The organism is Acinetobacter oleivorans DR1 (assembly GCF_000196795.1).
Lineage (GTDB): Bacteria > Pseudomonadota > Gammaproteobacteria > Pseudomonadales > Moraxellaceae > Acinetobacter > Acinetobacter oleivorans.
The window spans coordinates 519,045-576,715 of the sequence record NC_014259.1 but is presented as its reverse complement, the minus strand read 5'-3'; the positions used below and the strand labels follow the sequence as shown (position 1 = coordinate 576,715).

At 39.3% G+C, this 57,671-nt stretch carries 57 protein-coding genes, 3 tRNA genes and 3 rRNA genes (2 of these 63 cut by a window edge); 37 read left to right on the top strand and 26 right to left on the bottom strand.

The window, feature by feature from the left end; all coding sequences use genetic code 11:
* The 6 genes from AOLE_RS02810 to AOLE_RS02785 all read right to left on the bottom strand — a co-directional run.
* Window positions 1-436: the start of a mitochondrial fission ELM1 family protein gene (locus tag AOLE_RS02810; protein WP_013196841.1), read on the bottom strand. The gene continues 455 nt to the left of window position 1, outside the view; 436 of the gene's 891 nt are visible here — the first part of the coding sequence; it begins with the start codon at window positions 434-436; the stop codon falls past the left edge of the window.
* A gap of 67 nt (window positions 437-503) precedes the next feature.
* Window positions 504-1,430 carry a branched-chain amino acid transaminase gene (locus AOLE_RS02805; RefSeq protein ID WP_004789093.1) on the bottom strand — a complete coding sequence of 309 codons (927 nt, stop codon included), beginning with the start codon at window positions 1,428-1,430 and terminating at the stop codon, window positions 504-506.
* Between the two features lie 24 nt (window positions 1,431-1,454).
* Window positions 1,455-4,205, bottom strand: a complete 2,751-nt coding sequence (gene glnE, locus AOLE_RS02800; protein ID WP_013196840.1) for a bifunctional [glutamate--ammonia ligase]-adenylyl-L-tyrosine phosphorylase/[glutamate--ammonia-ligase] adenylyltransferase — start codon at window positions 4,203-4,205, stop codon at window positions 1,455-1,457.
* 67 nt (window positions 4,206-4,272) lie between these two features.
* On the bottom strand, window positions 4,273-5,544 hold the full coding sequence (locus tag AOLE_RS02795) for a sensor histidine kinase (RefSeq protein WP_013196839.1): 1,272 nt from the start codon (window positions 5,542-5,544) through the stop codon (window positions 4,273-4,275).
* 321 nt (window positions 5,545-5,865) lie between these two features.
* Complete coding sequence (locus AOLE_RS02790) at window positions 5,866-6,882, bottom strand: DUF2939 domain-containing protein (protein ID WP_013196838.1); 1,017 nt, start codon at window positions 6,880-6,882, stop codon at window positions 5,866-5,868.
* A gap of 328 nt (window positions 6,883-7,210) precedes the next feature.
* Window positions 7,211-7,297, bottom strand: a tRNA-Leu gene (locus AOLE_RS02785).
* A gap of 182 nt (window positions 7,298-7,479) precedes the next feature.
* On the opposite strand from AOLE_RS02785, the gene queA reads away from it, so the two are divergent.
* From queA to secF, 7 genes are all read left to right on the top strand, one after another.
* Entirely contained in the window at window positions 7,480-8,517 is a 1,038-nt protein-coding gene (gene queA / locus AOLE_RS02780) for a tRNA preQ1(34) S-adenosylmethionine ribosyltransferase-isomerase QueA (protein WP_013196837.1), read from the top strand.
* 230 nt (window positions 8,518-8,747) lie between these two features.
* The gene (locus tag AOLE_RS02775) at window positions 8,748-9,776 is read left to right on the top strand and encodes a hypothetical protein (protein ID WP_013196836.1); all 1,029 of its coding nucleotides are present in this window, start codon (window positions 8,748-8,750) and stop codon (window positions 9,774-9,776) included.
* Window positions 9,777-9,858: 82 nt separating this feature from the next.
* The gene (locus tag AOLE_RS02770; RefSeq protein ID WP_013196835.1) at window positions 9,859-10,428 is read left to right on the top strand and encodes a LemA family protein; all 570 of its coding nucleotides are present in this window, start codon (window positions 9,859-9,861) and stop codon (window positions 10,426-10,428) included.
* 153 nt (window positions 10,429-10,581) lie between these two features.
* Complete coding sequence (gene tgt, locus AOLE_RS02765; RefSeq protein ID WP_004638765.1) at window positions 10,582-11,715, top strand: tRNA guanosine(34) transglycosylase Tgt; 1,134 nt, start codon at window positions 10,582-10,584, stop codon at window positions 11,713-11,715.
* Window positions 11,716-11,812: 97 nt separating this feature from the next.
* Window positions 11,813-12,142 carry a preprotein translocase subunit YajC gene (gene yajC, locus AOLE_RS02760; protein ID WP_003655131.1) on the top strand — a complete coding sequence of 110 codons (330 nt, stop codon included), beginning with the start codon at window positions 11,813-11,815 and terminating at the stop codon, window positions 12,140-12,142.
* Between the two features lie 51 nt (window positions 12,143-12,193).
* The gene (gene secD / locus AOLE_RS02755; protein WP_013196834.1) at window positions 12,194-14,095 is read left to right on the top strand and encodes a protein translocase subunit SecD; all 1,902 of its coding nucleotides are present in this window, start codon (window positions 12,194-12,196) and stop codon (window positions 14,093-14,095) included.
* An 8-nt stretch (window positions 14,096-14,103) separates the two neighbouring features.
* Window positions 14,104-15,069, top strand: a complete 966-nt coding sequence (secF, locus tag AOLE_RS02750; RefSeq protein WP_013196833.1) for a protein translocase subunit SecF — start codon at window positions 14,104-14,106, stop codon at window positions 15,067-15,069.
* Window positions 15,070-15,136: 67 nt separating this feature from the next.
* Here the strand turns inward: secF and coaBC are convergent, their stop codons facing one another.
* Complete coding sequence (gene coaBC / locus AOLE_RS02745; protein WP_009389455.1) at window positions 15,137-16,390, bottom strand: bifunctional phosphopantothenoylcysteine decarboxylase/phosphopantothenate--cysteine ligase CoaBC; 1,254 nt, start codon at window positions 16,388-16,390, stop codon at window positions 15,137-15,139.
* A 99-nt stretch (window positions 16,391-16,489) separates the two neighbouring features.
* Here coaBC and radC point away from each other — a divergent pair, with 99 nt between their 5' ends.
* Both radC and AOLE_RS02735 read left to right on the top strand, forming a co-directional pair.
* A complete protein-coding gene (gene radC, locus AOLE_RS02740) occupies window positions 16,490-17,209 on the top strand; it encodes a RadC family protein (protein WP_081399106.1) in 720 nt (239 codons plus the stop codon).
* 61 nt (window positions 17,210-17,270) lie between these two features.
* Window positions 17,271-18,182 carry a bestrophin family protein gene (locus tag AOLE_RS02735; RefSeq protein ID WP_005309531.1) on the top strand — a complete coding sequence of 304 codons (912 nt, stop codon included), beginning with the start codon at window positions 17,271-17,273 and terminating at the stop codon, window positions 18,180-18,182.
* A 6-nt stretch (window positions 18,183-18,188) separates the two neighbouring features.
* On the opposite strand, the gene AOLE_RS02730 is transcribed toward AOLE_RS02735, so the two are convergent.
* Window positions 18,189-19,040, bottom strand: a complete 852-nt coding sequence (locus AOLE_RS02730; protein ID WP_013196831.1) for a PHP domain-containing protein — start codon at window positions 19,038-19,040, stop codon at window positions 18,189-18,191.
* 44 nt (window positions 19,041-19,084) lie between these two features.
* Here AOLE_RS02730 and AOLE_RS02725 point away from each other — a divergent pair, with 44 nt between their 5' ends.
* Genes AOLE_RS02725 through mnmC form a run of 4 tightly spaced genes read left to right on the top strand, consistent with a single transcriptional unit; the run spans window position 19,085 to window position 22,406 of the window.
* Window positions 19,085-19,699: a septation protein IspZ gene (locus AOLE_RS02725; RefSeq protein ID WP_005309525.1), complete on the top strand. Its 615-nt coding sequence runs from the start codon at window positions 19,085-19,087 to the stop codon at window positions 19,697-19,699.
* Window positions 19,700-19,733: 34 nt separating this feature from the next.
* Complete coding sequence (locus AOLE_RS02720) at window positions 19,734-20,036, top strand: YciI family protein (protein ID WP_004789071.1); 303 nt, start codon at window positions 19,734-19,736, stop codon at window positions 20,034-20,036.
* A gap of 4 nt (window positions 20,037-20,040) precedes the next feature.
* Window positions 20,041-20,508: a hypothetical protein gene (locus tag AOLE_RS02715; RefSeq protein ID WP_013196830.1), complete on the top strand. Its 468-nt coding sequence runs from the start codon at window positions 20,041-20,043 to the stop codon at window positions 20,506-20,508.
* Window positions 20,509-20,531: 23 nt separating this feature from the next.
* Complete coding sequence (gene mnmC, locus AOLE_RS02710) at window positions 20,532-22,406, top strand: FAD-dependent 5-carboxymethylaminomethyl-2-thiouridine(34) oxidoreductase MnmC (RefSeq protein WP_013196829.1); 1,875 nt, start codon at window positions 20,532-20,534, stop codon at window positions 22,404-22,406.
* Window positions 22,407-22,443: 37 nt separating this feature from the next.
* Here the strand turns inward: mnmC and AOLE_RS02705 are convergent, their stop codons facing one another.
* Entirely contained in the window at window positions 22,444-22,758 is a 315-nt protein-coding gene (locus AOLE_RS02705) for a rhodanese-like domain-containing protein (protein ID WP_002116171.1), read from the bottom strand.
* A 91-nt stretch (window positions 22,759-22,849) separates the two neighbouring features.
* Here AOLE_RS02705 and AOLE_RS02700 point away from each other — a divergent pair, with 91 nt between their 5' ends.
* From AOLE_RS02700 to AOLE_RS02690, 3 genes are all read left to right on the top strand, one after another.
* Complete coding sequence (locus tag AOLE_RS02700; protein WP_004789065.1) at window positions 22,850-23,338, top strand: YajQ family cyclic di-GMP-binding protein; 489 nt, start codon at window positions 22,850-22,852, stop codon at window positions 23,336-23,338.
* A 35-nt stretch (window positions 23,339-23,373) separates the two neighbouring features.
* Window positions 23,374-23,868, top strand: a complete 495-nt coding sequence (locus AOLE_RS02695; protein ID WP_013196828.1) for a DUF4442 domain-containing protein — start codon at window positions 23,374-23,376, stop codon at window positions 23,866-23,868.
* 75 nt (window positions 23,869-23,943) lie between these two features.
* Window positions 23,944-24,450: a nuclear transport factor 2 family protein gene (locus AOLE_RS02690; RefSeq protein WP_013196827.1), complete on the top strand. Its 507-nt coding sequence runs from the start codon at window positions 23,944-23,946 to the stop codon at window positions 24,448-24,450.
* Window positions 24,451-24,520: 70 nt separating this feature from the next.
* Here AOLE_RS02690 and AOLE_RS02685 read toward each other — a convergent pair whose 3' ends face one another.
* Genes AOLE_RS02685 through AOLE_RS02675 form a run of 3 tightly spaced genes read right to left on the bottom strand, consistent with a single transcriptional unit; the run spans window position 24,521 to window position 26,297 of the window.
* Window positions 24,521-24,937: an acyl-CoA thioesterase gene (locus AOLE_RS02685; RefSeq protein ID WP_004789061.1), complete on the bottom strand. Its 417-nt coding sequence runs from the start codon at window positions 24,935-24,937 to the stop codon at window positions 24,521-24,523.
* 1 nt (window position 24,938) lies between these two features.
* Window positions 24,939-25,376, bottom strand: coding sequence for a thioredoxin TrxC (gene trxC / locus AOLE_RS02680; RefSeq protein ID WP_013196826.1), 438 nt, complete (start codon window positions 25,374-25,376; stop codon window positions 24,939-24,941).
* Window positions 25,377-26,297 (bottom strand): alpha/beta hydrolase, encoded by a 921-nt coding sequence (locus AOLE_RS02675; RefSeq protein WP_227501993.1) that lies wholly within the window; start codon window positions 26,295-26,297, stop codon window positions 25,377-25,379. It lies immediately after the preceding gene.
* Between the two features lie 165 nt (window positions 26,298-26,462).
* Between AOLE_RS02675 and AOLE_RS02670 the strand changes: the two genes are divergently transcribed.
* The 4 genes from AOLE_RS02670 to AOLE_RS02660 all read left to right on the top strand — a co-directional run bounded on the left by AOLE_RS02670 (window position 26,463) and on the right by AOLE_RS02660 (window position 29,816).
* Entirely contained in the window at window positions 26,463-26,798 is a 336-nt protein-coding gene (locus tag AOLE_RS02670) for a TIGR01244 family sulfur transferase (protein WP_002116083.1), read from the top strand.
* Window positions 26,799-26,952: 154 nt separating this feature from the next.
* A complete protein-coding gene (locus AOLE_RS20855) occupies window positions 26,953-27,057 on the top strand; it encodes a lipoprotein (protein WP_371864353.1) in 105 nt (34 codons plus the stop codon).
* A 106-nt stretch (window positions 27,058-27,163) separates the two neighbouring features.
* Window positions 27,164-28,360, top strand: coding sequence for a hypothetical protein (locus AOLE_RS02665; protein ID WP_013196824.1), 1,197 nt, complete (start codon window positions 27,164-27,166; stop codon window positions 28,358-28,360).
* Between the two features lie 82 nt (window positions 28,361-28,442).
* On the top strand, window positions 28,443-29,816 hold the full coding sequence (locus AOLE_RS02660; protein ID WP_013196823.1) for a dihydrolipoyl dehydrogenase: 1,374 nt from the start codon (window positions 28,443-28,445) through the stop codon (window positions 29,814-29,816).
* A gap of 124 nt (window positions 29,817-29,940) precedes the next feature.
* Here AOLE_RS02660 and rrf read toward each other — a convergent pair.
* The 5 genes from rrf to AOLE_RS02635 all read right to left on the bottom strand — a co-directional run bounded on the left by rrf (window position 29,941) and on the right by AOLE_RS02635 (window position 35,284).
* Window positions 29,941-30,055: ribosomal RNA gene (rrf, locus tag AOLE_RS02655) — 5S ribosomal RNA — on the bottom strand.
* Between the two features lie 179 nt (window positions 30,056-30,234).
* A 23S ribosomal RNA gene (locus tag AOLE_RS02650) occupies window positions 30,235-33,127 on the bottom strand.
* A 352-nt stretch (window positions 33,128-33,479) separates the two neighbouring features.
* Window positions 33,480-33,555 (bottom strand) — tRNA-Ala (locus AOLE_RS02645).
* Window positions 33,556-33,610: 55 nt separating this feature from the next.
* Window positions 33,611-33,687: transfer RNA gene (locus tag AOLE_RS02640), tRNA-Ile, on the bottom strand.
* Window positions 33,688-33,746: 59 nt separating this feature from the next.
* Window positions 33,747-35,284, bottom strand: a 16S ribosomal RNA gene (locus AOLE_RS02635).
* Together the 16S, 23S and 5S rRNA genes with 2 tRNA genes alongside form the textbook arrangement of a ribosomal RNA operon.
* A gap of 582 nt (window positions 35,285-35,866) precedes the next feature.
* Between AOLE_RS02635 and AOLE_RS02630 the strand changes: the two genes are divergently transcribed.
* From AOLE_RS02630 to AOLE_RS02620, 3 genes are read left to right on the top strand one after another with little or no spacing between them, the layout of a single operon-like run.
* Window positions 35,867-36,370: a YfiR family protein gene (locus AOLE_RS02630; protein ID WP_003656067.1), complete on the top strand. Its 504-nt coding sequence runs from the start codon at window positions 35,867-35,869 to the stop codon at window positions 36,368-36,370.
* Between the two features lie 5 nt (window positions 36,371-36,375).
* A complete protein-coding gene (locus AOLE_RS02625; RefSeq protein ID WP_005043367.1) occupies window positions 36,376-37,599 on the top strand; it encodes a diguanylate cyclase domain-containing protein in 1,224 nt (407 codons plus the stop codon).
* 14 nt (window positions 37,600-37,613) lie between these two features.
* Window positions 37,614-38,093 carry an OmpA family protein gene (locus AOLE_RS02620; RefSeq protein WP_004796325.1) on the top strand — a complete coding sequence of 160 codons (480 nt, stop codon included), beginning with the start codon at window positions 37,614-37,616 and terminating at the stop codon, window positions 38,091-38,093.
* Between the two features lie 50 nt (window positions 38,094-38,143).
* Here the strand turns inward: AOLE_RS02620 and AOLE_RS02615 are convergent, their stop codons facing one another.
* On the bottom strand, window positions 38,144-39,154 hold the full coding sequence (locus AOLE_RS02615; protein WP_004796324.1) for a metallophosphoesterase: 1,011 nt from the start codon (window positions 39,152-39,154) through the stop codon (window positions 38,144-38,146).
* Between the two features lie 106 nt (window positions 39,155-39,260).
* Between AOLE_RS02615 and AOLE_RS02610 the strand changes: the two genes are divergently transcribed.
* On the top strand, window positions 39,261-40,886 hold the full coding sequence (locus AOLE_RS02610) for a phospholipase D family protein (protein ID WP_013196821.1): 1,626 nt from the start codon (window positions 39,261-39,263) through the stop codon (window positions 40,884-40,886).
* Here the strand turns inward: AOLE_RS02610 and AOLE_RS02605 are convergent, their stop codons facing one another.
* Window positions 40,887-41,696 carry a lysophospholipid acyltransferase family protein gene (locus AOLE_RS02605; protein ID WP_013196820.1) on the bottom strand — a complete coding sequence of 270 codons (810 nt, stop codon included), beginning with the start codon at window positions 41,694-41,696 and terminating at the stop codon, window positions 40,887-40,889.
* A 215-nt stretch (window positions 41,697-41,911) separates the two neighbouring features.
* Between AOLE_RS02605 and hflX the strand changes: the two genes are divergently transcribed.
* The 4 genes from hflX to AOLE_RS02585 all read left to right on the top strand — a co-directional run bounded on the left by hflX (window position 41,912) and on the right by AOLE_RS02585 (window position 44,871).
* On the top strand, window positions 41,912-43,255 hold the full coding sequence (hflX, locus tag AOLE_RS02600) for a ribosome rescue GTPase HflX (protein WP_005299917.1): 1,344 nt from the start codon (window positions 41,912-41,914) through the stop codon (window positions 43,253-43,255).
* 33 nt (window positions 43,256-43,288) lie between these two features.
* Window positions 43,289-43,660 (top strand): hypothetical protein, encoded by a 372-nt coding sequence (locus tag AOLE_RS02595; protein ID WP_013196819.1) that lies wholly within the window; start codon window positions 43,289-43,291, stop codon window positions 43,658-43,660.
* A gap of 10 nt (window positions 43,661-43,670) precedes the next feature.
* The gene (locus AOLE_RS02590; protein ID WP_009388694.1) at window positions 43,671-44,345 is read left to right on the top strand and encodes an LrgB family protein; all 675 of its coding nucleotides are present in this window, start codon (window positions 43,671-43,673) and stop codon (window positions 44,343-44,345) included.
* A gap of 82 nt (window positions 44,346-44,427) precedes the next feature.
* Complete coding sequence (locus tag AOLE_RS02585; protein ID WP_004796314.1) at window positions 44,428-44,871, top strand: DUF2147 domain-containing protein; 444 nt, start codon at window positions 44,428-44,430, stop codon at window positions 44,869-44,871.
* Window positions 44,872-44,909: 38 nt separating this feature from the next.
* Here AOLE_RS02585 and AOLE_RS02580 read toward each other — a convergent pair whose 3' ends face one another.
* The 3 genes from AOLE_RS02580 to pdxA are packed head-to-tail and all read right to left on the bottom strand — an operon-like array spanning window position 44,910 to window position 47,569.
* Entirely contained in the window at window positions 44,910-45,749 is an 840-nt protein-coding gene (locus tag AOLE_RS02580) for a symmetrical bis(5'-nucleosyl)-tetraphosphatase (RefSeq protein ID WP_013196818.1), read from the bottom strand.
* Window positions 45,750-46,562, bottom strand: a complete 813-nt coding sequence (rsmA, locus tag AOLE_RS02575; protein WP_013196817.1) for a 16S rRNA (adenine(1518)-N(6)/adenine(1519)-N(6))-dimethyltransferase RsmA — start codon at window positions 46,560-46,562, stop codon at window positions 45,750-45,752.
* Between the two features lie 23 nt (window positions 46,563-46,585).
* Window positions 46,586-47,569: a 4-hydroxythreonine-4-phosphate dehydrogenase PdxA gene (pdxA, locus tag AOLE_RS02570; protein ID WP_081399105.1), complete on the bottom strand. Its 984-nt coding sequence runs from the start codon at window positions 47,567-47,569 to the stop codon at window positions 46,586-46,588.
* A gap of 173 nt (window positions 47,570-47,742) precedes the next feature.
* Here pdxA and rplM point away from each other — a divergent pair, with 173 nt between their 5' ends.
* From rplM to AOLE_RS02525, 9 genes are all read left to right on the top strand, one after another.
* A complete protein-coding gene (gene rplM, locus AOLE_RS02565; protein ID WP_003656097.1) occupies window positions 47,743-48,171 on the top strand; it encodes a 50S ribosomal protein L13 in 429 nt (142 codons plus the stop codon).
* A gap of 12 nt (window positions 48,172-48,183) precedes the next feature.
* Complete coding sequence (gene rpsI / locus AOLE_RS02560) at window positions 48,184-48,570, top strand: 30S ribosomal protein S9 (protein ID WP_002048725.1); 387 nt, start codon at window positions 48,184-48,186, stop codon at window positions 48,568-48,570.
* Window positions 48,571-48,744: 174 nt separating this feature from the next.
* Complete coding sequence (locus AOLE_RS02555; RefSeq protein ID WP_005299902.1) at window positions 48,745-49,398, top strand: glutathione S-transferase N-terminal domain-containing protein; 654 nt, start codon at window positions 48,745-48,747, stop codon at window positions 49,396-49,398.
* Between the two features lie 6 nt (window positions 49,399-49,404).
* A complete protein-coding gene (locus tag AOLE_RS02550) occupies window positions 49,405-49,839 on the top strand; it encodes a ClpXP protease specificity-enhancing factor (protein WP_005299900.1) in 435 nt (144 codons plus the stop codon).
* 17 nt (window positions 49,840-49,856) lie between these two features.
* Complete coding sequence (locus tag AOLE_RS02545) at window positions 49,857-50,513, top strand: hypothetical protein (protein WP_013196815.1); 657 nt, start codon at window positions 49,857-49,859, stop codon at window positions 50,511-50,513.
* A 338-nt stretch (window positions 50,514-50,851) separates the two neighbouring features.
* Window positions 50,852-51,211: a roadblock/LC7 domain-containing protein gene (locus AOLE_RS02540; RefSeq protein ID WP_005299893.1), complete on the top strand. Its 360-nt coding sequence runs from the start codon at window positions 50,852-50,854 to the stop codon at window positions 51,209-51,211.
* Window positions 51,212-51,294: 83 nt separating this feature from the next.
* Window positions 51,295-52,260: a hypothetical protein gene (locus AOLE_RS02535; protein WP_013196814.1), complete on the top strand. Its 966-nt coding sequence runs from the start codon at window positions 51,295-51,297 to the stop codon at window positions 52,258-52,260.
* 8 nt (window positions 52,261-52,268) lie between these two features.
* Window positions 52,269-52,829, top strand: coding sequence for a GTP-binding protein (locus tag AOLE_RS02530; protein ID WP_013196813.1), 561 nt, complete (start codon window positions 52,269-52,271; stop codon window positions 52,827-52,829).
* Entirely contained in the window at window positions 52,822-53,241 is a 420-nt protein-coding gene (locus AOLE_RS02525; protein ID WP_013196812.1) for a roadblock/LC7 domain-containing protein, read from the top strand. Before AOLE_RS02530 ends, AOLE_RS02525 begins: the two co-directional genes overlap by 8 nt.
* A 52-nt stretch (window positions 53,242-53,293) precedes the next feature.
* Here the strand turns inward: AOLE_RS02525 and AOLE_RS02520 are convergent, their stop codons facing one another.
* The 4 genes in view from AOLE_RS02520 to AOLE_RS02505 are tightly spaced (at most 42 nt apart) and all read right to left on the bottom strand, a layout consistent with a single transcriptional unit that may run on beyond the window.
* A complete protein-coding gene (locus AOLE_RS02520; RefSeq protein ID WP_013196811.1) occupies window positions 53,294-55,234 on the bottom strand; it encodes an acetyl/propionyl/methylcrotonyl-CoA carboxylase subunit alpha in 1,941 nt (646 codons plus the stop codon).
* 18 nt (window positions 55,235-55,252) lie between these two features.
* Window positions 55,253-56,089 (bottom strand): enoyl-CoA hydratase/isomerase family protein, encoded by an 837-nt coding sequence (locus AOLE_RS02515; RefSeq protein ID WP_013196810.1) that lies wholly within the window; start codon window positions 56,087-56,089, stop codon window positions 55,253-55,255.
* A gap of 16 nt (window positions 56,090-56,105) precedes the next feature.
* Window positions 56,106-57,263, bottom strand: a complete 1,158-nt coding sequence (locus AOLE_RS02510; protein ID WP_013196809.1) for an acyl-CoA dehydrogenase family protein — start codon at window positions 57,261-57,263, stop codon at window positions 56,106-56,108.
* Between the two features lie 42 nt (window positions 57,264-57,305).
* On the bottom strand, window positions 57,306-57,671 hold the 3' end of the coding sequence (locus AOLE_RS02505; protein WP_013196808.1) for an acyl-CoA carboxylase subunit beta. The gene runs 1,248 nt beyond the window's last position; only the last 366 of its 1,614 coding nucleotides appear in the window; its start codon lies beyond the right edge, outside the window — the gene reads right to left on this strand; its stop codon occupies window positions 57,306-57,308.

The following is a 57,671-nucleotide window of genomic DNA, read 5'->3' as shown; positions in this document are numbered from 1 at the left end:
AACCACCTAAAGCAATTAAAATTCGGTCTTTTTGATGGCGGTTTTCATTACGAATTGGATTTAATGCGCCACGTGTAACAATCACATGGCTATCAGCATGAATACCGTCATGTTCTGGAATAACAGCATAATCAAAGCAAACCACAGGTAAGTTAGGCTTCATCAATATAATAGTTTTGGCTTTTCTAAAAATTTTGCCGAGTAACCAGACACGAAAATGTGTGTGGCTTCCCACTCCAAATATAAAATCGGGTACTTTTTTTAATAACGATTTTTTTGTAGAGAAAAGCGCCTGAATTAAAGAAATAATTGGTAAATCAGAAATAAGGATCTCTTCAAAAGTTGTTTCTGGCTGTTGTCTTTGCATTGCCTGAAACAAGCCTAATGCTTGCGAACGGTGTCCTGCCTTACCATCAGAGACATAGACAATATGCATAAAAGCTCCCGAAGCCAAAAATAAAAAGGCGAAACTTATGTTCGCCTTTTTATGTTAACGGATTAACTTATTTTACGTAAGTTAACCAGTGTTCATATTTCGGATTTCTACCTTGAACTGCATCAAAGTAAGTCTTTTGAATTTCAGTAGTAATTGGGCCACGGCCACCTGTACCAATTGGACGGTCATCGTATTCACGAATTGGTGTTACTTCCGCAGCAGTACCAGTGAAGAATGCTTCATCTGCAATGTAGAATTCATCACGTGTAATACGACGCTCAACAACTTGATAACCAAGATCTTTAGCAATCGTCATTACTGTTTGACGTGTAATACCATCAAGCGCACCACCAGCGATATCTGGAGTGTGTAAAACGCCATCTTTAATTAAGAATACGTTTTCACCAGAACCTTGGCATACATAACCTTGTGGGTCCATTAACATTGCTTCGTCGTAACCAGAATGTGCAACTTCTTGGTGAGCAAGAATTGACAAGGTGTAGTTACCAGATGCTTTTGCTTTACACATCGTCACGTTTGGATGATGGTGAGTAAATGATGAAGTTTTAACACGAATACCATTCGCCATTGCTTCATCACCAAGGTATGCGCCCCACGCCCATGCTGCAACTGCGGCATGAATCGTGTTATTTGTTGCTGCAATACCAAGTTTTTCTGAACCGATCCAGATTAATGGACGTAAATAGCAAGAAGCTAATTTATTTTCACGAACAACATCGATTTGTGCTTGTTCAAGCGTGGCTTGATCATACGGCACTTTCATTTGATAAATTTTTGCTGAATTTAACAAACGTTTTGTGTGGTCTTGAAGACGGAAAATGGCAGTACCTTTAGGCGTTTCATAAGCACGAACACCCTCAAATACGCCCATACTGTAGTGTAATGTATGGGTTAAAACGTGAATCTTTGCATCACGCCAATCAATTAATTTTCCATCTTGCCAAATAAAACCATCACGATCAGCCAAATTCATGGAACACTCCAAATTGTTATAAAATCATTCACTATCCAACTCAACCGAGGCGGTTGGGTCTATTAATCTTTGCCATAAATTGCAAACGACCGCACGGGTACTACGCCAGTCCGCTGCGCTGACTTGCATGGATTGATTTGCAAGGGCTAAACGGTGGCTTTCGGCACGTTCACTAAGATAGGCTCGAATTAATGCTGTGGCATCTTCACTGGATAAGCAGTCTGCTTTAGCAGCATCTTCTAATATTCTTACATTATCAGAATAATGGGCGAGATCGGGTTTCGTCCCGCTCCATGCAAGTACAGCATACTGTGCCATAAATTCGATATCGACGATACCACCTGCGTCCTGTTTTAAATGAAAAATACCATGTTTTTTTTGTTCAGAAGACGAACCTAGGTGGTCTTTCATTTTCTGACGCATTTTCAACACTTCCTCACGAACATAAGCCTCATCTCTAGATTGAGTCAATATCTCGCGTCGAAATATTTCAAATTTCTGGCAAAGCACCTCGTCACCTGCAATAGAGCGGGCACGTACTAATGCTTGATGCTCCCAAAGCCATGCACTTTTCAACTGATAGTGTTCGTAGGCCTTAAGACTTGTCACCAATAAACCGGCCTCACCTGAAGGTCTTAACCGCGTATCAATTTCATAGACACGGCCATCAAGGGTTTGAGTGGTCATGAGTGACATAAACTTTTGAGCGACACGCATAGCAAACTCAAAGCCAGTAATAGACTTCGTTCCATCCGTATCGGCTTGCTCATCTAGATAATGAATAAAAACAAGGTCCAAGTCAGAACCATAGCCCAGCTCAATCCCACCCACTTTGCCATAACCAATAACAGCAAAAGCTTTATAATCGAGTGAGCAGCGTTTTCCATCGACATCACATGGATAACCATGACGCTTTGCTACAGTCTGATAAGCTAAATGAAGTGTTGCATTAACACTAACTTCAGCAATATCGGTTAATGCATCAGATACTTTCATTAGCGGGCTTTCCGCTAATACATCACTTGCCGCAACAGTAAGTACATTGCTCTTTTTAAACAGTCGAAGTGCCCGCATTTGATCTTCAACTTGATCAATTTCAATGCGAAGCAATTGCTGACGTAATGAGTCTTCTAAGTCCTTACGCTTTGGCAACTCAAAGCCCATCGATAAAAACTCATCAAGCAGTACTGGATATTGCGTTAGCTCTTCACAAATCCACGGACTTACCGTCGCCATTTTAACTAAGCGTTGCAATGCACCTTTACTTTCAATCAACATCACTAAGTACACGGTTCGGCGCATAACTGATTCAATCAGCGGCATTAAGCGCAAAAGTGCAGTTTGAGGTTGTTCTGACTGTAAAATCACTTCAATTAAATGAGGCCAGAATGTCTTTAATCGCTGAACAGCATTTGAAGGTAATTTTTTGAGTGCGTGACCATGCCAGAATTCATGAATCAAATTTTTCGCATTATCATCCAACACTTCATCTAACTGCTGCTCTAACTGTCCAAAGTTCTCAGTTGCGGCATTTGAACTAGTATCTTCAATAAGCTGCTTAAATTGAACTTTAACTTTTTGACGTTTCTCGTTAAGAACATCAATAAATTCATCCCAACTCGTAAAACCTAAGGTATCTATAATGCGTTGTCTTAAGTCTACTTCTTCTGGCAATAGCTGAGTTTGTTGGTCATTGAGGGCTTGAATTGCGTGTTCAACACGACGTAAAAACAGGTAAGCATCCTCAAGTTCTAAAACAGCTTGTCTTTCTAACAAACCTGCTTCGCCAATGTGCTCAAGGCTAACTAAACACTGGCGGTCTTGCAGCTCACGTTTCGAACCGCCGTAAATAAGCTGAAATACCTGAACAATAAATTCAATTTCGCGAATACCGCCTGCTCCGAGTTTAATATCATCCTCAATATGGCGACGTAAAACTTCACGCTCAATCATCGCTTTCATATCGCGCATAGCGGCAAAAGCGGTGTAGTCGACATAACGGCGGAACACAAAAGGACGTGTCATTTCCAACAAGTCTTGTCCTTCTTTACCGCCCGTCACAACACGCGCTTTAATCCACGCATAGCGTTCCCACTCACGACCATGCTGACTTAAATATTTTTCTAAAGCTGCATGACTAATCGCTAGTGCCGAGCCATCTCCCCAAGGACGCAAGCGCATATCAACTCGAAATACAAAACCATCTGCGGTAATGTGCTCAAGCAAATAAATGAGTTTTTGTCCCCACAAAATACAGAACTGCTGTACATCAATACATTTGCGACCATTGGTTTCACCTTGTTCATCGAAGGCAAAAATCAGATCAATATCACTCGACAGATTAAGCTCTTGCGCACCAAGTTTACCCATGGCAACGACAATCAAATCTTGAACTTTGCCAGAGTAACTCATAGGTTCACCATGTTTCGCCACAAGCGCTACACGTGCAAAATCCTTTGCCGCACAAATACTTGCATCGGCAAAATCAGAAAGTTCGCGTGTGAGTGTGACAACATCGGTAAGCTGATTGGCATCTTGCCAAATCCAACGGAACATTAAACGACTTCGTAAAATGCGTAATCCACGCATCCAAGATGTTTCGTCACCAATTCCATCTAATGTGGTTTGTACAAATTGATAAATCTGTTCGGTCGAGAGCGGTGCAGTAAATTGATCTAGTTGGTAATCTTGTTCTAAAACAGCTTGATGCAAGCCTAAAACTTGTTCTGCGTACTGACTCGCACGCAATGTTTTTTGTAACTGCTCCGCATTCATATAAAAAGCTCTTTTCCTCGTACTCTGTTTTTAGTTATAGCAGTTCGAGTAGTGGTAGGAAAAGGGATTAGACTAATTTTGCTTCCGCTGAAGAGTAATGCTCTGCATGAGCCTCATGACTTTCTTGAGCAGAAGGTAATAAAACTGTAAATGTCGTTCCTACGCCTTCTTTTGAACTGACATCAATTTTACCCTGATTAATTTCGACAAAACGCTTACAAAGACTTAAACCTAAACCCGCACCTTTTTCACCAGCGGTTCCTTTAAAGCTGGCTGTAATACGTGGATGGAACAAATTTGTCATTTGTTTTTCGGTCATGCCTAAACCAGTGTCTCGAACTGTTATTTCTATATTTTTATCAGCTTGCCTTGCTTCAATAAAAACTTTTCCAGATCCATCAACATCGGTAAATTTCAGCGCGTTTGACACCAAGTTTTGAATGACAGAGGTCATCATATTGATATCGGCATAGATATTTAAATCATCTGGAACATCATTAACCAATTCAATGTTTTTCTTCAAAGCTAAAGTGTGCAGTACATCGCAAACAATATTGCTAACCTGTCTAAGCTTAAAGTTAATCGGGTGATAAACAAAACGCCCACCCTCTGCCATCGCCCATGTTAGTAAGCTTTCAAGTAAGTTATAAGTCGATTGCGAGGTGTCATATAAATAATCTGCAATATTTTGAATACTAGACTCATCTAAAGTTTCACGCTCTTTGGCGAGTACTTCAGAAAAACCGAGCAACCCATGAAACGGCGCTCGTAAGTCATGCGAAATAATCGAGAAAAATTTAGTTTTACTTGAGTTAATCGCAACTTGTTGTTCATAGAGTTCGTTTAACTCTTCATAGTTAAACTTCAATTCGACTTGCTGCATAAAAGTAGAACAGTAATCGAGCAGCAATTGAATATCATCATCTTCAAATGTTGCAGCATCATCATCAAAAAAGACAGCAAAGCCCATAGACGTTTTATCAGGATGCAAAAGATGCACGGCCAATGCCCTGCTGCACTCGATGTTTAGTTCTTTTAAATAGTTGATTAAGTTTTGATATGAAGGATGTGAGTGATTAATGATCTGTTGTTTAGCAAAGCACTGTTTTAAATGTTTCGAAGGTTTAAACGAGATTGCCGTCATGCCCTCTGGGCAACGATGCCAAAAGTAAGGTTCCTGATTAAAAGTCAATAAGGCTTTTTTACAATTCAAAAGACGAAGACTAAACCGGAAAAATTGCTCGATGTAGTTCTGCTCGGCATTTAATCCAAGTAACAGAGATATCCTACAAGCACTTAACTGCTCAACCTGATTTAGTTCTAAACGCTGGAATGTCATTGCCCGCCTCACAGATTTTGTCGTTTTTGGTCGGAACCGCTCTTAAAAAATGTACTTATAATCATTATGATCTACTACAAACTTTAACACAGTACATTAAAAGAGCAACGTTCTTTTCAAAATAGAAATGTGAAGTTTCAATTAAAGGTTTTCAGATACATAAAGTGGGTATGCTTGAGGAAAATACAACAAATGTTTGAAGGTAAAGAGTTGTAAGATGTTAGAAATGCGAGTTCAGAATTTTTAAAAGCCGATTAAAAGTATTATATGAAAAAAGGCCAATAAACTAGCCTTTTTTCAGATTACTATTTTATTAATAACTTAACTATCTTGTACATTATAACCATATTGTTGAATGCCAGCATCCATATCCCCAGTATAGTTATGGCATGCTTGCATATAAGTTTCGGCATCCGACCATAATACACCAGGCACACCAGAATTATTTAAAGGTACGATTGTTACCTGATCTTCAATCTGTAATGTTGGCTTAGTAATAGAGCATTGAATCTGGATTTTATGAGCTTCATGGTTCCATTCTATTTGTTTAGCATCCCAGCCTCGGCTACCACCCACAAGTGTTAACTCAATATTTGATTCAGTGGGAGTCTGCTTAATTAATTTAAACTCCATAACACGAGCAATTGAACATGGATCATGATAACAAGATTCAAGTTTTGCCCCCTTCTGTACCCCAGAGAAATTAAACGTTGTCGTTGGTTCTATCATTGGTGGAGTTTCAGATTCTGGTATTTTTTCTACTGTAGGAATCGTTGTTGGCTCTAGTTTTTGTTTAGGGTTTATCTCATCCATGGGCAAAACAATTTTTTTTATTTTCCAGCTTAAACCATCACGCTCCATAATGATTTTTACATCCGAATCATTCTCTTTATTTTTAAAAGTTACTTCAAATATATTCATTGATAAATACCGAGTTCTGTATTCTATCTTTGGGGTATCTGTTCTTTCTTTAGGCGTATCTTCTCTATTACCAGTTAAACTTTTTCTAAGATCCTTTCCTTGCAGCATCAAGGTCATACCTTCAGGTGTTACTGCAGCATCGACCATCTTTTCGGCCAAAGTAGAAGCCATCATTGCACCTAAAGCTTCCCAACCATTTGCTTCTTTAGTTGTGATCTCTTTTAGCATATAAGCATTCATCTGATCTTTCAGACTTTGGCGTACACTTGTATAGTCAATATAAGCAGAAACCTTTTCACTATCATTCTCTTTCAATGCATTCTTAATACTATTTAAGATGATATAAGGCGAAGCATATAAATATCCAAAAATCAAAATGATTAAACCAAAGATTACCCCGATCATTTTTTTATTCATAATTTACCCTCTAATTGTAAAATAATAAGTAGAAAAGTAGTCCTACCTAAATCGTATACCCTATCTTGTCTTTTATATTCTAATCAAAATTTACAGCTCAAGACTTTGAATGAAGAACAGATCTATTGATTTCACAAAAATTATAGATCATCACTTCTTTTCGTAAATCGTCTCCCAAATGAAATTTCATAAGAAATCTAAAATTTTTATAAATCAATAATTAACAATAAAAGATAAAATTATAATTGATAGGCAGTTATTTTAACCCAACAAAAAACCCCTAAACCGTTAGCTTAGGGGTTTTTGTAGAATCTTACGATTCCGAATATGGTCCCGAGGGTCGGACTCGAACCGACACGTCATCTCTGACAGCGGATTTTGAGTCCGCCGCGTCTACCAATTTCACCACCTCGGGAGAGGAAGTATGTTTGTGTTGCGTATATTAGCGCGTTTGTAAAACTTGTCAAACCCTAAGTGAATATTATCGTTCACTTTTAGATCATTTAAACATTTTTCATGATTTAGGCCATAAGCACAGCCATAAAAAAGCGAAAAAGTTTATACTAGGCCCAATTTTTGCGGTGTTTTTTTCTAAATATGCAACTGTCTGACTTTTCCTTTGAATTACCTGATGAACTTATTGCCCGTTATCCTCTTGAATCACGTAGTGCTTCACGATTGTTGCACCTAGACTCAAAGGGTAAATATCACGATCACATGTTCACAGACATTATCGATCTGTTCGAAGAAGGTGATCTGTTAGTGCTCAATGACACCAAAGTCATGAAAGCACGACTTAAAGGGAAACGTTCTACAGGCGGTGCTATCGAGATTTTGGTTGAGCGCATGCTGAACCACACCACAGCCTATTGTCATATTAAATCGAGCAACTCGCCTAAAGCAGGTGCCGAGCTTTATGTCGGTGCCGATAACATTCCTGTGATTGTACGTGGCCGTCACGAAAATTTATTTGTGGTTGAGTTTTCACAGGCAATTTTGCCTGTACTTGAGCAATATGGTCAGCTACCTATTCCGCCTTACTTTAACCGTGAAGCAGAAGAAATTGACACTGAACGCTATCAAACGGTTTTCCATAACCCAGAAAAAATTGCCAGTGTTGCAGCACCTACCGCAAGCTTGCATTTTGATGAAACACTTTTAGAAAAATTAGAACAAAAAAATGTTCAAAAAACCTTTGTGACTTTACATGTCGGTGCAGGCACATTTATGCCTGTTCGTACTGATGACATTACCAACCATATCATGCACAGTGAATGGTGTGATGTACCTCAAGAAACCATCGATTTAATTTTGGCGACTAAAGCACGTGGCAATAAAGTGATTGCCGTAGGTACAACCGCAACACGCGCTTTAGAAAGTGCAGCACAAGCTCATGGCGGTAAAATCGCGGCTTGGACTGGCGACACGCAAATCTTTATCTATCCGGGCTATGAGTTCTGCATCGTAGATCGTTTAATTACTAACTTCCATTTGCCAGAGTCTACTCTGCTCATGTTGGTATCAGCGCTATCAAATCGAGACAACATTTTAGCTGCCTATGAACATGCAGTTAAAAGCCGCTATCGTTTCTTTAGTTATGGCGATGCAATGCTGGTTGATAAATTAGACGTTTAAAGACTAAGGCTGGGTTAAACCATATCGGTTAATGGAAAGGTTTAACCCAGCTTAAATTTTTATAATAAAAATAATGGATTTAGCTGTGTGAATTGCAGAAATTTAGCGATGAAATCAGACATTAATTTTTTAAAGATAAATTCCAAATTTAGAAATATTTAGTATTTATCTCTTTCAATTTAAAAGATAATCTAGGAATAGCTCTTTATGATAATGAACTCATTACTTCCATGCCAATCGATACTGTACAAGAAGCTCTTCATATAAGGCGTAAAAAAAATACACAGGTTTTTCGCAATATCGCTCGACTTTGGGATGCTGGACAAAAATCTCATTCAGCACAAGATCTTTTAGATGCTTTACATCCATGGCGTGAAGATCACAACCTTCGCTTTTTTAATGTCCTCCCCTATTTACTCGCCATTTACAGCATCACAATATTAGGTTTTGGCTATTTTCTTCATCCACATATTCAATATATTTGGAGCTTTTTAGGCGCCTTTTTAACAGGGTTTCTGGCGTATTTACTCTATCAATCTCAAGAACCTTTAACGCAAGTTATTCGTTATCTAGAACAGCGTATGGTGATTTTGCGTTATAGTTTACATTTTCAGCAGTTACCCGCTTATCTTCCCATTCATGCTCAGCCAGTTTTAGTTCTGAGTAAATTAAAACAGTATTTCCCTCTGTTTAACCGAGGGACTGAGTCTAACGAAATTACTCATTTTGCTTCGACGACATGGAACGATGGAGTAACGGATCATCAAGTCTTGCTGTTTCAATATCATTACGTTAATGAAATCCCTATTATTCAAGACCAAAATAGCGATAAAAAAATTATAAAAGAATTTCATAAAGATTTATGGGGCGCCTTTATATTTCAAATACCAACTTTGGGTATTGCTGTTAGCAATCAACGTTCTCGTTTTTTTACTCCCTACAGCAGTAAATGGCAAAGTAGCGATATTTTAATTAACCAAGAACTTAATATTTTTGGGGTTAATCAACACCAGTTAGCCAAAGAAGTCAGCCCGAGCTTAACTTTAAAATTAAATGTTTTTTTTCAGCACTTTAAAGGCGATTTAATTTATCATCACGAAGAACAAATTTTGTGTTATCTGGGTGAGCAAAATCTTTTTCAGACCACAAGTAAGCAAAGTGAAATTCATAATGTTTCAGCATTGCGTGGGCACTTGCGTACTATGACCATGCCGCAATATGAAAAATTTCAGCAATTAATGTTGAACTTAATTAAATAAATCTCTCGTATGACTTGATTGTCGTCTCATTAAAAATGAGAAGTCAAAAGTACACTGAGGGAATAACAATAAGGAACTGACCATGACTGGTTTATTTATTTTCCTGGGGATTTTTGTTGTACTGATCGTCTGGGGCGTTCACATCCGTAATACCATCGTACGTTATTTTAATGCGACCAAACGTGCTTGGTCTGAGGTTGCCAATTTCGAACGTCAAAAGGTAAAGACTTTAGAGGCGCTTGAGACAACACTTAATCAATATACTCATTTTGAAAAATCGACATTAGAAAAAGTCACTGAATTACGTCAACAAATTCTTAATTTAAATGTAAATAACACTGATATTTCTCAGCTCCAACAAATCGAGAAAATGAGCAAAGAACTAATTCACAGCTTAAATGTTGTTGTTGAAAACTACCCCGAGCTTAAAGCCGATTCACTCTATAGCAAGATGATGGACGACATTCAGGAACAAAACGAAAATGTAGGTGCTGCGATTAGTATCTTTAACCGTAATGTCGAGCTGTTCAACAACCAGATTGAAGTATTCCCTAACAATCTCATCAATACATTAACTTTATCTAAGAAAGCGATTCGCCCTTTTAAGGATAATCTTGTTAATGAAAATTTTGGCTATAAACCTAATTTTTAATAGGAAAAAAATAGGCCCTAACCTGTCGGAAATTTTATCTATTTTATAACCAGCTACATTTAGTAGTAGAACTACATCGCAGAATCAAGGAAAATAGCTCTCTTTTTAGCAGCGAACTGTTTCTTCGCCTCTGCTCGTGTTCAGGATTTTTAGATGAAGTTTGAAAAATTAGGTCAGTCGGGGCGCGCCCGTCGTGGTCGTTTAACTTTAGAGCATGGTGTTGTTGAAACACCTGTTTTTATGCCAGTGGGGACTTACGGCACAGTCAAAGGTATGCTACCGCGTGATATCGAAGACATTCAGGCACAAATTATTTTAGGAAATACCTTCCATTTATATTTGCGTCCGGGTCTTGAAGTGATTAAAGAACACGGCGGTTTGCATAACTTTATTAAATGGGATAAGCCAATTTTGACTGACTCTGGCGGTTTCCAGGTTTTTAGTCTTGGCGCAATGCGCAAAATCAAAGAGGAAGGTGTTACTTTCCGCTCACCGATTGATGGTTCAAAAGTGTTTTTATCGCCTGAAATTTCTATGGAAATTCAGCAGGTATTGAACTCTGACATCGTCATGATTTTTGATGAATGTACACCATATCCTGCAACGCATGAAGAAGCACAAAAATCATTGCAGCTTTCTTTACGCTGGGCAAAACGTTGTAAAACTCATCATCATGATGAACTCAAAAATAAGAATGCGTTATTTGGCATCATTCAAGGCGGTATGTATGAAGACTTACGTGACGAGTCTTTAAATGGCCTTCTTGAAATTGGCTTTGATGGTTATGCGATTGGCGGCTTATCTGTAGGTGAACCTAAAGATGAGATGATCAAAGTTTTAGATTATCTACCAAGCAAAATGCCACAAGACAAACCGCGTTACTTGATGGGCGTTGGTAAACCGGAAGATATCGTTGAAGCGGTGCGCCGCGGTGTCGATATGTTCGACTGTGTAATGCCAACCCGTAATGCGCGAAACGGTCATTATTTTGTCACTGATGGTCTGGTACGTATTCGTAATAGTAAATATCGCCATGACCAGAGCCCGCTCGATCCACATTGCGATTGCTACACTTGTAAGAACTTTACCCGTGCTTATCTATTCCATCTTGAAAAATGTGGAGAGATGTTAGCGTCTATGCTCGGTACCATTCATAACTTACGTTATTACCAACGTTTAACTGAAGGTATGCGTGATGCATTAGAGAATGGCACATTTGATGAATTTGTTCAGGACTTTTATGCCCGTCGTGGTTTAGAAGTTCCACCATGTCCGGTTGATGAATAAGCCCGATTTGCGCTCAACCTCAAGACAAGGTAAATTGCAAAACGAATTAGGATTATGTCAGGTATCTGACTCATATTTTTAACTTTAGGAAATCAAAATGAGCTTTTTAATTTCTGCTGCACATGCAGCACCGGCAGCTGGCCCAACTACAGGTATTTTGCCAAACATCTTGATGATTGTTGTATTCGTTGCAATCTTTTATTTCTTAATTTGGCGCCCTCAAGCAAAGCGTGCTAAAGAGCACCGTTCTTTAATCGAAAGCTTAGGTGTAGGTAGTGAAGTTGTGTTCGCTGGTGGTTTAATGGGCAAAGTGACCAAAATTGAAGGTGACTATGCAGTTGTTGAACTTAGCCGTGGTGTAGAAGTAAAAATTCAGCGTGCCAGCGTAATTTCAGTATTACCTGAAGGCACTCTAAATAACCTTTAATCATAAAACAGTCGTGCTTTAGCACGACTTTTTCATTTAAGAAGAAAGCGAATGCGTTACCCTGCATGGAAATATTTACTGATTCTGGTTGTTCTGGTAGTCAGTACATTATACGCACTGCCTAGTCTATATCCGGATGAGCCCGCCGTTCAAATTTCCGGTGCCAAAGCTGGTACCCAAATTGATCAAAGTGTGGTGCAAAAAGCAGAGCAAATTTTAAAAACAGCAAATATTGCAAGTCACGATAATACTTTTACAAATAATGCTGCCCTCTTGCGTGTCAGCTCTTCTGAAGCGCAGTTGAAAGCAAAAGAAGTATTACGCCGTGACTTAGGTGATCAATATGTTGTTGCCCTAAACCTTGCACCAACCACACCGGAATGGTTGCAAAAAATTGGGGCAAAACCAATGAAACTTGGTTTGGACTTACGTGGTGGTGTCCACTTCTTGCTTGAAGTAGATATGGACAAAGCCGTTGCCCAACGTATGGAAACCTCTGCCACTGATTTGCGTCGTCAGTTCCGTGAAAACAAGATCAAATTTAATAATCTTGCATTAACAAACAATGTAATCACTGTTCAATTTGCTGACAATGCTGACCGTGATGCAGCAATGGATTTTCTACGTCGTAATGGGAATGAATATACCCAACAGGCATTAGCAAGCTCTACAGGTTCTACTTTAAAGCTTACTTATACCGATGTACGTCGCCAAGAAATCCAGTCATATGCGGTAAACCAAAACTTAACAACATTACGTAATCGTATTAACGAACTTGGTGTTGCAGAAGCATTGGTACAAAGTCAGGGTAGCAACCGTATTGTTGTTGAATTACCGGGTGTACAAGATACAGCTGAAGCTAAACGTGTTTTAGGTCGTACTGCAAACCTCGAATTCCGTTTAGTTTCTGACTCAAATGATCAATATATTGACCCATATACAGGTAAATATAATGGTCAACCTTTACCTCCGGGCACAGAAGTTTTTGCTTATGAGTCTTTAGATAGCGGTCGTCAACTTTTGTTGCAACGTAACCGTATCTTGACTGGTGAGCGTGTTCAAAATGCAAGTTCTGGCTTCAGCCAAGACTCTGGTGGTGCCGAGGTAAATATTACCCTCGACAGTGCTGGTGGTAAGCTTATGTCCGATGCAACTCGTAATGCTGTTGGTAAACGCATGGCGGTATTGTTCATCGAAAATAAGCAAAAAATTACTTATGTCACAGATCCTAAAACTGGTGCACAAACAGAAGTTCGTACTCCATACACTGAATCTGTAGTCATTAATGCTGCAACTGTTCAAGCCGTTTTAGGTTCAACTTTCCGTATTACCGGTTTAAGTTCTCCTCAAGAAGCATCAGAGCTTGCATTAATGCTACGTGCAGGTGCTTTAGCTGCGCCAATGTATTTTGTTGAAGAACGTGTGGTTGGTCCAAGTCTTGGTCAAGAAAACATTGATAAAGGCGTATTATCAACTCAAATCGGCTTCTTGCTTGTTGCAATCTGGATGGTGGTTTTCTTCCGTCTATTCGGTTTAATCGCTAACTTTGCACTTGTTGTTAACTTGGCAATGATTTTAACGGTTATGTCATGGATTGGAGCTTCCCTCACCTTACCAGGTATTGCCGGTATCGTTATTACCATTGGTATGGCGGTCGATGCGAACGTATTAATATGTGAGCGTATTCGAGAAGAAATGCTCTGGGGAGCCTCACCCAAACAGGCCATTGTGGCCGGTTATGATCGAGCTTATAACACCATTTTTGACTCGAACTTAACCACGTTCCTCGTTGCTTTCATTTTGTTTGCAATTGGTACAGGCCCGATCAAAGGTTTCGCCGTAACATTAATGATTGGTATTGTGTGTTCGATGTTTACTGCAATTACAGTGACTCGCGCAATTGTACAAATCATTTATGGCAAACGCCGTAACTTGAAAAAGTTGAGCATTTAAGGAGATCGATGATGACTAAAGTGACTCAACAAGATTCAAAACAATATGGACGTCCGGATGATGCAAAAATCATCCCGTTCATGAAGATTGCCAAACCTGCGGCAATCTTCTCGATCCTGATTACATTGGCGAGTATTTTCTTTATTGTAACTAAAGGTCTTAACCTCGGTTTGGACTTTACAGGTGGTGTTTCAGCTGAGCTTAACTATGCTCAACCAGCAAACCAGTCTGACGTTATCCAAGCGCTTGACAAAGCTGGCTTTAAAGATGCTGTAGTACAGACACTTGGTAGTAATAAAGACTTACTTGTGCGTATGCCAGTACAAGAAGTTAAGGTTGAAGATCTTAATAACGCGATTACTAAGGCTGTACAGCTGCCAAACAATGCCGCAGAAGTTCATAAAGTTGACTCTGTAGGTGGTCAAGTTGGTAACGAGCTTTATGTTCGCTCTGCTGGTGCGGTTGCACTTGCTCTTATTTTAATGTTGATTTACGTGACTATTCGCTTTGAGTTTAAACTCGCGATGGGTGCCGTAATGTCTTTATTCCACGACATCATTATTATTATTGGTGCTTTTGCATTATTCCAATGGCCGTTTGACCTTACAGTTTTAGCTGCGGTACTTGCTGTTATTGGCTTCTCGCTTAACGATAACATTGTAGTGTCAGACCGTATCCGTGAAAATTTCCGTAAAATTCGCGGTGCAACTCCTCGTGAAATCGTCGATATTGCTTTAACCGAAACTTTACGTCGTACCATTCATACATCAATGACCTTATTACTAGTCGTTCTAGCAATGATGTTCTTAGGTGGTGATGGTCTACACTGGTTCGCTGTTGCAATGTTTGTTGGTGTCTTTGTAGGTACTTACTCTTCAATTTATATCGGTACAGCTTTTGCCTTATGGCGTGGTCTTAACCGTCAGGACTTCATCGTTCAGGTTAAACCTGAATTTGAAGATGATATTCCTTAAGTTGGATAAATTAAGACATATAAAAAAAACCGCGATTCTATTCGCGGTTTTTTTTATTTAAAACATATTATTTACGGCGCAATGCATCCGAAATTGCTTCAACCAACTGTTGAGAAATTTCTTGTTTAGATGCTTTTTCTAACTCACGCTTTTTCATGTGATAGTTTTCAGCAAAGAAAACTGTCATCGCATTTTCATCAGAAGCAAAACCAATATCTGCACGTGACACATCGTTGCATGCAATCATATCGAGTTTTTTAGCAACCAGCTTTCCTGCCGCATACTCTTCAACATTTTGTGTTTCAGCTGCAAAGCCCACCATAAATGGACGTTTTTCCTGACCAGCAATGGTTGCCACAATATCCGGATTTTTTACAAGGGAAACATTCAACTCATCCCCTGCCTTCTTAATTTTATGCTCGGCAACTTCTGCTACGCGATAGTCTGCGACTGCGGCGGTTGCAATGAAGATATCGCAGCCTGTTTCTAACGAGTCCATACTGATATCTAACATCTGTCTTGCAGAGGCAACATTTACTCTTTTTACACCATTCGGTGTATCTAAACTTACAGGTCCAGCAATCAGAGTCACTTGTGCACCAGCAGCGTAACAAGCAGCCGCTAAAGCAAAGCCCATTTTACCAGTACTGTGGTTCGAGATATAACGAACAGGGTCAATTGCTTCACGTGTTGGCCCAGCAGTAATCACAACTCGCTTACCTGCCAACAACCCAAATTTTTCAGCAATTGCACGTTGAGCCTGATGGAAATAACCAGCCACTTGCTTAGCAATTTCTTCTGGCTCTGGCATTCGGCCTAAACCAACATCACCACACGCCTGCTCACCCGCATCTGGCATGATCACATGCACACCATCTTCGACCAAGGTTTGTAAATTTCGTTGTGTAGCTTTGGCCGCCCACATTTGTTGGTTCATAGCCGGCGCAACCCAGACAGGAGATTTTGTTGCCAAAAAAACTGTACTGAGCAAGTCATCTGCTAAACCATGTGCAAACTTTGCCAAAGTATCACAACTTGCAGGCGCAACCAGTAATAAATCAGCCCAACGTGCTAATTCAATATGTCCCATTCCAGCTTCAGCCGCAGGGTCTAAAAGTTCAGTATGGACAGGATTACCAGAAAGAGCCTGAAAAGTTAGTGGAGTAATAAATGCCTGAGCACCATGTGTCATGACCACGCGCACATCAAAGCCATAATCTTTGAGGCGGCGGACTAAGATGGCACTTTTATAGGCAGCAATTCCGCCAGTAACAGCTAAAACGATGTTTTTATGAGGAATAACACTTAGATCAAAGCTCACGAACAGGATACCTTACTGTTGCAGTGGCGCTCACAATAGCATTAAATACGCGCAGACCCAAGATTGATTGGGCAAACAAAATAAAATTTTAAGCGAATTATGCTGGGGAATATGAATACTTCTATTAAAAATTGGCCCGAACAAGAGCGGCCAAGAGAACGGTTATTGCAACAAGGCCCTCAAAGTCTTTCTGATGCAGAGCTATTGGCGATTTTTCTTCGCTCAGGTTCAAAGCAACATTCAGCAGTCGAATTGTCACGTTTACTCATTCAACATTTTGGTAGCCTAAATGCAGTGTTTGATTCGTCGTTAAGCGAATTAACTCAATTTAATGGAATAGGAGCAACGAAATATTCTCAATTACTGGCAGTCAAAGAACTCGGACGGCGTTATCTCGATCATCACTTTCAGAAGAATAATCTTAGTCTTCACTCTTCTGATTTAGTTTTGGATTATTTACGCTATGAATTAAAAGGTGAAAAACAAGAAGTCTTTGCTGTGCTGTGTCTAGACCCAGAATTAAGAAAGCTCCATTTTAAAAAGCTATTTTTTGGTTCAATGCAACATTGTGCGGTCTCGGTTAATCAAACTTTACGCTACGCCTTACAACAACATGCTTGCCAGCTCGTTATTGCACACAATCATCCATTTGGTTCAGCACAGCCTTCTGCTGAAGATATTGCATTAACTCAACAACTGGAAAATGCATGCAAGCTTGTCGAAATACACCTCTTGGATCATTTTATTATTTCTCCAGAAGGAAGCTTTTCATTTGCTGAACAACAACTGCTCAACCCCGCAGCAATATCAGTTCAATAATATTGACAAAGCTTAACTAAGCCTAGAAGATCAAAACAAAAATAGTGATGCTTAAAATAAAATGATTGTTCGTGATCAACCTAGTATTTTCAAAGTTTTATTCTCTTGGCGAGGGACGATTTTACCCAAAATTCTCCCCTCCTTAGGGTTTGTTATGTTGATCTCAGCAATCATTGGTGGCGTGGAATATATCAACCTTTATCGTTTTCCAGAAATTCCTTTGGTTGGCTTTACTCTGATTGGTGTCGTGCTTTCTATTTTCTTAGGATTTAAAAATACTGCATGTTATGACCGTTGGTGGGAAGCACGGAAATTATGGGGTGTTTTAATTGCAACTTCGCGCCATTTTGACCGTGACTGCCGAATTTTGACTCAGGCTCGCCGTGAACGTGTCATTCAACATGTGATTGTTTTTGCTAATGTGTTACGTGATCGTTTACGTCGTCAGACAGCAAACCCAACCGAGTTAATACAAACCAGTGGTATGAGCCAGCAAGCACTCACCCAACTCTATCAGCAAAATAATGCTCCTCAGTACACGCTGAGCCTTATTCACTGGGAATTATTACAAGCACTTAAAGAAGGTGAAATCTCTGACATCATCTATGCACAGATGAATAAAAATGTTTCAGATTTAAGTGTTGTGCAAACTGGCTGTGACCGAATCGCCAATACACCTATTCCATTTGCTTATTCAGTTTTGCTCAATCGCACTGTCTATTTTTTCTGTTTTATGTTGCCGTTTAGTCTTGGTTCATTGCTAGGTTTAGCAACACCTTTACTGGTTGGAATTTTGGCATATACATTCTTAGGACTTGATGCACTAAGCTCGGAAATTGAAGAGCCTTTTGGTACTCAAAGCAATGATTTACCCTTAGATGCCATGGTGCGTAGTATCGAAATTGAACTTTTAGGAACGCTAGGCAAACCGACACCGCCTCCAATTCAAGCTCAAGATAATAACTTGCTCTAAGCGCTATTAGAGAAAACGCTCCCAAACACCTTGCTGATTAGCCGTTGGTTTAGGTGTATTTCCCAATTTAATCCATGGCATATTTTCACCATGAAAATCACTGCCAATTGAGACGGCTAATTGATGTTGCTCAATCATCCGATCAACCATTTGGCGAGTAGATAATGTTTCTATAGGCGGGGGTAGCTCAATTGCATCTCCACCTGAAGTTGCGAACAATTCAATTAAATATCGAATGTTAGTTGCAGATAAATCATAACGAGTTGGATGTGCTAAAACTGCCAGCCCTTTACTTTCATGAATCATGTCAATTGTTTCTTTTAATCCTAACCCTTCAAACTTAACAAAGGCACGTCTTCCCTCTTTTAAGAAACGATCAAATGCCTGTTGAGGACGGGTTACTACATTCTTCTCGACCAATGTTTTAGCAATGTGAGTTCTTGTCACTCGATCAGCCTGATTTTCCACTTTGGCAAGAACATCTTCATAGATCTGAAAACCAATACATTTTTCTAATAAATCACAAATGACTTTAGCTCTTTGCGCTCGTACTCTTTTTTGTTGTTCTAATGCTTCTAAAATTGGTGCTTCATCTTGCATGTTTAAAGCAACAATATGTACACCATAACTCTTTTTGGTTGTTGGGCGTGACCACTGACTCGAAATTTCCGTACCAGAAATGATTTTTAAATCATGACCTTGCGCAGCAATTCTAGCTCGCTGCAATCCGTCCATTGTATCGTGATCAGTTAAAGCCAAAGTATGCAAATTCACATCAATAGCAGCTTGCACCAGTAATTCCGGAGACAAAGTTCCATCAGAAATATTGCTATGTGTATGTAAATCTATGCCTTGCATCTTTTATACTATGCCATTCACCAAACCTGATCAGATACTCTAACATGAAAGCACTTCTGGACTTTGTTCCATTAATTATTTTCTTCTATTTATATAAAACAGTTGATCCAGCTAACGCACAGCATCCTTTACTTAAACTGATCGGGTCTGCTGGCGGTGCAGATAATAATAATATTCTTGTAGCAACTACTGGTCTAATTATTTCAATGCTCGTGGTATATGGTGCCTTATTTGTTTTCCAAAAATTCCGTTTAGATAAACAACAATGGTTTGTATTGTTTATGACTGTGATTTTTGGTGGCATCACGCTCATGCTAAGTGATGATTTCTATATTCGTCTGAAAGCTGCAATTTTAAATTTGGTTTTTGCAGGCGCATTCTTGGTTTCACCTTGGTTTGGTAAAGATCGTAAGCCACTCATACGACGTTTATTTGATCCTATTTTAGAGTTAAGTGAAAAAGGTTGGAAAAATCTAAACTTCGCTTGGGCAGTCATGTTTGTAGTGATGTCTTGTTTACATGTGTTCTTCGCATTTTTATTTCACGGCGGAAAATATTGGGGCGAATTTACTGCATTTGGTGACATGATTGTGATGTTTTCATTTATCATTATTCAGTTCATTATTTTACGTAAGCATTTTAAGTCACCAGACGCTTAAAGTGGTTCCTGATTGATTATAGAGATACGATTACATGCCTTTTTTTGTTCTAAGCTGTACCGATAACGAAGGAACTTTAGAGAAACGCTTAGCAATACGCCCTCAGCATATCGAACGTCTACAAAAACTCGATGATGAAGGCCGCCTTGTTACAGCGGGTGCTATGCCAAAAGATCCTAATGATCCACAAGCAGGCTTCTATGGTAGCACCATGATTGTTGAATTCGACAGTCGCGAAGCATTAGATGAATGGTTAAAAGAAGAACCATTTCTCAAAGAAGGCATTTATGCCCATATTGATGTAAAACCGTTCAATAAAGCATTTCCAAAAGGGTAATCGCATGCAGCCTGCAATCAAAAGCTTTCTTGGCTTGTGTTTGATATGTTCAACTGCTGGAGCAGTTGAACCTGCTGCAACACCAGCAACACCTCCTCCAAGCGCGCCTTCAACTCAGGCAGCTAAACCCGCTCCTACAGCACCAACTGGTGTGAAAACAGCGACTACAGCTCAACCACTTACAGCTGAACAACTCGTAAAGAATAAACAACAGCAAGATGCGAAAATCAAAGCTTTAGTTCAAGATCAAGCATCTCGCTTAAAACAGTTAGAACATGCCAATCTTGAAGCACTTGCTCAGAACCAAGAGCTACAGTTAAAAAACGACAGCCTCTCTGTTCAGGTTCAAGTTTTACAAAGCGAACGTAGTGCACAAATGTTTTTATATGGCGCGGTTACCTTAGCGGGTGGCGTATTGCTAGGATTCTTTATTGCTAGTTATATCCATACAAAACGTCGACGCCAGTGGTAAATCGAAACAATCTATTAAACCAAATGAACGTATCAAACCGTATCCAAACAGCAGAACTGGACTGGGAATTAATCGATGGTATCGAGGTTCCCATTTCCAAACAATTTGGTGATGTCTATTTCTCTAAAGATAATGGCTTACTTGAAACACGACATGTTTTTCTAAATGGTAATGACTTATCAGAACGCTTAGCCAATCTAAAAGATTTTGAATATTTCAGTGTAGGAGAAACTGGTTTTGGTACAGGTTTAAACATTCTTGCACTCTGGCAACTTTGGCAACAAGTTCGTCCAGACAATCAAAGTCATTTACATGCCATCAGTGTTGAAAAATTTCCCTTAAGTAAAGCTGACCTTATTCGGGCTTTAAATGTCTGGGATGAGCTTAAACCACTTGCAGAGCAGTTAATTGAACAATATCCGCTCCCTATTGCTGGATGTCATCGCTTAACTTTTCCAAACGAGCGTTTTAGCATCGACCTATGGCTAGGAGATGCACAAGACATTTTCCCAAGCATAGCGAAAACTAAAGCAGTAAATGCTTGGTTTTTAGATGGCTTTGCGCCCTCTTGCAATCCAGAGCTGTGGGAACAAAATGTTTTAAACCATATTGTTCGTCTTTCAGAATATGGCAGCACATTTTCCTCTTTTAGTGTCGCGGGTGTTTTAAAACGTGGGCTAAAGGCGCACGGTATTACTATTTCTCGTCCACGTGGTTTTCGGCATAAACGGGAAATGCTCAAAGCAATCTGGAATCCACCTCAATCTGATGATGAATCCTCACAATTAGACCAAGTTCAGTCATTGGGTAAAGAACAGCAGCATATTGCGATAATTGGGGCCGGTGTAGCAGGTTTAACTACGGCGTGGGCATTTGCAGCACGCGGGCATCAAGTCACCTTATACGAGCAAACAGAAGCATTATCTGGTGCTTCTGGAAATCCTTTGGCATTGCTTAATCCTAAACTATGTCCGATTGAACAAAGCCATGAACATCTCATGACTTTAAGTTGGCAACATGCTTTAAATTTTTATAAAAATTTTCAAGCATTCCGTCCACTTCAAATACAACAAATCGCATTGAAAAATGCAGATGAACTTCTCGATCTTGTAAACCAATATCCAGCAGAAGTTGTTACCCATTCAACAAACTCACTTGAAACTGCATATTCTAGTGTTTCACTGATCGAAGCGGGTTCTGTTTCACCACATCAACTACGTGATGAAATTTTGAAACACCCTTTAATTGCTCTAAAAATTACCCATATCAAAGCACTGGTTCCTTTTGAAAATAAAGTTCAATTGCAGGCTGGTAATGAGGTTATTGCTGAAGCAGACCATGTTGTTGTGTGCTGTGCTCGGGAAAGTGCTGCTTTATTTGAAAGCTATCCACAGTTAAAACCAATACGCGGACAAGTGAGCTGGGTTAATAATTCTTTTGCTCCCCTGCCTTTAAATGAAGCTTATAGCTATGGTGGGTATTGTATGCAACTTGATGCTTCACAGATAATTTTAGGTGCATCTTTTTACCCAAATCGTGAAGATCAAGATGTGCTTCCCGAAGACCATGTGCATAACTTTGAATTAATCCACAGCGTATTCCCTGCATATGCAGAAAAGTTACCATCAACTTCGACGTGGCAAGGCCGTGCATCTATCCGTGCACAAAGCTTAGATTATTTTCCTCTGGTCGGAAAAATGCTTGAGAATAGTCGAATTGCTACTTTTGCGGGTCTTGGTTCTAAGGGCTTTCTATTTGCGCCACTATGCAGCGAGATCTTGGTTGCCCAGATATTAGGAGAGGCTTGCCCAGTACCGGACAGCTTATTACAGAAACTGAATCCGCAACGATTCCAAAAAAAAGTAAAACCTAAAAAGCCGTATTTCAAACCACAATAGTTCTCTTCAATAAAAAAGCACCCTAAGGTGCTTTTTTTTATGCGCCCTGCTCTAGAGGCAAGCCAGCATCACGAGCTGCACGTGTCCCCCCCATCAGCACGACATATTCACGCGAGGCATCCAATCCTTCTAGTTTCTCAGCTGCACGAGGAGCTTTGCTACCACCACCACATAAAATATAAATCGGCTGACCCGCAGAGACCTGGTTCAAAATATCAGCATTCAAATCATTAATCGGGCGATTCACCGCACCTTTAACATGCCCTTCTGCATAAGCATTAGTATCACGGACATCCCAGATAACAGCATTTTCTGGGAATTCAAATGTTGTAATTTCTTGTTTACGGATCATTGTGCACTCCTTTGATGTAAACAACACTTGGCAAATGAAGAAAACCCTCTTAGCATCTCAAATATTCTTTCACTTTGTAAAGGTCTAAACTATGCCTTCTTTCGATATTGTCTCTGAATTAGAGTTATTTGAGGTTAATCATGCTGTACAAAACACACAAAAAGAGATTGCAACACGCTTTGACTTCCGTGGTCATGATGTTTCAGTCGAAATAAACGAAAAAAATAAAGAAATTAAAATCAGTACAGAAAGTGATTTCCAGTGTGAACAAGTTTACAACATGTTAGAAAATCACTTTTATAAACGTAAAATTGATGTACAAGCACTTGATCCACAAAAAGCTGCTGCTTCAGGCAAAAATTTTGTACAAGTGATTAAACTTAAAGACGGTCTTGACTCAGATACTGCAAAAAAAATTAATAAAGCCATTAAAGAAAGTGGCGTTAAAGTGCAATCTTCTATCCAAGGCGACAAAATTCGTGTAACAGATAAAAAGCGTGACACTTTACAACAAGTCATGAATTTTTTACGTGAACAGCAATTTGGTGTGCCATTACAGTTTAATAACTTTAAAGATTAATCTCTTTTCGTGACATTCAAAGCTAAGGTAATTCCATGTCTCAATCCAATCGTCTATCAAAACTGGTAAAAGCGACTTCAAAATTCCCTAAAGGTATTCGGAGCACGCTTTGGAGCAAGGCGTTTGGTCGTATCGTGCCAATGGTGGGTACAGCAAATATCCGCTATCTGGAAGTAGACTCAAACCACGTTATTGTCCGTTTAGAAAACCAGAAAAACATGCAAAATCATATTAAAGGAGTCCATGCTGCAGCAATGGCTCTTTTAGCAGAAACTGCAACAGGTTTTCTAACTGGATTACATATTCCTGATAACCGCATTTTATTAATCAAATCATTGCATGTAGATTATTTAAAAGTGGTTGAAGGCGGTTTGACTGCTACAGCAACATTGTCTGCTGAACAGCAAAAGTTTATTGCAGCTAATGAGAAAGGTGAACTTGTGATTCCGGTTACAGTCATTGATGATGCGGGCAATGAACCAATCCAGTGCCAAATGCTGTGGGCATGGTTACCTAAACGTAAGAAATAATAACTAATCTAAAGTACTTTTAGATTTTTATTTGCCTCAAGATATAAAAATTATTTTTTGTATCTTGAGGTTAAAATGAAAAAAATACTGATTCTTTCCTCTTTATTTACCAGTTTAATATTTGCAACAATAACGACTCATGCGACTGAATCTCACCTTAAAGCCAGTAAATTAACTTCGACCAAATCAGAAGCGATAGATAAAGTAAGCGCTCAAAACAAAAGAATAGTCATCGACTTTTATGAAGGCGTCTTTTTAAAACATAAAGTCAAAGAATATGCAGACCGTTATATTGGTCAACAATACATTCAGCACAATCCTAATGTGCCAGATGGAAAAGCACCTTTCGTTAATTTCTTCACTGAAAAATTCCAAAAGAATCCACAAGCTAAAAATGAGATTAAACGTGCGATTGCTGAAGGTAATCTTGTCGTTTTACATGTCCATTCGACTGAAAATGAAAAAGATCGAGGAAGAGCGATTATTGATATATTTCGTGTCGAAAATGGAAAAATCGTAGAGCATTGGGATGTAATACAAAATATTCCTGAGCAAAGCAAAAATACCAATACGATGTTTTAATTCTAAGAATGATTTCTTTATCTAAATTAAAAATTAAAGCCTGAATACTGATATTCAGGCTTTCTACGTTTTATTGAGTATCTAAAAACTTTTGTCTTGCTTCTTCAGGTATTTGACGCTTATTACCTTTTACATCCACTGCTACAAAGGTAAAGACTCCTTCAGTAATACGTATTGGCTCACGAGAGTCATCATGACTATCCCAAACTTCAATTTGCATCTGAATAGAAGTATTTCCAACTTTTAAGATTTTGGTATAGCAGCTAATGACAAAGCCAACCTTTACCGGAACCAAAAAGGTCATTTGATTAATGGAAATCGTAGCACAACGGCCACGACTGAAACGTTCTGCGTGAATTGCTCCAGCCAAGTCCATTTGTGACACAATCCATCCACCAAACACATCACCACTCCAGTTTGTATCTGCTGGCATGGCAATCGTTTGTAAGGATAAAATTCCTTCTGGTTTGGTATAAGCTTCTGACACCTTAGCTCCCGAAATTCGTTTGAAGTTGTTGATCGAGCCACTGCTGCAATTCAGGCGCACGTAATGCACCGCTAATACGCGCGACCTCTGTCGTTTTATTCATTAAGACAAGTGTCGGAATACTTCTCACATGAAAAGCTTGGCTCAAGCGAGGAGATTCTTCGGTATCAATCTTGGCAAAAATAACGCCTGGATTCTGTTTTGCGACCTGCACAAAATGTGGAGCCATCATTTTACAGGGTCCGCACCATTCTGCCCATAAGTCTATGAGAATAGGTAAATCACTATTCGTGATGTAGTTACTAAAATTTTGCTCATTTAGTTCAATAGGCGCAAGCGGTAGTAATGGCTGATGACATTGCCCACAGCTTGGTTGCTCAGGAAGTTTTTCTTCCGGAACTCGGTTTTTAGCACCACACGATGCACATACAATAATCATTTACATCACTCCTATATGCTGATGTAAAAATTCTAATTGGGTTATCACTGCTTTTTCAAACCATGAACCGTGATAGATATCAAAATGTTTCATATCCCACTCATGATAACTCACAAAAGGTGCAATATTTGTCGCAGCTTCGCGACTGGACTCAATAGGAATAAGTGAATCTTTTTGGGCTGCAATAAATAAAACCGGAATATTAATCTGACGTACAACCTGAATTGGACGGTATCGCATCAAATTAAAAAAGACACGAGCTGGGACTTCCCCACTCCAATAATAGTCAGGATTTACAATCGATAGATAGCCATAATAACTATCTGCGGTAGGCATAAAACACAAATTATGTTGATCAACCACAGGCAACCTCTTTGGATTAAGTCCCATTTTTGATCCCATATAATCCTGACTCGATAACTTCAATGCTTGAGGATAACGTTGCAAAGGATAGAGCTTGGCAGTTTCAGCGCCATCTACATAAGGAATTTGTACTAAGATTGCCTGAATATTCTTTAATTCAGAAGCTAGGCTTAGCGCATATCCGCCACTTAAAGAAGTTCCCCACAGCACAATCCTTCGGTTATCTACAAACTTGCAGGTCGAAGCATATTGAATAACGGTCTTCCAATCTTCTAATTGGGAATTGATTGAGACCATTTCTCTAGGCTTACCAGTGCTCCCACCCCAATATCGATAATCAAACAAAATAACAGCATAACCTGCTTGAGCGAACCGCTGAGCATATTGGATTAGTTTAAATTGACGCAACGCAGCAAAACCATGGGCCATAATAATTACGGCAGATTTCTTATTTGTTTTAGGAATATAAAAATCAGCTGCGATCATTTCCTGATCACATGGAACATATAAAGGCTCAACCGTATAAGCGTGCATATGTGCTCCGTTGAAATAGAATATGAATAACCAATTTTAAAATAGCGCGATGATCGTTTTTAAAATTTATAACTTAGCTATAAGACATAACTTTCTCAGTCAGAACAACACAAGAGTGTCTTGTATCTCAGGTTAAGCTTAATGCTATGATACAGCATAAGAGGTTTTGTTAAATTTTGGAGTGACGAAATGTCAGATAATGTTGGTTTCGCAGGTCAAATTGGCCCAGAACATGTTGGCCAAGTTGTAGAAAAAGGATTTAAATCGATTATCAATAATCGACCAGATATGGAAGGCGGCCCAGAACAGCCTACAAGTGCTCAAATTGAAGAAGCAGCACGCCAAGTAGGTTTAGACTATGTTTATCAACCTGTTGTAGCTGGACAAATTACAGAACTCGATGTACGTACTTTTGCTAATCATTACAACGAGTTGCCAAAACCTGTACTTATGTTTTGCCGCACAGGAAACCGTTCAAATAATCTATATCAATTAGCAAAACAAATGGATTTATTAGACGACTAATTTTAAGAAATTAATATTCCATAAAACCCTATTTCTTCCTTAAAGTAGGGTTTTTTGATAACTTATTTTGCATATCTCTGCACGAATTCAACAGAACTAAAAATAATATTGATCTAAAGTATTTAAATCTTTTTGGAATCATTTATTAATTTTTATGAATAAATTTATATTCGCTCTTTTAAGCTGTTTAATTCTTACAGCATGCTCCTCAATGCAAGTAAAACCTACGGTTGGAGTAACTATGGGTACAAGAATTTAATTAGCTAATTGCTCATAAATATAATGAGCAACCTCATGAAATATATGTTATTTTATAAATCTAAAAAATTATTTTAAATAACTTATCATTTTAATTGGGGATAATGATGAAACTTACTCATGGGGTATGTGGGATTACTTTGGCTGCTTTTTTGACAGCTTGTGGTGGAGGTGGCGGTGATGGCTACTATAACCAAAATTCAGGTTCTGGCTCTACAACAACACCAACCACACCATCAACAGATCAAGAGTTGGCCACTTCTGTTTTAAATAGCGTAAAGCAAGAAGGAAAATATTTGTTTGGTGCCTATGATCTCAACGATGAAAAACTATCAAAAGGTTACATTGATCACGCACTAGATACCTTCGCTCAAGGACCACTCAAGTTAACCTTGGATATTCGCAAAGTAGATCTTACCAAGTACCCCGACCACTATCGTGATAAATGCTTTATTAAAAGTACTACAGATTACCGCGCCTGCTATGTATTCAAAGGTGAAGAAATTAAAAGTTTACTCACTGGATATAGTGACTGGGACTTTGATATTACAGCAGACGATTTAAAAAATATTAAACTGGCGAATGACAATACGTCTCCAAATTTAGAGGACTATCAATCAAATACCAGAATTTATATTTTTCAAAATGAAAATAATGATAAAAACTTCCAAGATGTAACAATTACCGGAGCCTTTGCGTATCCATTCCAACAGTCATGGGGACTTGAACAAACTAAGCAAAAAAGATTCGTATTAATTAATTCAACAACAAGTGATTATAAAATCACTACATCGACTATTGTTCAAGATCCAGATACAGCTCAACCGACTGAAAAAGAAGTTACTACTGGTGCAATGAGTGTATATAAAGATAATACATCAACTGATGGTGATCTCTACGTAGTTCAGAGTGGTTCTGGTTTCAACGTACTTATTAATGATAACCCAAATGTTCCTTTTGCAGAGCCAATTTCATTTATTGTGAACTCTACTCCAGGCAATACGAACAATGCGACATATCAAGTGAAACTCAGTGGTAATCAAGTATTGAGTCTACCAAGTATTACTGGTATTGAAGGAAGTCGCGTTGAGAATCAATCTCCAACAACGAATGCACAAAAATTTAATGGCAGTATTTATTTAGAAGGACCAAATATTTTCACTTTTAAACAGTCTCCGAATGGAACTACATTAAACTTTAAGCATGTCATTAATGGTATCAGCATTGAAGGTCAATCTATTAATCAAAATGGGACTGTTTCAACCACTTTAAAAACACCTTTTATGCAAAAATTTACATTTTAAAGCTAAATAATTAGAGCCAAACCCTCTGTTCAAGAGGGTTTTTCTATATATTCTAAATATCTATTAAAATAGCTTAATGACAATGTTCGATATTATTATCATTGGCGCAGGTACTGCTGGTATTAGCGCATATAAAGAAGCCATTAAACATACCAATAATATTTTAATTATAAATGATGGGCCATGGGATACTACTTGTGCTCGTGTAGGTTGTATGCCAAGTAAAGTCCTTATCTCTACAGCAAACCGTATGTTTGACATTCAAAATGCTCAAGAGGTTGCTTTGAATGTATCTGCAAAAATTAATACAGATCAAGTGATGCAGCACGTACAAACTTTACGTGATCGTTTTACACAAGCAACATTAAAAGATGTAGAACAATGGCCTGCAGAACATAAAATTTCTGGTAAAGCACATTTTATTGATTCACAAACTGTAGAAGTTAATGGGCAACAGTACCAATCAAAAAGTTTTATTCTCGCTGTCGGTTCAACTCCTAATTATGATCAAACCTGGAAAAAAGAACTTGGTAATCGGCTTATAACAACAAATCAAATATTTGAGTTAAAAACACTGCCTAAATCTATTGCTGTCATTGGAAGTGGTGTGATTGCTCTTGAGATTGCTCAAGCAATGCATCGTTTAGGTGTAGAAACTACTATCTTTGCTCGTAGTAAACGAATTGGAGTACTTACTAGTTCTAGGCTTCAACAACTTGCACAAAAAGAGCTAGGCAAAGAGTTAAAAATTCTATTCGAAACACTACCAAATGAAGTTAAATGCAGTGAAGAAAACGTTGTATTAACTTACCAACTTAATGAAATAGAGAAAACTCTCAAAGTTGAATATGTTTTAGCAGCAACAGGCCGTACAAGTTTAATTGATACTTTAAAACTAGAAAATATTGATAACTCTTTTAAAGATATTAAGTTATTACCTATAAATGCAAAAACCAAGCAGTTAGACACATATCCAATTTTTGTTGTTGGTGATGCTTATACCTCAACACCACTGCAACATGAGGCGGCACATGAAGGGAAAAAAGTTGTTTATAACTGTTTGAATTATCCACAGGTTAATTCAGTTAAGACGCTTACTCCATTAGGAATTGTATTCAGTCATCCTGAAATGGCGGTCGTCGGGCAAAGTTATAAACAACTAAAAGACAATGGTATAGACTTTATTACAGGTGAAGCCTCTTATGAACGGCAAGGAAGAGCTATAGTTCTTGGGAAAAACAGAGGTGCGATTGAGGTTTATATAGAAAAAGGAAGCCAAAAACTTCTTGGTGCTGAATTATTTACAGAAGCAACAGAACATATGGCTCATTTATTAAGCTGGATAATAGGTGAAGAATTGACTTTAAATGATATTCTGGAGAAGCCTTTCTATCACCCTACTCTAGAAGAAGGTCTTCGCACTGCTTTAAAACATGCTCGTAGACAGTTGAAATAATCAATTTAGAAGAGTTCCCTTAATAAAAATCTGGCTCTTCTATACATTAAATTGTTTTCATTAATTTAATTCCTGCATAAGTAAACACCCCGGTTTCTTTCGAGACCGGGGTGTTAGAATAATGAGCTGGCGATGACTTACTCTCACATGGGAAACCCCACACTACCATCAGCGCTAAGAGGTTTCACTTCTGAGTTCGGGAAGGGATCAGGTGGTTCACTCTTGCTATGGTCGCCAGCACAACTGGTATGGATACTTGCATTGGTCTTAATGTGCCGATGCGTTTTCCAAATCTTTACAGATGGGCTGATTGAATCTTACTTTATTTGTTCATTTTAGCTAAGCGTATAACTAAATCAAGTTGCTTTGCATATTAATGAATCGATTGATGCTTTATATACAACTGCTTGGGTGTTGTATAGTCAAGCCTCACGAGCAATTAGTATTGGTCAGCTTCACATATCACTATGCTTCCACATCCAACCTATCAACGTCCTAGTCTCGAACGGCTCTTTAGAGGACATAAAGTCCTAGGGAAATCTTATCTTGAGGTAGGCTTCCCGCTTAGATGCTTTCAGCGGTTATCCCTTCCGAACATAGCTACCCGGCGATGCGACTGGCGTCACAACCGGTACACCAGAGGTTCGTCCACTCTGGTCCTCTCGTACTAGGAGCAGATCCTCTCAAATTTCCAGCGCCCACGGTAGATAGGGACCGAACTGTCTCACGACGTTCTAAACCCAGCTCGCGTACCTCTTTAAATGGCGAACAGCCATACCCTTGGGACCTGCTTCAGCCCCAGGATGAGATGAGCCGACATCGAGGTGCCAAACACCGCCGTCGATATGAACTCTTGGGCGGTATCAGCCTGTTATCCCCAGAGTACCTTTTATCCGTTGAGCGATGGCCCTTCCATACAGAACCACCGGATCACTAAGACCTACTTTCGTACCTGCTCGACTTGTGGGTCTCGCAGTTAAGCGCGCTTTTGCCTTTATACTCTACGCGTGATTTCCGACCACGCTGAGCGCACCTTCGTACTCCTCCGTTACTCTTTAGGAGGAGACCGCCCCAGTCAAACTACCCACCAGACATGGTCCTCGCCCCGGATTACGGGGCAGAGTTAGAACCTCAACATTACCAGGGTGGTATTTCAAGGACGGCTCCATTGGAACTAGCGTTCCAACTTCAAAGCCTCCCACCTATCCTACACAAGTAAGGTCAAAGTTCAATGTCAAGCTGCAGTAAAGGTTCACGGGGTCTTTCCGTCTAGCCGCGGGTACACTGCATCTTCACAGCGATTTCGATTTCACTGAGCCTCTGCTGGAGACAGCGCCGCCATCATTATGCCATTCGTGCAGGTCGGAACTTACCCGACAAGGAATTTCGCTACCTTAGGACCGTTATAGTTACGGCCGCCGTTTACTGGGGCTTCGATCAAGAGCTTCGCTTACGCTAACCCCATCAATTAACCTTCCAGCACCGGGCAGGCATCACACCCTATACGTCCACTTTCGTGTTTGCAGAGTGCTATGTTTTTAATAAACAGTTGCAGCGGCCTGGTTTCTGTGGCTGCCAATAGCTCAGACCGCAAGGGTCATCACCGTCAGCAGCGTACCTTCTCCCGAAGTTACGGTACCATTTTGCCTAGTTCCTTCAGCAGAGTTCTCTCAAGCGCCTTGGTCTACTCGACCTGACCACCTGTGTCGGTTTCGGGTACGATTCCTGTGTAACTGAAGCTTAGAGACTTTTCCTGGAAGCATGGTATCAGCCACTTCGCTGTACAAGTACAGCTTGCTATCAGATCTCAGCATAGAGCACCCCGGATTTGCCTAAGATGCATGCCTACTTCCTTCCACCTGGACAACCAACGCCAGGCTGACTTAACCTTCTCCGTCCTCTCATCGCATTACACAGAAGTATTGGAATATTAACCAATTTCCCATCGACTACGCCTTTCGGCCTCGCCTTAGGGGTCGACTCACCCAGCCCCGATTAACGTTGGACTGGAACCCTTGGTCTTTCGGCGAACGGGTTTTTCACCCGTTTTGTCGTTACTCACGTCAGCATTCGCACTTCTGATACCTCCAGCATACTTCTCAATACACCTTCATCGGCTTACAGAACGCTCCCCTACCACTTGACTAAAAGTCAAATCCGCAGCTTCGGCACATAGTTTTAGCCCCGTTACATCTTCCGCGCAGGCCGACTCGACTAGTGAGCTATTACGCTTTCTTTAAAGGGTGGCTGCTTCTAAGCCAACCTCCTAGCTGTCTATGCCTTCCCACATCGTTTCCCACTTAACTATGATTTTGGGGCCTTAGCTGGCGGTCTGGATTGTTTTCCTCTTGACTACGGACGTTAGCACCCGCAGTCTGTCTCCCGGATAGTACTCATAGGTATTCGGAGTTTGCATCGGTTTGGTAAGTCGGGATGACCCCCTAGCCGAAACAGTGCTCTACCCCCTATGGTATTCGTCCGAGGCGCTACCTAAATAGCTTTCGGGGAGAACCAGCTATCACCAGGCTTGATTAGCCTTTCACCCCTATCCACAAGTCATCCCCTGGCTTTTCAACGACAGTGGGTTCGGTCCTCCAGTTAGTGTTACCCAACCTTCAACCTGCTCATGGATAGATCGCCTGGTTTCGGGTCTATACCCAGCAACTAAACGCCCTATTAAGACTCGATTTCTCTACGGCTCCCCTATACGGTTAACCTCGCTACTGAATATAAGTCGCTGACCCATTATACAAAAGGTACGCAGTCACCGAACAAGTCGGCTCCCACTGCTTGTATGCATGCGGTTTCAGGATCTATTTCACTCCCCTCACAGGGGTTCTTTTCGCCTTTCCCTCACGGTACTGGTTCACTATCGGTCAGTCAGGAGTATTTAGCCTTGGAGGATGGTCCCCCCATATTCAGACAAGGTTTCACGTGCCTCGCCCTACTCGTCATCATTATGTGTGCCCTTTCGTGTACGGGAATATCACCCTCTACGTTCGCACTTCCCAGAGCGTTCCACTAAAACACACATAACTTAATGGGCTGATCCCCGTTCGCTCGCCGCTACTAAGGGAATCTCAATTGATTTCTTTTCCTAAGGGTACTGAGATGTTTCACTTCCCCTCGTTCGCCTTGCAACACTATGTATTCATGTTGCAATACCTACCTTAAAGTAGGTGGGTTCCCCCATTCAGAAATCTCCGGATCAAAGGATATTTGCCGCCTCCCCGGAGCTTATCGCAGGCTATTACGTCTTTCATCGCCTCTGACTGCCAAGGCATCCACCACATGCACTTAATTACTTGACTATACAACCCCAAACAGTCGTCAACACTTACAAGTGAGTGTTGTCCGTGCGATTCTTCATCGCTACTATCTGTTGCCTGTGTATTTAAACACTGTACAGCTTCAATCTAAATTCATATACCAAAACGCTTGATTCAGTTAATTTGCTAGTTCTCAATTCATCTAGATTAATTGCTTAATCTAAACTCTTGAGTGAACAATTTATTTCAGACTCAATTTTGCCAATCTGTTAATGAATAAACACGCCTTCGTCAGGTCATGCTTAATACCGTGATACTTAAATCACAGAAGTTAATAAACTAAGATCTAAATCTCTATTTACTAATTTCTGTAATCCGAACTTCTCTTAAGTTCTGGTGGAGACTAGGAGAGTCGAACTCCTGACCTCCTGCGTGCAAAGCAGGCGCTCTACCAACTAAGCTAAGTCCCCAGCTTACATCATCAGTCATGTATCTTTTATCTATAACTTCAACCAGTCAAAGTCATGGTGGGTCTGACAAGACTTGAACTTGTGACCCCACGCTTATCAAGCGTGTGCTCTAACCAACTGAGCTACAGACCCTCAGATACATCTATGAAGAACAACTTGTTGTGGATTCTTACCAATCGTCAATCTTTCGTTAAGGAGGTGATCCAGCCGCAGGTTCCCCTACGGCTACCTTGTTACGACTTCACCCCAGTCATCGGCCACACCGTGGTAACCGCCCTCTTTGCAGTTAGGCTAGCTACTTCTGGTGCAACAAACTCCCATGGTGTGACGGGCGGTGTGTACAAGGCCCGGGAACGTATTCACCGCGGCATTCTGATCCGCGATTACTAGCGATTCCGACTTCATGGAGTCGAGTTGCAGACTCCAATCCGGACTACGATCGGCTTTTTGAGATTAGCATCCTATCGCTAGGTAGCAACCCTTTGTACCGACCATTGTAGCACGTGTGTAGCCCTGGCCGTAAGGGCCATGATGACTTGACGTCGTCCCCGCCTTCCTCCAGTTTGTCACTGGCAGTATCCTTAAAGTTCCCGACATTACTCGCTGGCAAATAAGGAAAAGGGTTGCGCTCGTTGCGGGACTTAACCCAACATCTCACGACACGAGCTGACGACAGCCATGCAGCACCTGTATGTAAGTTCCCGAAGGCACCAATCCATCTCTGGAAAGTTCTTACTATGTCAAGGCCAGGTAAGGTTCTTCGCGTTGCATCGAATTAAACCACATGCTCCACCGCTTGTGCGGGCCCCCGTCAATTCATTTGAGTTTTAGTCTTGCGACCGTACTCCCCAGGCGGTCTACTTATCGCGTTAGCTGCGCCACTAAAGCCTCAAAGGCCCCAACGGCTAGTAGACATCGTTTACGGCATGGACTACCAGGGTATCTAATCCTGTTTGCTCCCCATGCTTTCGCACCTCAGCGTCAGTGTTAGGCCAGATGGCTGCCTTCGCCATCGGTATTCCTCCAGATCTCTACGCATTTCACCGCTACACCTGGAATTCTACCATCCTCTCCCACACTCTAGCTAACCAGTATCGAATGCAATTCCCAAGTTAAGCTCGGGGATTTCACATTTGACTTAATTAGCCGCCTACGCGCGCTTTACGCCCAGTAAATCCGATTAACGCTTGCACCCTCTGTATTACCGCGGCTGCTGGCACAGAGTTAGCCGGTGCTTATTCTGCGAGTAACGTCCACTATCTCTAGGTATTAACTAAAGTAGCCTCCTCCTCGCTTAAAGTGCTTTACAACCATAAGGCCTTCTTCACACACGCGGCATGGCTGGATCAGGCTTCCGCCCATTGTCCAATATTCCCCACTGCTGCCTCCCGTAGGAGTCTGGGCCGTGTCTCAGTCCCAGTGTGGCGGATCATCCTCTCAGACCCGCTACAGATCGTCGCCTTGGTAGGCCTTTACCCCACCAACTAGCTAATCCGACTTAGGCTCATCTATTAGCGCAAGGTCCGAAGATCCCCTGCTTTCTCCCGTAGGACGTATGCGGTATTAGCATTCCTTTCGAAATGTTGTCCCCCACTAATAGGCAGATTCCTAAGCATTACTCACCCGTCCGCCGCTAAGATCAGTAGCAAGCTACCTCTCTCCGCTCGACTTGCATGTGTTAAGCCTGCCGCCAGCGTTCAATCTGAGCCATGATCAAACTCTTCAGTTAAAAATCATTTTGCACCTTATTAAAGACAAGGTGCCAATTCTGGCTCATCAATTTTCTGACTTAAATTTCGCTCAAATAAACTTCGAGTAATTTAAACCAATCAATCAATGATAATATTTCGATTAATCAATCAGTAAAAATCCACACAAGTTGTTCTTCAATTCTCTTAATGATCTTCTTCCTGGTTCGTCACCAGCAAGCTAGGTCGGCTATATTACTCTTAATCTCTTAAAAGTCAACAGGTAATTTCGATATTTTTAAAACTTAATCTCAAAACCAACTTCTCATTAAATTCATCACTTAAAGTAACCAACTTAATTCCAAGTAACTGTTTTTCAACAAGTTCTTATCTGCATCACCGCCGATGGATGTGCATTATAGAGGATTAAGAGCCCTTTGCAAGGGGTATTTCAGCCTTTTTCAATTGAGTGCCGTTTTTTTCTACTATTTTACCAAAAAAGTGATATATATGCCTTTTTTTTAGGCATTTCAGTCAATATTAGATGAGATATTAAACTTTTTTTACTTTATCAACTTCATGTAGAATAGATTATTCGTGCAATAGTTTGGCATTAACTCACCATGTGGCAGTTCGCTAAGAAAGTATTTGTTTGCATACTTGTAGTGTTTGCTACGAGTGGGCCTTGTTATGCCAATTCAAAACATAACTTCTATGTGCTTACTTTATCTATTCTAAGCTACAGTAAGTGGGAGAATGTAAATACTCCTACTCTTTGTGTTATTGATAATCCCTCTATTACATCTACCTTTCAATCTTATATCCAGCAAATGTCTTATAATTATCGTGTTCAAACTGTAAACGCGAAAGATTTTGCACGGTCACATTGTCAGGCTGTTTATTTTTCTACTACTTCTCCACAGCAACAACAAAGCCTTATTCAGAATTATCCTTATCGTTCTTTACTTTCTTTAAGCATCAATAATTCAGACTGTGAAATAGGAAGTATCTTTTGTTTATATAATCAAAATAATTACACTACCTTTAAAGTTAACTTAGATGCTTTAAGTCACTCCAAAGTTCATATTGATCCGAGAGTATTGCTCTTGGCTAAGAATGCGGAGTAAGGATTATGATATCTAAGTTGTATCAGTCCACTTCATTGCATGCTTTATTTAGAAAGTCTCAATTTACGATTTTTGCAATTACTTTCTTTATTTGTTCTTTTACCTTTGTATCGATTTCTGTTTTTACAATGGAAACCTATGCCAAGCAAAATTTACAATTGCTTAGCCATACTCTGCTAGAACGTATTCAGCCAGCAGTTGTATTTAATGACAAAATTACGATAGAGCAAATTTTGAATGAATATACGAATGATCACTCAATCCGTACTATTCATATTTATGATTCAGAACATCACCTCATTGCGCAAAGTTTTAAATTATCAAGTCAGACTTCAATTTTAGAGGGCTGGTTTGATCATTGGTTTTTAAATGAACCTGTTCATCTTACAATTTATCATCACGAACAAAATGTAGGTGAATTAACCCTTTTTGGTAGTTCAGAAAAAATCTTGCAGTTCCTAAAAATGATTATGGTAGGGCTCGCAATTGCGATGTTGTTTATTGTTTGCGCTTTGTGGTGGTCAGTAAATCTAACTTATCGCCAAATTATGCAAGCTATTTATCCACTTACCAATATTGCTCAAATTGTAAGTGAGCAAAAAGCTTATAATCTTCGGTTCCCTTATAATCGAATTAAAGAATTTCAAGATTTAAATACTGTTTTTAATGAGTTACTTGAAGAAATTCAGATATGGGACAATCAATTACAAAAAGAAAATCGTAAATTGTCATTTCAGGCTCATCACGATCAGCTCACCTTATTACCTAATAGACATTATTTTTATCAAATTCTTTTAGATATGTTTGAAGATAAGGGGTTTGATAACAAATCTGCTTTATTATTTATAGATAACAATAACTTCAAAGCGATTAATGACCAGTTTGGGCATTTGGCTGGAGATGAAGTTTTAAAAGAAATGGCAAATCGCTTGCAAACGCGTTTACGTCATCAAGATTTTATCGCGCGTTTAGGTGGCGACGAATTTGCTGTTATTTTGCATTCCATTAGTCATGCTGATCATTTAATATCTATTGCTGAAAATTTACTCGAAAGCTGTAAAGAACCTTTGCATCTGAATGGTCAAACCATTTACTTCAGTTTTAGTGTAGGTATTGCTTTATCACAATTTGCATCTAGCCCCGAAGATTTCATTATGCAAGCAGATCAGGCAATGTATAAGGCTAAAAATTCGGATGAACGCTGGTTTATCTATAAACCTGAAAATTAAATTTAGGCTAATCTATGAATACAAGATCTTTAAAACTCTCCTTTATTGCATTGCTATGCATTACTCTTGCAGGGTGCCTGAGTTTTGGTCCATTAAAATATCGTCAGGTAAAATTGCTCAAAAAAGAAGGTTTCGTTCTTACCGATGAAGGATGGACTTTAGGTTTGCCAGAACGTTTGTTATTTGACTTCAATAATGCAGAGTTAAAACAAAGTCATGAAGCTGAGTTAGTACGTCTAGCAAATCAATTGAATAAATATGATCTAAATAAATTGAAAATTGTGGGTCATACTGATGATGTTGGCGATGCTGCTTATAATCAAAAGCTGTCTGAAGAGCGTGCACAAAGTGTAGCAAACCTTTTCTTAGCTCGCGGGTTTAAGAAAGAAAATATCTACGTGATTGGTCGTGGTTCAACACAACCTTATGTTCCAAATACAACCAATGAAAATCGTGCGATTAACCGACGTGTTGCCATTGTCGTTATTCCATAAGCAAGTTTAATTCATAAAAAAGCCAATCCTCTGTGATTGGCTTTTTTATTTTAAACTAACTCAATAATATCAATGGTTGGCGGCACTCTAAAACGTAAAGGAATTCCGACCATTCCTGTGCCAACGGTAACGAAGACATCTGCATGTTCGTGAGAGTAAAATCCACGTTTGTGACCTAAAATTGATACTTTTTTCATAATATAGTTAGTCAGCCATGGGAGCTCCACCTGCCCTCCATGTGTATGTCCTGATAACATTAATGGACGATTCGGTAATTTAGGTACCATATCGACTGTATCTGGATTATGAGACAAAATTAACCAAGGTTTGTCTTGAGGTAAATCTGGCATAGAACGCATATCTGTTTTTCCAGCCCAAAGATCACCAATACCAATCAGACGGAATTCTTCAAAATCAACGATCTTTCCTTCAATATCAACAACTTCATTATAAAATAAAGCATCTTTTAATAATTGTTGAATCGGTGGGCCAGGATATTGCTCATCATGATTTCCAGGAACTGAGTAAACAGGCGCCTGAATTTCTTTTAAAACACTTAACTCTTCAATTAGTCTATCTTCTGGTTCATATGTCCAGTCACCAGCCACAACCACTAAATCCGGTTGCTGTTCATTTAATTTTCTAACTATAGTTTTGAGTTGACGTTCATGCCCTGAAAATAAACCAATATGTAAATCTGCAATTAGGGCTACTTTGACTGGCTTATTAAAACTACGATCTGGATTTAAGCGATATTGATGAGTATCGACACGGACTAGATGAGGCTCAATAAATCGGGCATAAATTAAAACACCACTTAAGAAAAAGATAAAAATACCTTGGTGAATTGAGTAGTAACCAATCCAAGCAGCATATAAATTAAAAAACCAGAGAGGAATAAGTAGATAAGAGAGATAAAATGCGAGTAAATGCACAAAAGCTTTAAATGGATGAATTGTCTCGGTCCGAGATTGATGAATCCAAGCCTCAGAAATTCCCCATAGAGCAAGTATTGAAAAAATAAAGTAAAAACAAAAAATAATTGAATTTGGATTCCACATTACGACTCTCGACTTATCTTCTATTGATTGCTAGTAATCAAATTCAATATTTATCTTTCAATATGCACGAATTATACTCTAGCTCACGTTATCGTATGTACTGATTATGGCACAATCCTCTCATTCCAAACAGCTTCAAACGAATCAACAAGCTAGAAGCTTTTTGATAAAAGCCTCTATAGTCCTATGTTCTAGTTTTGCTGTGGGTTTGACAGGATGTAGTACTCTGCCAAAACATGGTATTGAACCATTGGAATATGCAAATGATATCGACACATCAGAGACTTCACTTGCTCAAATTATTACTCCCTTACGTCAGCAAAATCCAAAGCTAACGGGTTATCACGTCTTAAATGATCCATTGGAGGCTCTAGCAGCCCGTCTAAGATTAATTGATAAAGCTGAAAAGACTTTAGATTTACAATATTACATTTGGGATAATGACAAAGTTGGTGCTTTAGCTTTACATGCAATTATTCGAGCAGCGGATCGCGGAGTAAAAGTCCGACTTCTTATTGATGACAATAATGCAAAAAAAATGGAAGGGATTTTACTCGCTCTTTCTCAGCATAAAAATATTGAAGTTAAGCTTTTTAACCCCTACCGTTTCCGCAAATATCGTGCGATGGATATGGTGCTTGATTTAAAGCGTATCAATCGTCGCATGCACAATAAAAGTTTTATTGCCGACAATGAGGTTGCTCTTATTGGCGGACGTAACATGACCAATCAATATTATAATGTAAGCGATAGCTATCAATTTTCTGATGTCGATGTGATGTTGGTCGGTGCTGCGGTTGATGACATTGTGAATTCTTTTGATGACTACTGGAATCATGAGTATGCATATTCAGTTCAAAGTATTGTAAGTCCTGAGCAGCACCGCTTACGCTATGAAGGATTAAAAGAGCAACTCGAAGCTCACTACCAACAAGCAACTGTCCAAAACTTTCTAAATTTAACTGCAAAATCACATGCATTTGATAAATGGTTAAATCACAATATTCAATTCGACTGGGTTAAAGCAGAAGTCGTAAAAGACTCACCTGATAAAATTAAATCAAAGGCAAAAAAAGAAGAGCACTTAAATTTCCAGTTAATTAACCATCTGGAAAAACCAGAAAGTAACGTAGATCTAATTTCAGCTTATTTTATTCCTGAAAAACAAGGCGCTAAAATTTTAAGCACGCTTGCTAAAGAAGGTGTGGAAGTACGTGTTCTAACTAACTCGTTTAAAGCGAATGACGTTGCCGTTGTACATGCATTTTATGGGAAATACCGTAAAGAACTGCTTAAAAACGGCGTACAACTTTATGAATTTTTACCTACGCCAGATAAAAGAGATTTAAATAAAAATACAGATGAGCTTGCCACTAAAGCAAAAGTAAACATGAAAGGATTAAGCCGCTCAAGCTTACATACTAAACTGATGGCATTAGATGAACAGGTTTTTATTGGCTCATTTAATTTTGATCCACGCTCAGCTTATTTAAATACTGAAATTGGCGTAATTTTAGATAGTCCATCGCTGGCTAAGACAATTCACCATACGATGGACGAAAATTTAAATAAATATGCTTATAAGCTAAAGCTTGACTCTAATAATCATATTTATTGGCAGCAAGAAACTCCCAATGGTCCTTTAATTTATAAACAAGAACCCGAAATGAAATGGTGGCAAAAAGCAGGCATGAAATTTCTTTCATGGCTGCCACTTGAAGGCTTTATGTAATTAATTTTTTGGCTTAAGTACTTTCTGATGTAGTTGAGCCAAACCTTCTACCATTTTTTCTTGAACTTCACGCGTTAAACTCTTCACATCATGCCCTTCCACTGAAATTGGAGGCAAAGTTAATAGATGAGCAGTTACTTTCGGCATTTCAAGTACGCGTTGAATATGTTCAGCAAATGACATGTCGCCAATGAATGGCGCAACTGTATCTAATTGTCCATGACGGTTTACATAACAAATTAAACATACCTGTACTGGACGTTGAGCCTCAATAGCAGCACCGAGCAAACGACCATGTACTTTCTTAACAGAATGTCCATCTGTAGTGGTCGCTTCAGGAAAAAACAGCACAGGAATATTTTGTTTTAAAAATTCAGTAATTTGCTCACGAATTTTAACGGAATCACCAGACCCACGCTTAATAAATAAAGTGCCGCCACCTTTAGCTAGATTGCCTAAAATAGGCCAATTTTCAATTTCAGCTTTGGCAAGAAAGAAAACACGAGCTCCTGAACCTAAAACAGCAACATCGAGCCAAGAAATATGATTACTTACCCATAAAGCAGGTTCTCTAGGAATTGTTCCGTGTACTTCTACATCTAAGTTAAAAACCTGACATAAACGGCGGCAAAAATATTGAACATAGCGTGTATTGACCGGATTATTAGGATCTTTATAAAGGCCGTGTCGATAAACTAAATAAAAACCTTCACTAATTGCAGCGGTAGCCGAAGTGACTTTTTTTCCGTACAAACCTATTTTTGATAATTTCTTTAACGTTGAATTAACTATACTTTGCGTTTGAGCCATAAAATTTCACTAACGATCAATCATTGTTATACCCATCTCAAGCATTCTATACGTTTCAGAATAAACTTGCATTGATGATAGAGAATGGGGAAAAAAATAAATTCAGACACCTCTAACAGCATTTAACTAATCTAAAGGATAAGAACAAACGCTTTCCCCTTTTGCATAAGTTTCATCTAGAATAAAGTTTTCCCATTTTCAGGATTTACAACCACGTGGAATATGTTGATCGGCATCAAGGCGGTGAACGCACAATTTTAGTGAGTGTTTCAGTACAATTATTAGATGATCTGGATGCCGAAGAGTTTGCTCTACTTGCACAGTCTGCTGGTGCAGATATCCTTGAACATATTAAGGTTCAACGAAATAAACCCAATCCTAAATTTTTTATTGGTTCAGGAAAAGTCGAAGAAATTGCAGAGCGAGTTCAGGAACTAGAAGCAAGTCTGGTGATTTTTGACCATGCTTTGTCACCCGCCCAAGAACGAAATTTAGAAAGAATATTAAAATGCCGAGTCATTGATCGTACAGGATTAATTTTAGATATTTTTGCCCTGCGTGCCCGTACGCATGAAGGTAAATTACAAGTCGAACTTGCACAGCTTAAACATTTATCTACTCGTCTTATTCGTGGTTGGTCTGCTGACTTTGAACAACAAAAAGGTGGTATTGGCTTACGTGGTCCTGGTGAAACGCAATTAGAAACAGATCGTCGTCTCATTCGTGTACGTATTGCCCAATTAAAAGATAAATTAGAAAAGGTACATCAAACCCGTATACAAGGACGTGCTGCAAGACAAAAGGCAGCTATTCCAACTGTGTCGTTAGTAGGCTATACCAATGCTGGCAAATCGACTCTATTTAATATTTTAGCGAAAAGTGATGTCTACGCAGCCGATCAACTGTTTGCAACACTCGACCCGACATTACGCCGTTTGGAATGGGATGGTATTGGTACTGTAGTGCTCGCAGATACGGTAGGTTTTGTACGAAACTTACAGCACGATTTAATTGAATCATTCAAAGCAACACTCGAAGAAACCCTAGAAGCCACGCTTTTACTACATGTCATTGATAGTAATAGTCATGACATGCTTGATCAAATTGAAGCAGTTGAAGGCGTATTAAAAGAGATTGGTGCAGATGCTCCAGTACTTCGGGTATACAACAAAATTGACTTAAGTGGTGAAGAAGCCAAAATTGTTTATGCAGAACCACACGTACCAGATCGAGTTTATGTTTCTGCTCACGCTGGCCTTGGTCTAGAGCTACTTCAAAAAGCAGTACAAGAATGTTTAATGGGGCAAATTCAAAAGTTTTCTCTGATTCTTAAACCTGCTTATGGCAAATTTCGCACACAGCTTTATGCCTTAAATGTAATTGAGTCTGAACACTACGATGATGCAGGCTTATTACATATTGATGTACGTATTGCACCACATAAGCTTGAAAAGCTTATTCGCCAAGCAAAACTACCCTTAGAAGAAATCTTGGGAGAACGCGCTAATCAATTTAAGCGACCATTGGAAGAGTTTGAAATCAAGGGCGAGATCAGTTAAAACTCGATAAGTAAACTTTTAGAGATAAAAAATATGGATAAGATCAAAAGTATAGACTGGACAGCATGGGTAGCAACTTTACTACTCATTATTGGTTTTCGTGAAGGCTCTGTCATCGTCATGCGTGCTTTTGGTCATCCAGAATTAGGTAATCTGGTCGGGTTAATCAGCTTACTCACTGTTTTGATTATCTGGAGAAAATTCAAAAAAATCCCTCTTCGAATAGTTGATACGAATAATAAAATCATGAAAGAAAGTGGTTTTGCTTTTTTACCTGTTTGTGCTGGCTCCTTAATTATGTTGGTGCATATGGGTAAAGAAATTCCACTATTCCTTTTTGTTTTAGTGGTCAGCACCCTTATACCTTTGTGGGTCTATGCAAAAATAGCAAAACGTTGGTTATAAGGAGAATAAAATGTTTACGATTTTCTACGGTTTTTTGATCACACTTATTGGTTATCTATGTGCAAAACCTTTAAATCGACGCTTTCCGCAAGTTCCACTTTTAGTTTTCGGCATGTTCATTGTCATTGCATTACTTTCAGTTTTACAAGTTCCTTATGAACAGTATCGCCTTTATGTGAATGACTTATTTGGTCATCTATTAGGTTATGTCACAGTAGCCTTAGCTATTCCTTTAGCTGCAATGCGTTACGATGATCTTCCAATTAAATCAGTCATTGGGATTTTACTTTTTGCAAGTATTAGCGCCGTTGCTTTGCCTATGGGTCTAGCTTACTTGTTACATATGTCGGAACCTACCATTCTTGCATTTGCAACCCGCGCGGTGACTACCCCTATCGCCTTAAATATCGCAACGTTATTGCATGCTCCTGAAACGCTGGTAACGCTTATTGTTATTTTATCTGGCGTTATTGGAGCAGCTTTTTCACCATTTTTACTTAAACATATTCATGATGAAAGAGCATCTGGATTAGCCTTAGGTTTAGCTGCGCATGCCATAGGAACAGCTCAAGCATGGCAACGCGGACCTGTTGCAGGTCGCTACGCTGCATTTGGTATGGCTTTAAACGGCGTATTCACTGCAATTTGGCTGCCTACATTAATGTTGTCACTTGGCACACCATAATTAAGAAGCCTATTAAATAAACATTGAACGGTATATCAATTCGAAATAAGATGACCTTTCAATGTTAAAAGGATTTTTAATCATGGGGAAAATTTTTATTGGAGCTCTGCTCTTACTGGGGATCAACACTGCTACATTTGCAGCAGACATTACAGGTCTTTGGCAAACAATTGATGATAAAACTGGTGCTCCCAAAGCACAGGTAGAAATACGAAAAGAAGCAAATGGGACATATGCCGGAAAGATTATCAAAGTTACACCACGCCCAGGTTATACCCCTAAAGAGATTTGTGATAACTGCCCTTCGCCGTATACCAATAAACCAATTATAGGATTGGATATTGCAACTGGCTTAAAACAAACAGATGATCTTAATTATACAGGTGGGAAAATTTTAGATCCTAATACTGGTAAAGTTTACGGGCTTAAAGCAAAACTCAGTGCAACTGGTAAACGTCTTCATATGCGTGGATATCTTGGCGTTTCAGCATTAGGCCGTAACCAAATTTGGTTACGCGTAGAATAAAAGTTAAAAATAAAAAAGCCGCTTATGCGGCTTTTTTATTACATCACTGGATTTTCAACAGCAAAGATTTCTTTGTCTTCAAGGCGATAAGCCATTAATTTTCTGCCCCAGACACAGCCGCCATCAATATTCTGAATCTGATCATTAATAGTTCTGCCCTCGAGCGCAGCCCAATGGCCAAAAATAATTTGATGAGTTTTTGCCGCTTTGCTCGGAAATTCAAACCAAGGTAAATAACCCTCTGGCATTGGCGCATCTAGAGCATCTTTAAAACTGAACTCTAAAGCCCCTTCTGCGTTGGTTAAACGCATGCGGGTCAAATAATTAGTAATACAACGTAAACGAGCTGAACCCGTTAAGTCGTCTTCCCACAAATCTGGTTTTGAACCATACATTTCTGCCAAAAAAGCGTCCAATACAGATAAGTCTTGATGAGAGAGTACTGCCTCAACCTCTTTTGCAAGCGTTGCAGTCTTTTGTGCATCCCAAATACAAGGTATACCTGCATGAGTAAGAATTGTGTGCTCATTCGGGAATAAACATAGAGGTTGTTTACGCAACCAATCGATTAACTCATCGCCATCAATTGCATCAATAACATCCTGCGTGCGATCTTTTTCTTTAATCTCTTTTAAACCACGCGCACCAGCAACTAAAGTCAGGTCATGATTACCAAGTACAGTTGCAGCAGCTCCCCGATCAGCAAGTTTTTTAACAAAACGTAAAGCACCTACTGAATTTTCGCCACGAGCAACCAAATCACCCGCAAACCATAAAAAATCTTGGTCTGGATCAAAACGTATTTCTTTAAGTAAGGCTTTCAGAGCTTCAAAACACCCTTGTACATCACCAATCACATAATTAAAACGTTTAGTCATTTATGCCACCATTTGATCGGCTAAGGCAACAAATTGAGCAAGTGTTAACGTTTCTGGACGAGCCATTGGATTAACGCCTGCTTTTTCAAAACCATCGTCAGCAATCATACCTTTTAGACTATTTCTTAGGGTTTTACGGCGTTGGGTAAATACATGAGCAACCAAACGAGCTAAAGCTTTTTCATCTTTTGCAACAATTGGTTTTTGTTCATATGGAACAAGGCGGAAAACAGCACTCGTTACTTTAGGTGGCGGGTTAAATGCACCAGCTGGCACCTCAAATAAAAACGTAGGTTGGCAATAATACTGAATCATTACCGACAAGCGCCCATATTCTTTCGTGTTTGGTTCGGCTGTAATACGTTCAACCACCTCTTTTTGCAGCATAAAGTGCATATCTTTAACTTTACTGCCAAATTCCAAGAGATGGAAAAGTAATGGAGTTGAAATGTTATAAGGTAAATTACCAACTACACGTAATGGTCGACCATCTTTTACCAGTTCATTAAAATCATATTTTAATGCATCAGCTTCAATAATAGTTAAACGCTCAGGATGTGGAACGCGTTCTGGTAAGCCTGCCGCTAAATCACGATCTAGCTCAACCACTGTTAATGCATCACACTCTCCAATTAAAGGAGAAGTTAAAGCAGCCAAACCAGGTCCAATTTCAACAACATTTTCACCCGCACGCGGATTCACAGAGCGCACGATTTTGGCAATGACTCGCTGATCATGTAAGAAGTTTTGACCAAAACGTTTACGAGCTTTATGCCCTTCATCTTTCGGGTTTAGGGCATTAATTTGATACATATAACATTTCCAACATGAAAAATTTAGCTCGCTGCCAAAGATAACGCTAAATCGACAGCGACATTTAAACTTGAGCTTTTTGCCAAACCAGTCCCAGCCAACGACAATGCAGTGCCATGATCGACCGAGGTTCGGATGAATGGCAAACCCAATGTAATATTGATGGCCTCACCAAACCCTTGTGATTTTAACACAGGTAAACCTTGATCATGGTACATAGCGAGTACAGCATCAGCATTTTTAAGATGCTCAGGGGTAAATAAGGTATCCGCAGGCAAGCTTAGGCTCATTTTAATTCCTTGCGCTCGATAAGTTTCGAGTACCGGATTAATGGTATCAATCTCTTCACGGCCCAAATAGCCATCTTCCCCCGCATGAGGATTTAAGCCACACACCAATATGCGCGGATCAACAATCTTAAATTTAGTTTTTAAATCATGTATTAAAATATCAATGACTTGATGTAAACGCTCTTTGGTAATTGCATCGGCAACATCTCTTAAAGGCAAATGCGTAGTCGCTAAAGCAACACGCAGAGTCTTGGTTGCAAGCATCATGACAACGCGCTTTACCCCTGCAAACTCTTGATAGTATTCAGTGTGACCACTAAACAAAATGCCTGCATCATTAATGACCGATTTTTGCACTGGTGCCGTAGCTACCCCAACACTTTTACCAAACATGGCATAATCAGCTGAGCGGCGTAATTGTTCTAATACATAAGCTGCATTAGCTGAATTTAATTGGCCATCAATAACCGCCGTTTCTAGAGGTACATGCTCTATATAAAGCTCACCTGAAGACGATGATTCAGCTTGTCCCGTATATTCTATAAATTGAATATTTATACCGAGTTTCTGGGCACGTTGTTCTAATAAATTTTGGTCACCCAAAACAACAACAGGACGTTCATCAACTCGCTGAGCCAAGCTCAAGCAAATATCTGGACCAATACCAGCCGGCTCACCGGAAGTGACATATAAAGGCAGCACAATCATCCCAGACACATAACTAAAATTTGTTTGATTTTAACATATCCCGCATTCATCGGTTTATGGATTAAATTATGTGGCTTAAACTGGATTTTTCTTGTGACTTTGAACAAACTCGTTTAGAATGCTCGCTCCTTTTGTTTGGACAGATTCCATAGTCCAAACCAACTATAATAGGTAGTGGTTTAATGAAAACTCTCAGCGCTAAGCCAGCTGAAGTTCAACATGACTGGTATGTTGTTGATGCTTCTGGCAAAACTTTAGGTCGCCTTGCGACTGAAATCGCTCGTCGTTTACGCGGTAAGCACAAAACTTCTTATACTCCTCACGTTGACACTGGCGATTACATCGTTGTGATTAATGCTGAACAAGTTCAAGTGACTGGTAAAAAAGCGCTTGATAAGAAATATTATCGCCATACTGGTTTCCCTGGTGGTATCCGTGAGACTAACTTCGAGAAGTTAATTGCTCACAAGCCTGAAGCTGTTCTTGAAAAAGCAGTTAAAGGCATGTTACCAAAAGGTCCTCTTGGTTATGCAATGATCAAAAAAATGAAAGTGTACGCTGGTACTGAGCATCCGCATGCTGCTCAACAGCCACAAGTTTTGGACATCTAAGGGATACAGCACATGGCTACTAATTATGGTACAGGTCGCCGTAAGACCGCAACTGCACGTGTTTTCTTGTCTGCTGGTACAGGCAAACTCGTTATTAACAACCGTACTTTAGAGCAATATTTCGGTCGTGAAACTGCTCGTATGGTTGTTCGTCAACCTTTAGAACTTTTAGAAGTTACTGAAAAGTTTGACCTTTACATCACTGTTAAAGGTGGTGGTATCGGTGGTCAAGCTGGCGCGATCCGTCACGGTATTACTCGTGCGCTTATCGCTGCTGACGAAACTTTAAAACCTGTTCTTCGTCAAGCTGGTTTCGTTACTCGTGATGCTCGTGAAGTTGAACGTAAGAAACTTGGTTTACGTAAAGCTCGTAAGCGTCCTCAATTCTCTAAACGTTAATTCGTTTGCCGAGTTGGACAAAAAGCCTTGGATTTTTCCAAGGCTTTTTTATTATGAAAATCGAACAATAAAATGCAAACTTATAAATATAAACAAACTATCTCTTTAGAACCGTGATTTCCTAGAGCATTTTTAGTATCCTAATCGATTCACTCAACCACGTCGTCTTGTGATATGTCGGTCGAAAACACCTCTATTCAGGGGATTACCCTTTACAGTCATGCTGATGATTTCCGTTCTCACTGGATTCGTTTTCTATTAGCAGAAAAGCAAATCAAATATCAATTGATCATAACTGACCATGAAGACGAAGATTTGGCAAGTTTGAATCCTTATAACCAATTGCCGATGTTGGTCGAGCAAAATCTTAAATTATTTTCAGCGCCTATTATTGCTGAGTATTTAGATGATCGTTATCGCCAAAGTAAGCTTTACGCAGATGCTCCAATGATGCGTGCAGAGCAGCGTCAATATATATGGAGACTTGAAAACGACTGGTTTAAGTTAGCAGATCACATGTTAAAACATGCTGATTCTTTAAATATCGAACAAAAGCAAAAAGCTCAAAAAGAATTACGTGAAACTTTAATTTCACTTACTCCCCTATTTCAGCATTTTCCCTATTTTATGTCTGAAAATTTCACAATTCTGGACTGTATGCTTGCACCTATCTTCTTAAGATTAAATAGCATGGGAATCGATTTACCGAAACAGCATTGCCGACCGATACTTTTGTATTGTAAACGTATCTTTGAGAGACCTTCTTTTGCTAAATCAATGACGGCTCAAGAGAAAAACCGTTACAATGAACTATTAAATATGGAATAGTGTGATATGTCTGAGCAAACTATTGATTTAACCCCTACACGTCCTTATCTTGCTCGTGCAATCTATGAATGGATTTGTGATAACCAGCTTACTCCTTATCTATTAGTGGATGCGACACAGCCACATACTGATGTTCCACAGCAATTTGTTAAAGATGGCCAAATCGTTTTAAATATCGTGCCTCATGCTGTTCATCAACTTATTATTGGAAATGAAGCCATTACTTTTTCTGCTCGTTTCGGGGGAGCATCAAAAGACATTTATGTACCTATTCAAGCTGTTTTAGGTATTTATGCACGTGAGAATGGACAAGGTTTATTTTTTGATCCTGAAGAATATGCCAATGTAGCGCCTGTAGAAAATACAGTAGAGTCTGAAGTACAAGAAACAATTGAAACAACATCAACTAAGAAAAAACCAACGTTAAGAATTTTAGATTAAATTTAGAGGAAGAAAGCATGGCATTTGATTTAGTCCAATACTTTGCTGAGCAGATAAAAATTCAAAAGCCTCAGCTTTTAAATCAATATCCAGTTAATGAAAAAAATAAACTGATTGATGAGGTGAATATTCTTACGCTTGGAAAACTGATTAGTTTGTGGCGCCAAGATGACAATAAGATTTATCAAGAAATCAAAACTTCAGATCCACTTTATATTCAAGAAGTTGCTCGTCATTTAACAACGTCTAAGCATAATCAGTCAGCTTTAAAAAATTCAGAGCTAGAACAGAGTATTTCTGAAATTTTAACTTTGCAATTAGCAGAGCTTAACCAACTCGATGAAACAGGTGGTTTTGGGCATAATGGCTTAAAAGAATTAATTTTAGGCCAAATAGAACATTTATCAGGTCAGGCAGAAGATTGGGTTTGGTCAACAAACCATCTAAATGAGTTAATTGGTTCTAAACCTGTGGAACAAGAAGAGCTATCATTGGATACAACAATGAAGGAGTTCAACCAAATGGTTCACCAAGCCCAACCTCATCATGATGACTTACATATTGAAGAACAAGCTACTGAGAGTTCTGTACCTACATGGTCAAAGATTATTGCCCCTGTCGTTGCTTTAGCAATTTTGGGCTATCTCTATTGTATTTACACACAACTCGTTTAGTTTAATCATTGTTATAAAAAGGGGAATTTTTTTATTCCCCTTCTTTGATTAAAATTAAAATAATTTATTAATCAATATTGTATTAATATTCTATTACAATTACTTTAACTAAATTTTAAAATATATAATGTAAACCTCATCGCAGTCTTAAAAGTATAATGTATAAATAATCTTATAATGTTTTTCCAATCTGACATTTTATGTCACTTCTTTCCCAAAAATAAAACCTCTCAATTCACTTGGTTAATTGACTTCAAATTGTTCAGAAATATAATGAATTTTAACTACTTTTAGGAAAAAGTAGTAAATATAACTTTAGAATCCTGAGAGATAAAAACATGGCTAAACTTTCTTTAGATAGCTTAACTGAAATTGATGGTTTTATTGCTTCTGCACTTGTTGATTCAGAAAGTGGATTATCACTTGCAACACAAGGTGGTGGGGAAATTGATTTAGAATTGGCGGCTGCTGGAAATACAGAAGTAGTTCGTGCAAAGCGAAATATCGCCAATGCTTTGAAATTAAATGACAATATTGAAGACATTTTAATTACATTGGGTAAGGCTTACCACTTAATTCGACCTCTAGAAAGTAATAATAATTTATTCCTTTACTTAGTGCTTGATCGTGCTAAATCGAACTTGGCTATGGCTCGTCATGAGTTAAAGTCATTTGAAAAAGAGCTAGACTTTAGCTAATTAATCTAAGATATGCTTTTTATATTTATTATAAAAAGCATATTAAAACTATTATATTACTCAATAAAACTTAATGTGATACTATGGATAGGAATTACATAAATATTGCTACTACTGGTTTAAGCTTAAAAGTTTTAGATGAATTAAAAACTTTAATCAGAAAGTTAATATCTAATGAGTATAGTATTAATTGGGTTAATATTTCTAACAGTCATATTGATCTATTATTAATTAATGAAAACTTTTTTGATTCAGATAATATTCAAAACATCCTTCAAAAGAAAAGATGTCCTTATTTAAAAATTACTAAAACTCCCTCACAAAATGGATATCAACTTGATGAACATACCCTGCATCTGCCACTAGAAAAAGTAGAATCTCTATTAGACTGGCTACAAATAAACCTAATATCTTATTTAAATCAAAAGAAGACTGTCGTAGTTTCAGATTTATCAAATGAGCCCATGCTCATTGATGATAAATTTATAAGGAATTTGCACAGCCCAAAACATGCCAAACTATACCTTTTTGATGATAAAGGCACTCTCGCCATTATTGATAACAGGACTCAGATGGCTTGGTTGGAACCATCACGCCAACAAACTCAAACCAATCAAAGCTTTGATTTCACTTTTGCTAAAACCTCTGACTTCACGAAAGTGTCTCGTAAAAAAAACTACTATTTGCAGGACTGGCTATGGAATTTGATTTGGCATTCAAAAAACTTTGGAAATCTAGCTACAGAAGATAAATATTTTAAAATTGACCACTGGCCACAACCCTACCAAAAAGAATATAGAAAAGTGAGCCTACAACTCTCTGCTTGTTTTATACAGGGAGCAAAAATTACTGATGTGGCTAACCAGCTGAACTTGTCAATTGATGATGTCTTGCGCTTCGTTACCGCTTGTTTAATGGCAAATAATGGAAAATTTATTTCTGCGAATAAATGTGCTTACACACCAAATTCTTATTTAGAAAACTCAAATACAGACAATCATTTTTTTAAAAATTTTATAGGGAAGATTAGACGGCGTTTTGGTCTTTAAGGGAAGTTATGATTATACAGCAATATAAAATTGTCTTTGCAGGTAGTATGGGGGCAGGTAAAACAGAAGCGATTAAATCGCTATCTGAAATTCCAATTCTTGAAACAGAAGCATTCAACACTGATGTACAAAGCCACCAGAAAACCCAGACCACTGTAGGCATTGACTATGGTGAAATTACTTTAGATGATGGAATCAAAATCGGACTCTATGGCACCCCAGGACAAAGCCGTTTTGATTTTATATGGTCGGTCATTTGTGAAGGTGCAATTGGCATTATTTTATTATTAGATCACAATAGTCCTAATCCGATTGACGAGCTAGAAAGCTACTTAGAAACTTTTAAAAATTATAACGATAATATTGCGATTGGTATTACGCATGTTGACGAAAATAAAGAATCGTCACTTCAACAATATCGTCATTGGATAAAAGAAAACGAACTGTCATATCCATTGTTTTTTATTGATGCACGCGAGCAAGAACAAATTTTAATGATGGTTGAATCATTAATTGCATCACTTGAAATCAAAGTAGGCTTAACATCTCAAGGGAATGATCATGCTTAGTATTCCAACTCAGAAACGCACCGCACCGACACAATTGCTACAGCTAGCAAAAACTGAAGCTCATAATATTTTGATGAATACGCGTGGTGTAGATTTTGTCATGATTTGCTCTTCTGATGGTTTTGAATTAGCAACAGTAAGTCATAAAAACTACCATAACACCACCAAGTTAGCAGCAGTGAGTAGCTCAATTTTGGCAATGGTCACTGCATTTTTAAAAGAGATTCAGCTCACTGGCTGTAATAACATTACTTTAGATGCAGATAATGGTAAGGCTATTCTGACGGCTATTCCAGCAATTCATCACCCGATGGTCATGGTCACGCTGAGTAATAAAGAGGTCCTTTTAGGTCAACTCTTGTATAGCCTAAAAAAAGCAAGTCAGTTGATCGCAGAGGCAGATGGAGAATAACTCAAAACTACTGATCGAAAATAAATACCGCTCAAATAGAGCGGTTTTTTAATTAAATTTGAATACTAAATAACATTTGTCGTTTTTTTACTTGTTGCCCCTGTTGTCCTAACACGTCATCAACTACACCATCCACATCAGATTTAATCTGTTGCTGAATTTTCATGGCTTCAAGTACTAATAAAGTTTGACCTTTCACGACTTGATCGCCTTTATTAACCAAAATATTTACCACAGCGCCATCCATCGGCGCACGAATATTGCCATCACCAGCCACATCAGCTATTTCAGGAGCAGCATAAGTCACATTTCGTATCGCAAGATTGCCATTCTCTCGATCTAAGTAAAGCTGATCACCATCTAATACATATTGCACACGGCAACGTACACCATCAATTAAATAAACTAATTGCTCTGGCGTTCTCTCAAGCACTTCAATATAAACTGTTTGATCGCAGAGCTGTACCGTAAACGTGTTATTTACCGATGAAAGCTGTAATTGAATTTGCTGATCATCATATTTAAATTTTAATGGTAATGGCACTCCAAGCCCAGTTTGCCACACCGTAGTACTTTTACTTTGACTAAATAATGCCGCTGCAATCGCTAAAGTTTCTAAAGACAGAACCTGCTTATGTAGACTACTGTCGTTTTGAAAATGCTGTTGAATGAACGCTGTATTGGTATCCCCTGTAACAACAACTGGATGGCGCAGTAAATTGACCAAGAACTGCTTATTACTGTTTACACCTAGCAAAATACAATCATCTACGGCACGAGCAAGTAAGCGAATTGCATCCTCACGGGTTTTACCGTATGCGATCACTTTCGCCACCATAGGGTCATAAAAAGGGCTAACTTCATCAGTTGCCAACATACCATGATCTATTCGTACATTTGGCAATGTTGCTGGCTGCCAACGTAAGACTTGGCCTGTTTGTGGTAAGAAATCTTGACGTGGGTCTTCTGCATACAAACGCACTTCGATCGCATGTCCATGTAAGATCAATTCTTGTTGCTTTAACGGTAACTGCTCACCATTCGCGACACGTAACTGCCATTCAACTAAATCTAATCCAGTAATAAGCTCAGTGACTGGGTGCTCTACCTGTAAACGGGTATTCATTTCTAAAAAATAAAATGCACCCGATGCATCTAGCAAAAACTCAACTGTACCAGCCCCGACATAAGCACATGCTTTAGCCGCTGCTACAGCAGCCTCACCCATTTTCTGACGCAATTCAGGCGTCATGACAGGACATGGTGCTTCTTCAACAACCTTTTGGTGACGGCGTTGAATCGAACAATCACGCTCAAATAAATACACATAATTGCCGTGAGTATCACCAAAAACCTGAATTTCGACATGACGTGGCGCAATGACTGCTTTTTCTAAAATGAGCTCGCCAGAACCAAATGCATTTTCAGCTTCGGAACGTGCGGTTTGCAATGCCTCAACCAATTCGGATGCTTGCTGTACCAAACGCATACCACGACCACCACCACCCGCAGAAGCTTTGACCATAATTGGAAAGCCAACCTGTTCTGCTTGAGCTGCTAAATATTCAAGGTCTTGTCGGTCTCCTTCATAACCAGGTACACAAGGGACACCTGCTTCAATCATGGCAATTTTTGAAAGGCGTTTACTGCCCATTAACTCAATTGCAGAAGCAGTAGGCCCAATAAAGGTAATCTGGTTATCTATACATGCCTGAGCAAAATCAGTATTTTCAGACAAAAAACCATAACCCGGATGCACAGCGTCCGCCCCAGTTTTTTTACATGCATCTATTATTTTGGCAATTGAAAGATAAGAGTCAGATACTTTTGAAGCACCAATATAAACAGCTTCATCCGCCTCTTGCACATGGCGAGCGTTACGGTCAGCATCAGAATAAACTGCGACAGTTTGATAACCCATTGCCTTAGCAGTTTGCATGACTCGAACTGCAATTTCACCACGATTGGCAACCAGTACTTTTGAAAATTTCATTATTTTTATCCTTATCTCTTATGGCTCATCAGCCCAGTTTGGCAACCGTTTCTGGATAAAAGCCATCGTTCCCTCTTGTCCTTCAGCCCCACCAACCGCTTGGGCAAACTGCTGTGCAGCATCATCTAGTAAATCACTCAAAGGCTCATTGAGTGTTCGATGTAACAGTGCTTTAGTCACACGCGAAGCTTGAGGAGCTGCTCGTTTAATGTGTTGAATGGTTTCCTCTAGAGCTTGCTCTAATTCGATTTCATTATGTGCAATTTGATGAACCACTCCGGTACTAAGTGCTGTATGGCCCTCAAAACGCATGCCGAGTAAAGCAAGTCGGCGCGCCTGAGTCAGGCCAATACGTTTCACCACAAAAGGAGCAATTTGTGCAGGAATCACACCAAGCCCTGTTTCAGGTAAACCAAACTGGGCATTGTCACGACTAATCGCAACATCGGAAACACAGGCCAAACCAAAACCACCACCTAAAACAGCACCTTCTAAAATCACTACAACCGTTTGCGGAGCAGCTTCAACTTGCTCAAGCATGGCACCAAAACGGCGGTTAAAATCAGTATAAGGTTGCAGGCTACCAACGTTAGTTGCTTCAACGCGTAAAGCAGCCATATCTTTAATATCACCACCTGCACAAAAGGTTCCGCCTTCCCCACGGATAATTACCGCACGAATTGAAAGGTCATCGCGAATAGCATTAAAGACTTGTTGAATGGCATTGACCATCTTCAAGTTCATGGCATTACGGCTCTCTGGTCGATTTAACCAGAGATATAGAATACTGCCGTCTTGTTCTAATTGAATGCTGTCATCAAGATCTAGGGCTTGTAGAGATATCGAAAGTGTCATGGTGTATTCCTTATTTTTATTTCTGCTTTTTAGGCAGAATGTCCATTAACTTACAGATAATCCCCAACATAATCTCATCTGCACCACCGCCAATAGAGCCTAAACGGCCATCACGATACAGCTGTGATGCAGGGTTATCCCACATAAAGCCGTTGCCACCCCAGTATTGCAGACAACTATCGGCAACTTCACGAGTTAAACGTCCAGCTTTAAGTTTTGCCATAGATGCCAGCTTGGTCACATCTTCACCAGCAATATGCTGTTCACACGCTTGATAGGTTAAGGCTTTAAGCGCTTCCACTTCGGTCATGAGTTCGGCAAAACGAAAATGGATATATTGGTTATTAATGAGGGGTTGACCAAAAGTGGTCCGCTCTTTTGTATAGTCGATGGTCTTTTGGATTAAATTTTCCAACCCGCCAATCGCATTGGCACAAGCCCATAGGCGCTCTTCCTGAAATTGCATCATTTGCATCATGAAGCCCATGCCTTCGACACCCACTAAGTTACGCTGTGGTACACGTACATTGTCTAAATAAACCTGCGCTGTGGTCGTTGAACGCATCCCTAATTTATTAAGTGGCTCTGAAAAACTAATCCCTTTGTTTTTTGCTGGCACAATAATCATCGACTTATTAACGTGAGGTTTATCGTCAGATGTGTTCGCCAATAGGCAGAAGAAATCAGCCTGCAGTGAGTTGGTAATCCACATTTTGCTGCCGTTAATGACATAGTCATCGCCATCTTTTTTAGCAGTCGTTTTAATAGCAGCAACATCCGAACCGGCATGCACTTCCGATACTGCAATTGAGGCAACATATTCCCCAGCAATCGCTGGTGTTAAAAACTCATCGCGTAATTCTTTACTACCAAAACGCGCCAAAGCAGGTGTTGCCATGTCCGTTTGTACACCAATTGCTAAAGGTACCCCGCCACAAGCTGCATAGCCAATTTCTTCTGCAACCACAAGGTTATAAGAATAATCTAACGCTAAACCGCCATTTTCCTCAGGCTTACAAATCCCCAATAAACCAAGATCACCCATCTTTTTAAATACATCGTGGATTGGAAATTTCCCCGCAGCTTCCCATTCTGGAATATGTGGATTCAGCTCATTTTGAACAAATTGGCGAGCTGTACGGCGTAATGCTTCATGTTCGGCAGTAAATTTCATTGTGTTATTCCTATTAATTTTTTTAATTGCGGTAAAGGTTGATTAAAAACGGGACACACCAAAACGAGTTGAATTTAGCTCTCGTTGCTGTGCTTCATAAATGGTTTGTAAAAGGAAAATTAATAATTTTCGGGTATCTCGCGGATCGATAATTCCATCATCATGCAACATGGCAGTATTAAAAAGTGCGGTAGATTGCTGCTCTAATTTCATGGCCGTACTTTGCTCAAGAAAATCGAGCATTTGCGGATTCGGTTCCTGACCGGAAGCTTTTTGCTTTCCTTCAGCCACAATGCGTAGCACTTTTCCAGCTTGTGCAGCACCCATTACAGCAACATGCGAATTTGGCCATGCAAAAATAAAGTCTGGCGATAAACTCCGACCACACATCGCATAGTTACCTGCACC

Bases quoted from the DNA above. Each gene is read 5' to 3' on its own strand.
- AOLE_RS02705 (WP_002116171.1), bottom strand. From the start codon at position 22,758: ATGATCCGTAAACAAGAAATTACAACATTTGAATTCCCAGAAAATGCT.
- AOLE_RS02545 (WP_013196815.1), top strand. From the start codon at position 49,857: ATGGCATTTGATTTAGTCCAATACTTTGCTGAGCAGATAAAAATTCAA.
- AOLE_RS02805 (WP_004789093.1), bottom strand. From the start codon at position 1,430: ATGAATTTGGCTGATCGTGATGGTTTTATTTGGCAAGATGGAAAATTA.
- AOLE_RS02585 (WP_004796314.1), top strand. From the start codon at position 44,428: ATGGGGAAAATTTTTATTGGAGCTCTGCTCTTACTGGGGATCAACACT.
- AOLE_RS02625 (WP_005043367.1), top strand. From the start codon at position 36,376: ATGATATCTAAGTTGTATCAGTCCACTTCATTGCATGCTTTATTTAGA.
- AOLE_RS02615 (WP_004796324.1), bottom strand. From the start codon at position 39,154: ATGTGGAATCCAAATTCAATTATTTTTTGTTTTTACTTTATTTTTTCA.
- tgt (WP_004638765.1), top strand. From the start codon at position 10,582: ATGAAGTTTGAAAAATTAGGTCAGTCGGGGCGCGCCCGTCGTGGTCGT.
- AOLE_RS02730 (WP_013196831.1), bottom strand. From the start codon at position 19,040: ATGCAAGGCATAGATTTACATACACATAGCAATATTTCTGATGGAACT.
- yajC (WP_003655131.1), top strand. From the start codon at position 11,813: ATGAGCTTTTTAATTTCTGCTGCACATGCAGCACCGGCAGCTGGCCCA.
- AOLE_RS02735 (WP_005309531.1), top strand. From the start codon at position 17,271: ATGATTGTTCGTGATCAACCTAGTATTTTCAAAGTTTTATTCTCTTGG.
- AOLE_RS02725 (WP_005309525.1), top strand. From the start codon at position 19,085: ATGAAAGCACTTCTGGACTTTGTTCCATTAATTATTTTCTTCTATTTA.
- AOLE_RS02610 (WP_013196821.1), top strand. From the start codon at position 39,261: ATGGCACAATCCTCTCATTCCAAACAGCTTCAAACGAATCAACAAGCT.
- AOLE_RS02525 (WP_013196812.1), top strand. From the start codon at position 52,822: ATGCTTAGTATTCCAACTCAGAAACGCACCGCACCGACACAATTGCTA.
- AOLE_RS20855 (WP_371864353.1), top strand. From the start codon at position 26,953: ATGAATAAATTTATATTCGCTCTTTTAAGCTGTTTAATTCTTACAGCA.
- queA (WP_013196837.1), top strand. From the start codon at position 7,480: ATGCAACTGTCTGACTTTTCCTTTGAATTACCTGATGAACTTATTGCC.
- AOLE_RS02520 (WP_013196811.1), bottom strand. From the start codon at position 55,234: ATGAAATTTTCAAAAGTACTGGTTGCCAATCGTGGTGAAATTGCAGTT.
- AOLE_RS02795 (WP_013196839.1), bottom strand. From the start codon at position 5,544: ATGACATTCCAGCGTTTAGAACTAAATCAGGTTGAGCAGTTAAGTGCT.
- mnmC (WP_013196829.1), top strand. From the start codon at position 20,532: ATGAACGTATCAAACCGTATCCAAACAGCAGAACTGGACTGGGAATTA.
- AOLE_RS02595 (WP_013196819.1), top strand. From the start codon at position 43,289: ATGGATAAGATCAAAAGTATAGACTGGACAGCATGGGTAGCAACTTTA.
- AOLE_RS02665 (WP_013196824.1), top strand. From the start codon at position 27,164: ATGAAACTTACTCATGGGGTATGTGGGATTACTTTGGCTGCTTTTTTG.
- AOLE_RS02555 (WP_005299902.1), top strand. From the start codon at position 48,745: ATGTCGGTCGAAAACACCTCTATTCAGGGGATTACCCTTTACAGTCAT.
- AOLE_RS02550 (WP_005299900.1), top strand. From the start codon at position 49,405: ATGTCTGAGCAAACTATTGATTTAACCCCTACACGTCCTTATCTTGCT.
- AOLE_RS02530 (WP_013196813.1), top strand. From the start codon at position 52,269: ATGATTATACAGCAATATAAAATTGTCTTTGCAGGTAGTATGGGGGCA.
- glnE (WP_013196840.1), bottom strand. From the start codon at position 4,205: ATGAATGCGGAGCAGTTACAAAAAACATTGCGTGCGAGTCAGTACGCA.
- AOLE_RS02620 (WP_004796325.1), top strand. From the start codon at position 37,614: ATGAATACAAGATCTTTAAAACTCTCCTTTATTGCATTGCTATGCATT.
- AOLE_RS02695 (WP_013196828.1), top strand. From the start codon at position 23,374: ATGTCTCAATCCAATCGTCTATCAAAACTGGTAAAAGCGACTTCAAAA.
- secD (WP_013196834.1), top strand. From the start codon at position 12,194: ATGCGTTACCCTGCATGGAAATATTTACTGATTCTGGTTGTTCTGGTA.
- AOLE_RS02790 (WP_013196838.1), bottom strand. From the start codon at position 6,882: ATGAATAAAAAAATGATCGGGGTAATCTTTGGTTTAATCATTTTGATT.
- AOLE_RS02580 (WP_013196818.1), bottom strand. From the start codon at position 45,749: ATGACTAAACGTTTTAATTATGTGATTGGTGATGTACAAGGGTGTTTT.
- rplM (WP_003656097.1), top strand. From the start codon at position 47,743: ATGAAAACTCTCAGCGCTAAGCCAGCTGAAGTTCAACATGACTGGTAT.
- AOLE_RS02535 (WP_013196814.1), top strand. From the start codon at position 51,295: ATGGATAGGAATTACATAAATATTGCTACTACTGGTTTAAGCTTAAAA.
- secF (WP_013196833.1), top strand. From the start codon at position 14,104: ATGATGACTAAAGTGACTCAACAAGATTCAAAACAATATGGACGTCCG.
- AOLE_RS02720 (WP_004789071.1), top strand. From the start codon at position 19,734: ATGCCTTTTTTTGTTCTAAGCTGTACCGATAACGAAGGAACTTTAGAG.
- AOLE_RS02590 (WP_009388694.1), top strand. From the start codon at position 43,671: ATGTTTACGATTTTCTACGGTTTTTTGATCACACTTATTGGTTATCTA.
- AOLE_RS02770 (WP_013196835.1), top strand. From the start codon at position 9,859: ATGACTGGTTTATTTATTTTCCTGGGGATTTTTGTTGTACTGATCGTC.
- rsmA (WP_013196817.1), bottom strand. From the start codon at position 46,562: ATGTATCAAATTAATGCCCTAAACCCGAAAGATGAAGGGCATAAAGCT.
- AOLE_RS02540 (WP_005299893.1), top strand. From the start codon at position 50,852: ATGGCTAAACTTTCTTTAGATAGCTTAACTGAAATTGATGGTTTTATT.
- trxC (WP_013196826.1), bottom strand. From the start codon at position 25,376: ATGATTATTGTATGTGCATCGTGTGGTGCTAAAAACCGAGTTCCGGAA.
- rpsI (WP_002048725.1), top strand. From the start codon at position 48,184: ATGGCTACTAATTATGGTACAGGTCGCCGTAAGACCGCAACTGCACGT.
- AOLE_RS02715 (WP_013196830.1), top strand. From the start codon at position 20,041: ATGCAGCCTGCAATCAAAAGCTTTCTTGGCTTGTGTTTGATATGTTCA.
- AOLE_RS02510 (WP_013196809.1), bottom strand. From the start codon at position 57,263: ATGAAATTTACTGCCGAACATGAAGCATTACGCCGTACAGCTCGCCAA.
- AOLE_RS02690 (WP_013196827.1), top strand. From the start codon at position 23,944: ATGAAAAAAATACTGATTCTTTCCTCTTTATTTACCAGTTTAATATTT.
- AOLE_RS02630 (WP_003656067.1), top strand. From the start codon at position 35,867: ATGTGGCAGTTCGCTAAGAAAGTATTTGTTTGCATACTTGTAGTGTTT.
- radC (WP_081399106.1), top strand. From the start codon at position 16,490: ATGCTGGGGAATATGAATACTTCTATTAAAAATTGGCCCGAACAAGAG.
- AOLE_RS02670 (WP_002116083.1), top strand. From the start codon at position 26,463: ATGTCAGATAATGTTGGTTTCGCAGGTCAAATTGGCCCAGAACATGTT.
- AOLE_RS02775 (WP_013196836.1), top strand. From the start codon at position 8,748: ATGCCAATCGATACTGTACAAGAAGCTCTTCATATAAGGCGTAAAAAA.
- AOLE_RS02700 (WP_004789065.1), top strand. From the start codon at position 22,850: ATGCCTTCTTTCGATATTGTCTCTGAATTAGAGTTATTTGAGGTTAAT.
- AOLE_RS02515 (WP_013196810.1), bottom strand. From the start codon at position 56,089: ATGACACTTTCGATATCTCTACAAGCCCTAGATCTTGATGACAGCATT.
- AOLE_RS02660 (WP_013196823.1), top strand. From the start codon at position 28,443: ATGTTCGATATTATTATCATTGGCGCAGGTACTGCTGGTATTAGCGCA.
- AOLE_RS02605 (WP_013196820.1), bottom strand. From the start codon at position 41,696: ATGGCTCAAACGCAAAGTATAGTTAATTCAACGTTAAAGAAATTATCA.